Here is a 57,671-nt window from a genome sequence, read left to right as displayed (position 1 = left end):
CAAAATATTGATCAAGGTCAGGTTCATTTTCTAAACCATACCCTTTAGCTCTGGAGAGTAATGTATTTTTACGGAGTATATCATCAAAGAAAATCCTGTACTTTTTCTCTTCCAGAATGCAGTGGATAATTTCTGCCTGATGTGAACACAGCTGAGCTTGAGAGTTATCACAGGTGCAGCTGCAAAGCAGTGAATTGCCAATTCTGCTTATGGAAACCAATGGGAAATCCTGTAGCGAAGAATTTTTTGTGAAAATTCCGGTGTTATTTTCAATGGTAACAGGATAAGTTTCATGAAAACCTGTGATCCCAACAAATGCACTTTCTGTGGTATGTTTTAATAAGTCATATACAGAAAGTGTACTGAGATTGATGTTTTCAAGAATGTATTCTGCCATAAAAATTAATGGGAACAAACTTACAAAAAAACAAGAAAACGAAAGGAAGTTTAAAAATTCATTTTGGCTACAGTTTAATCCGTTTTGGCAACTCTTATATTTTCTTTGATTCTGAACTTTGTCCTGTAATTTTAAACAAGAAAAAATGAAAACAATTTTTATAACAGGAGCTTCTACAGGATTAGGTAAAGCGACTGCACAGTTATTTCAACAAAGAGGATGGAGAGTGATTGCTACAATGAGAAACCCTGAAGCGGCTTCAGACCTTGCTTCTCTTAATAATGTGACGATACTTCCGTTAGATATCACCCATCCGGAACAGATAAGAATGACGGTGAAACAAGCCCTGGAATCAGGAGAGGTGGATGTTGTTTTTAATAATGCAGGTTATGGTCTTATGGGACCTTTGGAAGCTTTGGCTGATGAACAGATTGTAAGACAGTTGAATACGAATTTACTGGGTACTATTCGTGTTACTCAGGAATTCATTCCCTATTTCAGAGAGAAAAAGAATGGAATGTTCATTTCTACCACTTCTATTGGAGGATTGATTACTTTCCCTTTGAATTCAATTTATCATGCTACAAAATGGGCATTGGAGGGCTGGAGCGAAAGTATGGCTTTTGAACTGAATACATTTGGAATAGACATTAAAACGGTTTCTCCAGGTGGAATTAAAACTGATTTTGTAAGCCGTTCTCTAGACTCTGCATCAAGTCCTGCTTATGAAGAAATCATAGATTCCCTATATTCCAAAATGGAAGGGATGATGGAGGCTGCCTCTACACCGGAACAAATTGCTGAAGTGGTCTATGAGGCTGCAACAGATGGTAAAAAGCAGTTGAGATATGTTGCAGGTGACGATGCAAACGCATTATATGCACAACGTCTGGAACTGGGTGCTGAAGCATTCAGAGAACAATTGGGAAAACAGTTTTTATAATCTGTTACACAACAGTATTATGGTAGGATTGCTGTTTTTCAGTCTAAATAATTTGTAAATTTATATCATGGAAAAAAGAGAGCATATTCCACAGAAAATATCATCCATTTCGGAACTGCACAGCCTTTTACAGCTTCCTAAGCCGTTGCATCCGCTGGTAAGTCTTGTAGATAATACTAAGATGACCATTAATAAGGAGCTGCTGAGCAGAAGTTTTGTTCTTAATTTTTATAAAGTATCTTATAAATATTCGAAAGTAGGAAAAATGGGATATGGGCAGGGGTATTATGACTTCAATGAAGGTGGAATGATGTTTACAGCTCCAGGACAGATCCTTTCTACGGATGAAAATACAGAATATTGTGGATATACGTTATTGGTACATCCTGATTTTCTGCGAAACTATCCTTTGGCCAGAAATATTAAGAGTTTCGGATTCTTTTCATACGATACTCATGAAGCGCTGCACCTCTCTGATCAGGAAAAGAATATCATAACGGGATTGCTGGATAGCATTAAAAATGAACTGAATACAGCGATTGATGAAGTAAGCCAGGACGTTATAGTTTCTTATATTGAAGTACTTCTGAATTACAGTAATCGTTTTTATAAAAGACAGTTTATTACTCGGAAGGCTGTAAATAATGATCTATTGACTAAAATGGATGCTATACTGGAAATGTACTTTAATCAAGAAAAGACATTGACCAAAGGGCTTCCTACTGTAGAATTTTTAGCTTCTGAACTTCATCTCTCACCACATTACCTCAGCGATATGTTAAGAAACCTTACAGGGCAGAATGCTCAGCAGCATATTCATGAAAAACTGATTGAGAAAGCCAAGGAATACCTTACTTCAACAAGTTTTTCAGTATCAGAAGTAGCTTATGCCTTAGGGTTTGAGCATCCACAGTCTTTTAATAAATTATTTAAAAAGAAAACGGATCAGACTCCTTTAAGTTACAGACAGCTATTTAATTAAGTATAACATTCCCAGCCAGAGCGGCTGGGGATTTTTTGTTGTGTGCAGTTGGTAGGATACAAAATGTTTTATGTAGATATATGATTTACAAAAAATAAATTTTATTTATCTTTATAGTGGGAAATATATGTGTGTAACTAACCATAAATCAATATAATATGAAAAAGTTAAACTTTGTTTTATTCCTTTTCATAGGAATAATGTCCTACGCCCAGCCATCAGTAACAAGAGCTGGAGTTGACAGAATTAACAGCACAGTTAATCTCAAATCAGAAGATGTAAGCAGTACTTCTATTACAGCAGGCTCGTCAGGAGCAAATATTACCTGGGATTTTTCAATGTATACGGGAACTAATCCTGTTGCATATACTGTAAGAGCATGTCCCGGCCAATCGGACTGTTTCAGATTTCCCGGTGCTAACAGGATTGCAACAATGACTACTGTTGATACGCATGACTTTAGTTCTATGACAGATACTGAGGCTACAACGTTGGGTTCTTATTCCGGACCTGCGTTAGGAGATGTTACAGTCACTTATATTAATCCTCTGACTGAGTATAAATTTCCGATTACTTATCTGCAACAGTTTGATGATACCTATGAATTTAACAGTGTTTCTGCAGCAATTGGAAATACCAATGAAACGGGAGAGGTAAGTGTGAGTGTAGACGGCTATGGTACAGTAATTACCCCGAGAGGAACCTATGCTAATGTGCTGAGAATAAAAAGAATGAGAATGGGAACGCAGACTTTTGCCGGTTCACCTACACCCATTACCGCTACTTATACCAACGAATCCTATCAATGGGTGAGCCAGACAGACGGTATGGTGTTTAGTTTTGCCATCAATACTTTTGTTCTGAATGGAAATACAAATATTTCAAAGTCGGTGTCTTATCTTGATCCTACGGTATTATCAACTGCTGAGCTGAACAGAAGAGCAGAAGAGTTTGCCATCTATCCGAATCCAAGTTCTGATTTTATTACTATAGCTTCTAAAGAAGATATTAGAAAGGTGACGATAACTTCTTTGGATGGTAAGAGAGTTTTAGCTGTGGAAAATTCTGAAAATATTGATGTTTCAAAGCTTTCCAAAGGGGTTTATATTCTTCAGGGAGAATTGAAGAATGGAAATGTGGTTTCAAAGAAAATAATTAAGAAGTAAATTAATCATTTAAATAAAATCAGACGTAAAGTCAGATACTTTTACGTCTGATTTTTATATACTGTTGTTTATCAGAATATTGACTTTAGAGCTTTATGGAAGTTTCTTTTTCTCTGATTTGAGCTTCAATTTTCTGTTTTGCGGCCTTCCATTCGTCGTCCAAAATACTGTAATAGGCTGCATTTCGGGTGCTACCATCATTTTGAATTTTATCTTTCCGTAAAATACCTTCAAATACCCCTCCGATTTTTTCGATTGCTTTTCTTGATCTGAAATTATTATCTTTAGTTTTCAACTGTACCCGATTGGTCTTTAATATTTCAAAACAGTAGGTAAGCAAAAGCAATTTGCATTCTAAATTAACCGTTGTTCCCCAAAAATCTTTTATGATCCAGGTCCAGCCGATTTCTAATTTTTTATCTGACGGATATATTTCAAAAAATCTTGTGGAGCCTATCAGTTGTTGGGTTTCCTTATGTCTTATGACGAAAGGGTATTGGTTTCCGTTTTCTCTTTCTGACAATGAGAATTCATAGTTTTGATAGAATATTGTTTTATCTGAAGCATTCGTGGGAATCAATGTCCAAAGATCTTTATCTGCAGCAGCGGCATACAATTCTTCAAAATGTTCTTTTTCCAGAGGAATCAGTTCAATAGTTGTGCCTTCTAAAATGATTGGATGGGATATCCATTGCTCCTTCATAAAATATTTTTTTGGTCAGCTAATTTAATGAAAAGCCTATATTCGTTTGGTTTTTAAATTGAAATAAATAAAATCATTAGCTGATATTTTCAATGGAATCTATCAGCCATTGATCACCATTGCCTTTGGTAAGGGTATACTGAAAAGTCATACCGCAGTTTTTCAGGTGAAATTTTACAACGTATTGTTCAGGACTGATTTGTTGTACAGTGAATTGTATGGCTTCAATATTTTGTAAATCGGATTGATAATCATCCTGGGTTCTGAAAAAGTAGTCATAATCAAAACCGTGCGGAGGCCCATCATCAGTAGGGTTCTTCTTGAAATACTCTTCTCCTTGTACATAGTTTTGTTTGTAAACAGATAGGAATTTTTGAGAGAATAAACCACTGCTTTTCAGAAAGGTCAACTCTTTTTCTGCCTGATTAAAATCTACATAATAATTAACCTGAGTTTCATTTTCGCCCTGAGGTCCTCCTTTTATCGTATTGAAGCTATATAGGTTATCTTCATTATCTCTATACCATTTCAGAAATGATTTTACCTTCTCCATCTGAGAATCATCTTTAGGTTTGGAGATTACCACTTCTCTTTTTTGTTGTGTTATGGTGTCCTGTTCAACAGACGGTTTGGAAACATTCTCTTTTTTACAATGAATAAACAGCAGACATGCTGTAGATAATAACCATGTTTTCCCTGGCATAATTCGTTTTTAAGGGTGCTAAAGTACAAATAATAAGCGCGTCACTTTACTATTTTATTGAATGGCTTTCTTACTTTTATTTCTTTATCTTATAATTTTCTCTGTAGGTATTGGCTGTAATTCCTGTACAGCGTCTAAAATACCGGCAGAATAGGGAAGAATCTACAAATTGTAACCGGTTGCTGATTTCTTTAATGGACAGAGGGGTTGTTTTGAGTAGTTCCTGAGCTTGTTTTATCACTCTGTAGCTTATCCATTGTTTGATAGGCTTTCCGGTTTCTTTTTTTATTAAGCTGCTTAAATACTGAGGAGAAAGATGCAGCTGATCAGAATAAAATAATACACTTCTTTCCAGATATCCATGTTTATCCAGCAATTCAAAAAAGTGTTCTATAATGTCCTGACTTCGGGTCTGCAAAAGGCTGTTATTTTTGATCACAGGTAAATAGAGCTTTGAAACGATTTCGAGAAGGGCATAGAGCAGATATTGTACAGATTCTACAGTACTTTCTTCTTTTGTTTTAGCATGATAGTCCTGAATGAGTTTTACAGTAGACCAGATTAGTTTTCCTGCAGGGTTTTCTATAGACATTACCGGATTGAATTTGATCTCATCACTAGCCAGAAGTACAGTCAGAAAACTATAACTGCTTATGAAATCCAAGGAAATAAAAAACACAGATAATTCAAGCTCATTACTCCCTGAACTGTTTTTAAGGTCTGTGTCAGGAAGTAACATGAGGATGGAATTGGTTTTTACATGAAAAGGAAGTGTATTGATCTGAAGATCCAGCGTCCCTTTTGATACAAAACAAAGCAGCAGCTTATTGAGATTTTCTGCTTTTCTGTGAAATTCAGAGAGGTTGTTTAGGGTATATTTTTGAATATATAATCCTTCAAAATTGGGCTTGATCTCTATCATAATATTGTTGGATGACTTCTCAGAATGGTTAGTAATTTCGTCAGTGCATTCCGGTGATCAAATGTAAGCAGTTAATTTTTCTTTTTAAAAGCGTTGTTTAAAATGGAATATAAAATATCAAAAATGGAATATATTTTATTGGATGAGTGTTCCTAACTTCGCAAACGGAAATTTTAATCAAACACTCTTATAATGCAAGACCGAGAATCTCTCAATGCGAAAATGCCTGTTGCCTGTTTTTTACTTTTCTTTGCCCACGGACTTGTTTTCTCGTCTTGGGCAAGCCGGATTCCTATTATTAAAGACGCTCTTTCCATCAATGAAGCAGAGCTGGGAACTCTTTTGCTTCTGATGCCGATAGGGCAGCTTTCCACCATGATGTTATCCGGAAAGCTGATCAGTCAATACGGAAGCAGTAAAATCATTAAAAGTCTTTTTTTACTGTATCCGGGTTTTCTTTTGCTGATCGGTCTTTCTCCTTCTTACTGGGTATTGGCCACTGTTCTGTTTTTTTTCGGCGTTACCGGGAATCTGTGTAATATAGCAATCAATACACAGGCCATTGAAATAGAATCAATTACAAAGAGAACGTTATTGTCTTCTTATCACGGAGCATGGTGTTTTGCCGGATTGATAGGGGCAGTTGTAGGCCTGATTACCATTAATCTGCATATAGAAACTTTTCATCATTTTGTGCTGACTTTTATCCTCGTCTCTCTGATCTTGCTGTATAGCAGAAACAATCTCACCAATATTATCCATAAAGCGGAACCACAGACGAGATCTATTTTTAAATCTGTAAATCCTACATTGGTTGGGTTAGGAATCATTGGTTTTTTAAGTATGGCCATTGAAGGAGCTATGTTTGACTGGAGTGGTGTTTATTTTCAAACGATTGTGAAAGCACCGGAAAACCTTGTTATATTGGGATATACGAGCTTTATCTTAATGATGACTTTAGGGCGGTTTGTTGGAAACCGGATTATTGAAAAACTCGGAAAAAGAACTGTTCTGCAGTTTTGTGGGATCTTAATGAGCTGTGGTCTTTTCCTGAGTGTTTTCCTTCCGGAGCTATGGATTTGTATCATTGCATTTATGATTATCGGGCTTGGAGCCTCTTTAAGTGTACCGTCGGTTTACAGTACCATTGGCCAGGTGAATACTGTGGCACCGAGTATTGCGCTGTCCTTTGTATCCAGTATTTCATTTTTAGGCTTTCTGATAGGGCCGCCATTGATCGGATATATTGCGGAAGGTTTTGATCTCAGGTATTCTTACGGGCTTTTTGCCTGTTTTGGAATCTTACTGAGCATTATGGCTGGTAAAATGGAGGTATTCAGGAAAAAGAATTAAACTGTATATTATAACAAACGGTCTGTGAAATACAGACCGTTTATTTTTTATATCCAATTTTCTACAAGATGAACCCACAGTGCTCTTTCTTCAGTTAAAAGGAAAACAGCCGAGGACTTTCTGGTGTTGGCTACTCCTTCTGTCATCTGAATCTCTGTATAAGTGGCCAGACCATGATGCTTAGAATGATTAATTTCTATATTTTCAATCCGTACACTGCGGTCCGGGAACTTTCCAAATACGGTAGGAAGCCACTCTGAAAACATGGATAAAGTAGCTGTATTTCCATCCCCATTAATCATTTTGAAGTCAGGAGAAAACCCGGAAAGTATTCTTTTAAGTAATGCATTCTGATCCTTTTCATTACCCTGGAACCATTTTTCAATATTTTCACAGAAGTCTTTTAATTCTTCGGTAATTTTTTCTTTGTTGTTCATAAGATTTAAATTTAAAACTATTTTTTGTTGTTGATGGAAATTAAGAGTTAACATATTTACGTAATCTGATGTTGGTAAGTATTCCTATCATCTGTACAGCGCCGATCATAAAAATAGCTATTGCAAAAGCCTTTGGAAATCCCAGGAGGTCAATCAGATTAAAAAATATGGTTCCGATCGCAGCTCCTCCGACTACACTGCCTACCTGTATTCCAATGCTGATCAAACCAGAAGCCTGTCCTGCCTTTTCTTTGGTTGTGAAAGTAATAGCAGTCTGCATCATTACCGGCATGATCGTTCCATGACCTAGTCCTGCCATAAATAATGTCATATAACTGATGAAAGAAGGCTGCTGCTGAAAATAAAAGTATACTGCAGTACAAGTAAATCCTCCTATTAGTAAGCCGAGCCCGATGTAAATCATTGTGTACGTTGATTGTTTTATTTTGGATACTATTAATGGGGCCAGAAAAAAAGCAACTCCATAAGGAATAATGGCCAATCCTGTCTGCATGGAGCTTTGGTGTAGAAACTCCTGCAGATAATAAGGGTAACAAATGAACAGTCCTGAAGTGAAATTGTAAAAAAAGAGAATCAAAAGGCTCAAAGCGAAAGGTGTATGCTGTAATAATGTTGGGTCTATAAGCACAGGACGATTGTTTTTCAATAGATATGTTTCATATCTAAAGAAAATGATTAATAATGATACCCCTGATATCATAACAGCAAATATCCACCATGGCCAATGATACTTCTGCCCGAAGATAAGAGGACAAATCAATAGGAGAAGAGCAAAAATAAGGAGTAATGAGCCTTTAAAATCAATTCCAGAATCGGATTCCTTTCGGCTGTTGTCCATAGTAAAATGAATTCCCACAATACAGATAATGGTAATAGGGACATTAACAAGAAATACCATTTCCCAGGAAAAGTTTCCCCAGTGCATGCTGAGGAGCAATCCACCAAGCAACTGTCCAATTACAGAAGCCAAGCCAAATACAGAACTGAAGAGACTCACAGCTTTTGGTTGTTCCTGGCTGCTGAATAAAACTTTGATAGAAGCTAAAACCTGAGGAGCCAGCAACGAAGCTCCAATTCCCTGAAATAATCTTGCTGCAATAAGCCATGTTACTGTAGGAGAAAATGCACACGCCAGCGAAGAAAATAAAAAGGTATACAATCCCAATATAAAAATTTTTTTACGCCCATAGAGGTCACCAAGCCGTCCTCCGCATACTACTAAAGCTCCATAGGTGAGTCCGTATATGGCAATAACCATCTGTAACTGATGTTCACTTGCTTTGAAAGCTTCTTTTATAGAAGGTAATGCCATATTGACAATAAAATAATCCAAGGGTGAAAGAAAAGCTCCGGCGATCAGAAAATTGAGCGCCTGCCATCGCTTCGGATAAGTGTTCATATTTTTTTATGCAAAATTAACCTCCTTTTGTTCTGTAAAAATTGTACTTTTGGAGGAAAGTATAGTGCGAACTCATGAAAGGATTACATCTTGAAGGTATTGAAGTGAAAGAAATAAAGCTTAAAGGAGAAATAACCTTTAAGACCATATCTTTTTTATCATTTGTATACATTGTACAGGGAACCGGAAAACTCCTGTATGATGAACGTTATATTGATTTCACAGAAGGTAAACTTGTTATTATTCCTCAACAGGAATCCTATCGTTTTGAAAGCGAGAATGCTGATTTGATTACGATCGAATGCCCCATTGAATTTATTGATAAGATCCGCCTCGAAGCAGACCGTATTGAAAGCTGTGAAAACCTGTACAAGCTGCAATACATCAGTAATAACTATCATGCCCGTGCCGGATGTGTATTCCGTAATAAAAATGATGAAGATTTTGCTAAAGTGATTATTCAGCAGATTGCAAATGAATTTAGAAACAGGGTAGAGGATTACCTCATCATCCGTAACTGTATTTCTATCCTGCTTAATCTTATTGCCAGAAATATAATTCAGAGTGAAACTTCAGATCTGCAGGAGAACAAGAAGGCTTTTTCTATTATGAAAATCATTACTTATATCCAGCAGAATATCAAAGATAGAGATAAGACAGGAATTCAGACTATAGCAGAGCATTTTGGAATTTCGGGGAATTATTTCGGGGAATATTTTAAGCAACAGACCGGAGTTTCCTATCAGGACTATGTACTGGATTATCGGCTTAAGCTGGTTGAAACTTATCTGAAATACAGCAGCATAAGGCTCAGTGAGATTGCTTATGAACTTCAGTTTAGTGATGAAAGCCATCTCTCGAAACTTTTTAAAAAATACAGAGGGATTACTCCAGGGGAATTTAGGAAGAAAAATAAATAAAAAAGTAGCATCAGAACTGTTTTTATTTTTTTTAAAACATTGATTTATTTAGGGTTATGAAAATTTCAATAAATTAATATAGCGAACTATATAGTTCGCTATATATTTTATATATTTACACCAAAGATTTTTAAAATGGATTTTGACTTTATTAAAGAATTGGGATATAAGGCATTAGACAGCAGGTTGAAAAGGATCAGTGACCGGATGTCTCATGATGTCAGAAAATTCTATAAAGAGTTTGGAGTAGATGTAGAACCTAATTGGTACCTGGTGTTTATGTTACTGCAAAAAAAAGAAGAAGTTTCCATTACGGATATTGCAGAACCATTGGGATATTCTCATCCGTCTGTGGTCATCATTGTAAAGAAAATGGCTGAAAAAGGATATCTGATGATTAAAAAAGACAGTACAGATCAGCGTAAACAAATGGTTTCTTTATCCCCTAAGGCAATAGAAATACTTCCTCAATTGGAAAAGATCTGGGACAGCTGTGAAAAGGCCATTTTAAAATTACTTTCAGAAGATTTATCTATTCTTTCTTACCTCGATACCATAGATCAGGAATTGAAGAATGAATCTTTCCATCATCGGTTCAAACAGGAATACTTAAAAACAATACAATCATGAAAACATTTTTTCTCGCTACAGCATTACTTTTTTCCAATCTTATGGTTTGGGGCACAGAAACTAAGGTGATGGTAAGGGCAAAAGCAAAAGATGCTAAATTTATCGGAAGTTCATTGGGAGGTGCTCATATTATTGTCAGGAATAAGCTAAACCAAAAGATTTTAGCAGAAGGCAATACAGCAGGAAGTACCGGCAATACGGATCTGATTATGAAAACTCCTAAAGTGAGAGGAGCTTCAATTACTGATGATCAGACAGGTGGTTTTGTCGCAACAGTTGATATTGATGAGCCTACCTTTGTGACGGTTGAAGTTATTTCTCCACTGAACAGCAGACAGGCACAGGCTGTGGTAAGTACAGAATTATGGCTGATTCCCGGAAAGAATATTCTGGGCGAAGGAATCATTCTTGAGATTCCTGGATATATTATTGATATTTTAAAACCAAGAACTCACCAGTATATCGCATTGAATACAATTAAAGATAAACCGTTTTTGTTTCAGGCGAATATTGTTATGATGTGTGGATGCGTTATCGAAAAAGGTGGAGTTTGGAATTCTGATGAAATCGAAGTGAAAGGAATTCTTAAAAAAGATGGAAAACTGGTTAAAAATATTGATATGTCATGGGTTTCTACCAACTTATTTGAAGGCAACCATATCATCAGTACTCCAGGAAATTATGAACTTACTCTATATGCTTATCATGAGAAAACAGGCAATACAGGAGTAGACAAAGTAAATTATGTTGTTTTTGAATGATTTCAGAAATTAAGTTTAAAATACATACAATGTTACACTAAATTAATTTTCTAATATAACTATCTTATAACGATTCTAATAAAAAAGGAAAGAGGATTCAATGTCCTCTTTTTAAGTAATATAACTTAAAATTAATCCAAAAAGGAAAATACAGAAAACGAAAACATTGAAAAATTTAAACGACATGGATTTTATACAATGCCTGAAAATAGGGTAGTCGATAAACGCTCATTTTAAATTAATTAACATAATAAATTTTATCTCTAATGTTTGATTTATATTTGATATTAAAGTCTAATGTTTTATTATGGTAAGATTTGACGAATTGTGGAAAAATCATCCAGGAAAAGGGTCTCATCCCTGTAATGTAGCACTATTTCCAAACCAATGTGCTATCAGGATGAGTGAAGCTTTTCATAAATCAGGTGTTGATTTAATGTCCTTTAAAAAAGTAAGATGCTGGGAGAAACATGAAGATGGATTTAGACACATATTAAGAGCTCAGGAACTCGCTGATTGGATGCATCTGCATCCTGAAATATTTGGAAATCGACTAAAGCTTGAAAGAAAAAAATATCCCAAAATGGACCACAAATCTTTCAAAAATGGGAAGGGGATCATTTTTATTAAAGATGGATGGTCTGAAGGTACAGATCACATAGATGTTTGGAATGGAATGTCTTTAAAAGGTGGAGATGCTTTCGATTATTTAGGGAGAGGTACAGAAATTTGGTTTTGGGCTTTAATTTAACTACTATGAAAAATATTTGTTTTATAATAACATTATCATTAATATCTTTTTCCTGTAAAAAAAATCAAGAAAAAGAATACACTCAATCAAATACTAAAAAAAGTACAATAATAGTAACTGATACAACTAATATTGACGGAGTATTATTGGAATTAATAAATGACAATGGAAAAGCAAAATTAAAGATTAATACCAAAGAATATAAATTATCCGGTGATATAAAAATCAACCCTCCATGTTATTTTTTAAGATGGGAAAAGAATAAAGTTGAAAACTTCTCTTATCCGGATGTAGGAGTAAAGCATACTTTAGTTATTCTTGGAAACATGGCAACAAAAGATGATAGAAAAACATTTGGAGCAGAAAATAGTGATAATATATGTGGAACAGGTATGCAGGGTATTTTATTTAAAAAAGACAGTATCATTGTTACAAATAAGATTTTAACACACTCATTTGTATGTGCTGATATTGGTACTGATGAAAAAGATTTTAGTGGATTTGCTCATGATTAAAATTACCATATCGGAAATATTCTCTTCAGTTTTATATAAATAGTCTGGATAATTAAAAATAGTCTCCCAATGGAAGACTATATGCAATAAATATATTGAAGATAAAGAGTCAATTGTATTTATTCAAAATGATGGCCTTTATCAGTTAGCCTTTTTTTCTCTTCATCAGAAAAAATTTCATTATACTCATCAATGTAAATTTCTACATTATTTAAGTTTAGATCATTGACAACATAATCGTTAATTTCATTGGTCAATTCTTCAACAGTATTAAAGAAAACATTTTGCCTTAGTATTGTTATTTTCGTCCTTTATACCTACTGTAATAAGATTTCTATTTCAGAAGCTTATAATACAATATTAGAGGAAGTCAAAAAATTGAAAAAGTAATTAGTGTAAAATTGTATATAGGTGCCATATTTTTTATAGGTATGACATTTTATTCCCAAGTGAATGTATACATATATTTTATTCCATTGGAATGCGAATACTTGGCTGAGAGAGGATAATTATCTTTATCATAAGTAAATTCTACCGTAAATCCGGTTTTAGATCCGTTAAAGATATTATCATCCAATACAGATTGCGAATTATGCTCATGCTGATATACAAAAGGATCTACAACTTTATCGCAGGCAACAGCGTTATCTTTTACCGTGGTAGTGACATTGGTTTTTTCTCCTGTTGCATTATAAACATTCGTTATGTTGCTTCCGCGGCTATCGGTGTATGTAATTTCGCTTTTTCCAATTAGATTTCCAGTTCCGTTATAATATTGTGAACCCGTTAAATTATGGGAAGGTTTGGATGTATTATTAGTATAATGTACCACCTGCATTAAGATATCCGTCCTGTTGATGGGTTTCTGGTGTAGCTTGATCACTCAGTAAAAAGCCTGCCGCTATAGGTAAATGTATAATAATTAAATAGTACATTCTGTGAATTATAGACGCTTCTTTTCGTTTCCAGACCATTTGTGTATTCTACTCTTGTAGTATTGGCTAAAGTTCCATTGTTGTAGTTTGTGATTTCGGAAATACTACCAGCATTGTTATAGGAAAATTGATAATAGGGCTTACCATCTTGTTTTACTTCAATAATTTTTTTTGATTTAGTAGGTTCATCCGTGTCAGAACTACAGGATGAGAGTAGATAAAAGGGATGGCCAGCAGTAATATTTTTTTCATGGATATAATTTTTGCAAAGAAAATACTTTTTATTCAGTTTACCCTTACTCGTGAATTATATAATTGATAAAAGGCAGCAGGGTATACCAGTATAAAAAAATACCTTATTTTTATCAGATCAGGAAAATGATTATTCTTGATTGCAGAGACTGAATCAATCATTCTGAAAACTTATGCGTTTAAACTTATTATTTTTCTGTTTACTTTTCTCAACATTCTGCAGCAGCCAGGATAAAAAAGTAACTATGTCAACCGGGCAGAGACTGGAATATTTATCAGAGAAGGTTATTAAGTTTAAAAATGAGCCGCTCTACCAAATAGATATACAGTCGTTTTTTAATTTTAAAATCATAATTAACGGCTGTCCTGTTTATTCAAATTACGATAAAACTCCGGTGGCGGCAAGGATAAATATTAATCCGTCTATTCTAAAGGCAGGAAAACAGAAAATTGAAATAGAGCTTTATCCAGGATATGATAAGGATGGAATTCAGAAGCACTCCCTTGAAAATGGAGAGAATTTTATTTTAAAAATTGAAAAAACAGGATGGGATAAAGATAAATCCCTGATAGAGCCTAAAGAGATATTAGTCTTTAAAAGTAATGAACAGAGCGCTGATTTTTCTAAATTAGCGGAGTATAAAACCAGTTTAAACTTTGAGGCTTCTGTTCCTTATATTCTTCAGGGTTGGGAAAATGGGGAAGATCTGTCCCAACTGGATCAGAAGGATCTGGAATTAAAAGTGGTCAATTTTTACAATACCATTGCTTCTGCTCTCAAAGAAAAAGATTATGATTACCTGAATACCCAATTTCTGAATGCAGACAGCGAATGGTATCAGGCAGAGTATTTCTCTAAGGATATTATGACTAAATTTCAAACTGTAAAAGGAAGAAAAGGCAAGTCTGTAACTTCAGGGACAGAAGTTTCTTCGCAGAGTATTTATCCCATTGAAAATTATATAATGAAACTCTATGCTAATAATAAAATGGTGAGATTAGAGCCTAAAGAAGGAAGTCATAAGGGAGAATCTCTGCTGAGGGATACAATAACAGATAAAAATGGAATGAGCAGAACCTCTTTCATTGATATGCTGCTATACATTCCAAAAGGGGCTAAGGCCTTACAAATTATAAGATAAGAATTATGAAAAAATATATTTTATTAGGTTTGATATTATCTTTGTTGGCTAAAGCTGAGAAAAAGACTGAACCTGTTGTGCCCCACCAAAATATTTCTGTAACCTCACAGGAAATCAGATATTCTGATAACGAACCTCATTATGGGGCCTATATCTCTACCAGTAACTGTTCTTTTGAAATCTTAATTAATGATATTCCCGTTATAAAGCATAGTGACACTTCCGGCAGTAGTCTGTCAGGGTCTTATTTTCCGCTGAATGAATGGATTACTAAAAAAGGAAATCAAAAAATCATCATTAAAATGACACCGGGATTTAATCAGGATAAAAATATTTTAAATACGGAGCTTTCTCCTAATTCAGAAATTCAGGTGAAGATTGTAAAATCACTGAAAAATAAGAGTGGGAGCTCTGAAGAGGACGAAGTGAGAAAATATTCAACATCTAAAAAGAAACGCATCAATAGCAATACATTTGAAGACGCATTCACCTTTTTTGCGGATATTCCTTACCATATAGAAACTCTGGAAAATGCAGAGGTTCTACTGACTACTGATAAAGATAAATTACAGGCTATTGAACAGGAGGCAGTTGCTAAATACAATAAGGTAAGAGATATCTATATGAAGGGTTCGTGGAGTACGCTGGCTAATATTTATTATAATAGAGAAAAAAGAGTGGCTAAACAGCTGTTCTTATTGCCGGATGAGATAAAGAACAGGTGGAATGAGTATGTATTCAGAACAAATACCGATATTACATTTTTTGATATAAAGCCGATTGAGGATTATAAAATGACTTTTTATGGCGATGGCAAAATCGTATGCCTACAGAAAATCAATAATGAAAAATCAGCGCTTTGGGGAGGTTTTAAAAGAAAAGGTAAGGATAATGTAACAACTACTTACATTACCCTTTATCTCTATCGTCCAAAGGGGACTAAAGAACTGGAAGTATATTAAAATTGGATAAATATAGACAACCGGTACAGTCACCTAAAATTTTATAAAGAATCGGCGAGGGCCAATCCTGTGATGGTATCCAGCCATTCTTTTCTGTCTTTTTCTGTTAATTCATACAGTGGACCTATAAAATGGTTATTAATGGATGAAACTCCACAGTATTCTAAAATCCCCTTCTTTAGCTGAATAAGCCCACTTGACTGGTATTCATTCTCATAAACCTGGAGGGACAAATCACCCGCTGTGGTAATAATTCTTGCTGATCTTGCATTGAGTAATCCTTCGCTGTTCCCTTTTTTATCACTTTTAAAAGTAATTCCCGGAAGAAATGCCCTGTCAAAGAAACCTTTCATTATGGCAGGCATCCCCAGCCACCAAACAGGATGTATCCATACCTGATGGTCACTCCACTGAATATCTTCCAGCGCTTTTACAAGATCAGGCTCCAGTTCCATTCTTTGTTGATACCCGAATTGAAGGTTAGGATTAAAATTAAGCTTTCCAATGGCAATATACCGTACCTCAGCACCGGAAGCTACAGCAGAGTGGATATAGGACTCTGCAATAACAGAGTTAAAGCTTTCCTGAGCTGGATGGCCGTTAATAACAATAATTTTTTTCATAATTTCTGAATTAAAATAAGTTTAAATAATTTGACTTGCTGTAAGTAAAAATCTTCAGAGATCTTACAAGGGAAGAAATCAAAAGCATGTACAGCACCTTTAATTTCCAATAGATGTACTGAAGCTCCTGCGTGCTGTAATTTTTGAGCATATTCCTTTCCTTCATCTTTTAGCGGGTCCAATTCGCATACAATAATGGTAGCATCCGGAAGATTGTCAAAATTCTTCTCCTGCAGCGGAACAGAATATTGAGGCGGTTCAATCATCTGATGCTGAAGATAATGTTTCCACATCCAGTAAGCAGCTTTTTTAGTCTGCATAGGAGCATTGGCTAATTCATTCATTGATGAGGTTTTCAGGAGATGGTTCGTAGGTGGATAGAGTAGATATTGATGCTGAATATTTACTTTTTCCTTATCTCTTGCATACTGTGTTACTGAAGCTGCAATGGTTGCTCCGGCACTGCTTCCGCCTATTATGATCCTGTTTTTATTTCCACCAATACGGTCAGCAGATTCAGACAGCCATAGTAAAGCATCATAACCATCTTCCATAGCAGCAGGGAAGGGATGTTCCGGGGCTAACCGGTAATCTGCAGAGACAATAACCGCATCAATATCCACTGCCAGCCGATAGAATATAAAATCATACTGTTCCGGCATTCCATATATAAAAGCACCCCCATGGAAATAGAGCAGTATCGGTAAGTTCTGTTTTCCCTTTGGCCTGTAAACTCTCAACCTGATGTCTCTTTGACGTTCAGAAGAGGGAATATAGATGTTCTCTACAGAAAGAGATAGAGGAACAGGCAACGGTTCTTCCACTGTCATGATCTTCATTTCTTCTTCACGGATCTTTGCCGGATGATTGGCCAGTAAATAGTCATAATCAATTTTGCTAAATGGACTGTCAATAATGGCTTTTAAAAGCTCAGGATCTATTTTTTTCTGCATTACAGTTCTAATTTGTGTCGCAAAAATAGACTGATAAAATGGGCAAAAACAGGTATATTTAATGCTTATTTAGGTATCTTTGTACTATGGCAAGAGAAAATATACACCAATCCCTTGAGGTTTTTTATGAAAAGATAGATCAATGCCCGTTAAAGGACAGGCAATTCAATTTTTTTGAACTGGTGTATGTCATTTCCGGTATTGGGGATCATATCGTCAACGAAAATAAAATTGCTTTTTCTACGGGAGACCTGTTTTTAATTACCCCCAATGACTGTCATGGATTTGATCTGAATGGAATCTGTGAATTTATGGTGATCCGTTTTGGGGAAAGCTATATCAAAGAATACCAGTGGAAAAGCATCGATCACATAGAATGTCTTTTGTATTACGCTTCTCATTTGTCAGGCTCGGTACTCGTGAATAATGAGGATAAAAAAATGATGGGTCTGCTCATACAGAATTTGCAGCAGGCTGTAGAACATGAGTCAATATACAACGAAGATCTTACCCGCCATCTTGTGAATGCTATCATTGTAATAGCAGCAAGAAATATAGCTATTGTTAAACCACAGAATATCTCATCCAATGCAGATGTCCGCCTTCTTCAGATGCTGGATTATATTCAGGAAAATATACGTGAGCCAAAACGATTAAAAGTAGAGGCTATTGCCAATGAGTTCGGATTATCTCCAACCTATCTTGGAAGCTATTTCCGTAGACAGTGTAACGAATCTATCCAACAATATATTTCTTCTTATAAAATTCGCCTGATAGAACATCGGTTACGTTTCAGTGATAAAAGAGTTCATGAGATTGCGGATGAGTTTGGCTTTGCTGATGAAAGCCATATCAATAAGTTTTTCAAAAGGCATAAAGGGAAAAGCCTTAAAGCATATCGGTTAGAGCCTGTTTAGGTTAAAGAGCATTAAATACTTCCATAATTGCCTCAATAAGCCCTTTTTCTATCTTTGATTCTGATGAGGTATCCTGTACCATAGCCCGCATATTGCCTTCATCGTCGCGTTCAAAAACGACTTCGTTACCATCCACATCTACATAGAATTTATAACCATAAGTGAATGTTGCCAGTTTTACATTAAATAGCTGCTCTTTGCCTTTATAGGTTACGGGTAATTCAAATTCTTCCATTAGGGGTTCTGTACATTTTAATTGTAGACAAAGTTCGGAAATCTTGGGGTAATTTTATCATACTTATAAGTGATTCTTGAATTTGTACTGATAAACAATTCATTCTAAGTTATATTTCATGATATATGGGTTTCCTATTGGAGTTGAAAGCTATCATTAACCATTTTTTTTAAACAGTCGTATTGCCTGGTTAGGATTTATTAGTTTTTTTTAATAACTTCGTGTCAAAGATGATTTCCAGAATCAACATATTATTTTTCTTCTTCTTTTTTGGCCCCCAAGGGCCGAGATAATTCAATATGCCCGTTGCGTACGGGTATTCACAAACAAAATCAGACTTTTATATATTTTTTAATCATACATCTGCGATATTATTTTCGCAGATACTATACCATTATTTTCGATATGAATAATATATCAAAAACAATCAATGAAAAACGCGGAAGAAAACTGCATAACGATTCAAAACATCCTATTACTCAATTAAAACAAAAAATACAGCATTTCTTCAAAGACTTTACCATATTCGACGACTTAAATGAAGTAGTAAGTATCCGTGACAATTTTGATGACCTGCTGATTCCTTTGGACCATCCAGCCAGATCTGCTAATGACACTTATTATACTGATGACAATAATGTATTGAGAACTCAGACATCAGCACATCAGAATGCATTGCTGCGTGCCGGTAACAGACAATTTATTGTAACCGGAGATGTCTATCGAAAGGATACCATAGATAAGACTCATTATCCGGTCTTTCACCAAATGGAAGGCGTCAAAATTATGCCCAAAGGTGCAGATGCATTAGCGGATCTAAGACTTACATTGGAAAAACTGATTCAGTATCTGTATCCCGGAAAGGAATATAGGTTTCTGGATGATCATTTCCCGTTCACAGAACCATCACTGCAAATAGAAGTATACCAGAATGATGAGTGGATGGAGGTTCTTGGAGCAGGAGTCATTCACTCCAAAATTCTTCAGAATTGTAACATAGACGGAACTGGCTGGGCATTTGGTCTGGGACTTGATCGCTTGCTGCTTTCTTATTGTAATATTCCGGATATCCGATATCTTTGGACCCATGACCCTCGTTTTCTTTCCCAGTTTACAAATGGCTTGGTGGAATTCCGGGAATATTCAAAATATCCTCCTGTCTATAAAGACATATCATTCTGGGTTAATGAATATAAGGAAAACTTTGAGGGAATCTGGTCAGACTATAATAACTTCTGCGAGATTGCACGAGAAGAAGGAGATGACCTGATTGAAGATGTCCGTTTACAGGATAAATTTACCAAAGACAACATGACATCCCTGTCTTACAGAATTACATACCGCTCAAATGAACGAACCCTGAACAATGAGGAAATCAATACCATTCAGAGTCAGATGAGAACTTCTTTGTCTGCTCATTTTGACATTGTCTTAAGATAATGCTTTATATCGTTTCTCAGGTAATAAGTTTGAGAGCTTCTTTTTCATAGCATTATGCAACACCCAATCATACATCTGATTGGGTGTTGTTATATTTAGATATTGGGTTGTATGGAGCCTGAGATTTAGAAAGGCATTATTTTTTTATTCCAAAGTAATCATTTTCGATACTGTGTTAAGGTAACACCTGTTAGTTTTTTGAAATAACGAGCCATATAAGAGGTATCTTTAAAATCGAGGCGGTCTGCAATTTCTTTGATAGCCAGATCTGTCGTTTTCAAAAGTGCCTTTATCTCCAGGATTACTTGTCTGTCAATTAATCCTTTTGGAGAATCGTTGAAGAAGTTTTTGGTTATTTGGGATAAGTAGAATGGAGTTATATTTAATTGATCAGCATAAAAAGCTACATTACGTTTTTCAGTACCATATTTACCTACTAACTCCCAAAATTTCCAGCATAATACTTCTTTTTGGCTATAGGGAAGCATTTTTTTTATTTCTGCCACCGGCATTTCTTCTGCTATTCTAAGAAAAAGGTTTTGTAGGTGGTTGCGCAATATTATATGCCCGTGGATAGTACATGTTTTCTTAATATATTGAAGCTGTGTTATCCACATTTTCAGCATATCAGCTTCTAATTCCGGAGTTTTGCACAGTGGATACTGATGCAGAAATAGGAAAAGCTCATTGGGTAAATGATATGCCACTTCTTCGGCCATAGCTTTATCAATGAGACAATAAAAGGATCTGAAATCATTTGATATTCTTTTTACGATACTTACATCATCTTCTGATAAAACCAGTATATCATTTGGCTTTAATAGATAGTTTTTAAAATTTACATTCAGCAAAGCACTGCCTTCAATACAGATAATCAGGTTGGTGTAAGTAAGTTGCAGAGGATACCCACAATCTTCGCTTAGATTGGTTTCTCCAATGATGACAAGACCTTTTCCCTGGGTAATATTTTGTGAATAACGAAGCATTAGTAAGTTTTAATTAGTACCTTAAATCTATCATTTTTTTCTTTATATCCTTCTTGTTTGTTTTCAAAAGTACCTATTATGCGCAAATTTAGTCAATGTACTTTTGTGAAGTCCCTTTTATCTTTGCGTTGTAATAATTTAAAAAGATAATGTTATGATTTTAGAAACAGAAAGATTGTTTTTACGTCCATTCAGGGAAGCAGATGCTGCAGATTTATATCATTATGCTAAAGATGAAAGAGTAGGACCAATAGCTGGTTGGCCACCCCATGCAAGTGTTGATCAAAGCAAAGAAATAATCAATACCATATTTGCACAAGATGGAGTATTTGCCATTACACTCAAAGAAGACGATACTGCCATTGGAATGATTAGCCTGATTATAGGAGAAAAAAGTAATTTCCCAATAACAGAAGCAGAAGCTGAGATTTCCTATTGGATTGGAGTACCATTTTGGGGAAAAGGGATAGTGCCGGAAGCAATTCGCGAGGTAGTACGTTTTGGTTTTGAAGATCTAAGATTGGTGAATATCTGGAGCGGATATTATGATGGTAATGTGAAATCTCAAACGGCACAAGAGAAATGTGGATTTAGACATCATCATATTGAAGAGACCAGCCAAAGTATATTTATAGATGAGGTTCGTAAGGAACATATAAGCCGTTTGACAAAGGATGAATGGACAATGGCAGCTTACGGAACGGTATCCTTCTAATGGAGTCGGATTCTTGTAGCTGCTTGACATTACAAAACTTATTTCTACGAGGAAGGATAATATGTTTTTTCTTGAATATGAAACTCCGTTTAAAATGAATATTGTGACAATATGAAAATAAAGAATTTTGAATTTAAAGCAAAAGTGGAAGAGCTTGAAAAATATCAGGATCAGATTCTTAAACTAAATCCTATTGACTTTGGGACAGAACATCAGATAGAGACTTACTTTAATGCTCCAAAGGGAAGATTGAAATTACGTGAAATTAAAGGAAAAGAAAGTAAGCTGATCGATTATCACCGTGAAAATACTGAGGGAAGTAAAAAGTCTGATGTTCTTCTCTATAAACACAGTATGAATGATACTTTAAAACAGATCCTTTCCAATCAAATGGGAGTAAAAGTAATTGTTGATAAAAAAAGAAAAATATACGGAATAGATAATGTAAAGTTTCATTTTGACACAGTTGAAGATCTTGGAACCTTTATTGAGGTAGAAGCAATAGATGAAACAGAAAAGTTCAACTTAGAGGAATTGAAAAAGCAATGTGATTTCTATTATGATTATTTTAATATTCATCTATACCAGGTAGAAAAGTTGTCCTATAGCGATTTACTTATTGATAAATTAGAAAAAAGTCGGAACGCTTAAAAGTAGTATTGGTCATCTCTAATGTTTTGGATATGATTGATTAGATATGGAATAGGTTCAAAGCAGGGAGACTTATACAGAAGGAGAACTGTTTGATGTTTAGTTTATTGATCACATACTTTAAAATGCTTTAACTCTTGTATTGAATTTTATCCTCTTATTGAATAAAGAACATTAATACACTAAATTATTTTTATTTCAAGTTAATTTGGTTTATTAATGTTCTTTATTTTGTTTTAAATAGTATATTTGTATTCATTTTGATTAACGAATATTTATATTTTTAAAAGAGAGGTCATGAATAGAGTGAATGTTTTTTGGTTCAGGAGAGACCTTAGGCTGGATGATAATATAGGGCTTCATCATGCCCTTAATGCCGGGAAAAATGTTGTTCCCATTTTTATTTTTGATACAGATATACTGAATCAGCTTCAGGATAAAAAAGACAGAAGGGTAGATTATATTCACCAGGCTTTACAACGTATTCATAGCAGATTGAAAAAGCATAACAGTGGACTTCATGTTTATCATGGAGATCCAATAGACATTTTTAAAAAAATAGCAGAAGATTTTACTGTTGATACTGTATTTAGTAACAGGGACTATGAGCCACAAGCCATACAGCGTGATCGACAGGTGGCTGAACTATTGTCAAAATATCATATTCAATTTAGGAACTTTAAAGATCAGGTCATATTTGAAAAAAATAACATCCTTAAAAATGACCTTTCTCCATATACTGTTTTCACTCCTTACTCAAAGAAATGGAAAGACAATTTGGGAAATGTAGAATCCGTTACAACAAATTGGGAGTTCTTTGCAGATTATGACGGAGCTTCAGGTGTTATTTCATTAAAAGAAATTGGATTTGAAAAAACGGATATAGAGTTTGTAGAGCCTAAATTGGAGATGGATATCATAGATACTTATGGAGATTACAGAGACTTCCCTGCAATGGATCGTACTAGTCATCTCGGGATTGCGCTTCGCTTTGGAACAATTTCCATCAGGAAATGTGTACAATATGCTGTTAAACATAATGAAGTATGGCTTAATGAACTCATCTGGAGAGAGTTTTTTATGCAGATTCTGTATCATTATCCAAGTGTTGTACACCATTGTTTTAAAAAGAAATATGAGAATATTTCCTGGAGAAATGATGAAAAAGAATTTAAGGCATGGTGTGAAGGTAAAACAGGATATCCAATTGTGGATGCTGGCATGAGAGAACTCAATGAAACCGGGTTTATGCACAATAGGGTAAGAATGATTACAGCCAGTTTTCTTACTAAACATCTTCTCATTGACTGGCGGTGGGGAGAAGCCTATTTTGCAGAAAAACTCTTAGACTATGATCTGGCAGCTAATAACGGGAACTGGCAGTGGGCTGCAGGATGTGGATGTGATGCAGCACCTTATTTCAGGATATTCAATCCCTATGAACAGACTAAAAAGTTTGATAAAGATACTCAGTATATCAGGAAGTGGCTTCCTGAAGATTATAACGAAAACCCCATTGTAGAGCATACAAAAGCCAGAGAACGGGCATTGAAAGTTTATAAAGAGGCATTGGCAGAATAACAAATAAAATAAAAAAAATTGGCTAACAAAGGAATTTTATTAATCAATCTTGGCTCTCCAAGATCAACCGCGGTAGAAGATGTAAAAGAATATCTGGATGAATTCCTGATGGATGAGAAGGTAATTGATTATCGGTGGATTTTCCGGGCACTTTTGGTTCAGGGAATTATTTTAAAAACCAGACCTGCAAAATCAGCGGAAGCTTATAAAACGGTATGGACAGACGAAGGGTCTCCTCTCATTGTCATAACGAAAAAGATACAGCAAAAGCTGCAAAAACTTGTTGATATACCAGTTGAGATCGGAATGAGATACGCGGAACCAAGCATTGAAACAGGCATCAGGAATCTTGTTGAAAAAGGAATTACAGAAATTGTATTGTTTCCTCTTTATCCACAATACGCAATGAGTACTACAGAAACGGTTATTGAAAAAGCGGAAGAAATCAGAAAGAAAAAATTTCCTCATGTCAGGATCAATTATATCCAGCCTTTTTATAACCGGGATCTCTATACGGATTGTCTTGCAGAAAGTATCCGTGAGAAACTTCCGGAAAAATTTGATGCTTTGCTGTTCTCTTATCATGGAGTTCCTGAGCGGCATATTTACAAAACAGATAAGACAAAGACATGTAATATGAATGACTGTTGTTATAAAGATACCTATCCCAGTCATTCATTTTGTTACCGTCACCAGTGTTTTAATACTACTGAGCGGGTGATCAGAAAACTTGGATTACCAAAAGATAAAGTCATTGTTTCTTTTCAGTCCAGATTAGGAAAAGATAAGTGGATAGAACCTTATACAGATCATACATTAGAAACAATACCCGGTAAAGGAATTAAAAATCTTGCCATTGTTTGTCCGGCATTTGTCTCAGACTGTCTTGAGACGCTGGAAGAGATTTCCGTTGAAGGGAAAGAATCATTCCTGGAATCAGGTGGTGAAAAATTCACCTATATTTCCTGCCTGAATGATGAAGACCGTTGGATTGAAGTTATTCGGACTCTGTGTGAAGAGCAGCTTAATCAATTCTATTTAGTATAGTTTTGAGTATATATTGGCATTATTTTTTAAGAAATTAGGTATTTTTGTAGACGATTTGAAACGAATGAATTATACGCTTATTAAAGACTTCATAGACCTGCTGCAGGATTTTGAAACGGAAGCCCGTACTTGTCCTGATGTGTACCCGGGAACCATTCAGGGGTTTAAAGCATGGATTTCTGATAAGGAGAATGCCGGGGAAGTAGCTCATTCTGAAGAACCTTATTGGGAAGGTAAGGAGAATGGGAGAACTCCGGAAAGCGCAATAAATACATTGCTTGTTCATCTTAACCGGTATGCGAAAACCTACTCAAAGTCTGCCATTTCAGATTCTGAATTTTCTACTCAGGAAGACTTTATTTATTTAATTAATCTGAAAGCTTTTGGAGAGATGAGCAAGATGGCTCTGATCAAGAAAAATATTCAGGATAAACCGGTAGGTATGCTTATCATTGCAAGGCTGCTACGTCAGGGACTTATTGAGCAGATGGATTCTGATACAGACAAACGCAGTAAATTAATCCGTATTTCAGAAAGGGGACTGATGATTCTGGAAAAGCAAATGGATAAGATCCGCCAAGCTACTAATATTGTTGCAGGAAACCTTAATCATAGCGAAAAGATGGAACTTATACGTATTCTTAATAAACTGGATCAATTTCATTATCCCATTTTTTCACGGAATATCAATTCTGAACAGCTTATAAACACAGTGTATGATGAGTATTCATTTAAAGATCAGTAGCATAAATTTCTCGCTGAATTTATCTTAAAAAAGAACTGTATTAAAAGACTTAATTAATCTATTAAATAAATCGCTAACTGTATTCAGTTGGCGATATTTTTTTGAAAATAAATGAACAATGAAGAGAGGATGTTTATTTGATCGGTGAGAATAGCTATAAGAGATTTATGTTTATTTTGTATTAATTATTGATTACATGTAAAAAAACGGTATCATAAATTAGGTATTGAGCTTAATTTATATTGTTTTGAACCTATTATTTTTATCCCGTAATATTAATCCATAAAAATAAACTAATAACTATGGGAAATTTTGCATCATCTAGAAACTTAGGTAATGGATATCCAACCCTATAGGCCCTCAGCGATCTGATATTCAGGACATCATGAATCATGCTTGTTTCTTGGCAGAAGGTCAATGAAAAGAAGCAATAGAAAATAATTCTTATGACTATACTCTCTCCGTTCCGAAACCCATGGAGCTTATATATTGCTAAAGAGAGAAAACTATAAAACTACACCATAGAAAACAGGGAAGCTGAAAACTGTTCAGAGATGGTGAACCATGGATTATGACCTAACGCCAGAAAACCAATTCAAATACTAATGTTCCTTTATTGCCGAAAGTATCTATTGTTTTTCTATTTCAATTGGTATTAGTTGCTACAGAGATTTCTTCGCAAATAGGTGTTTATACGTAACTGTAAAATAGGTATTTACACTCTATTTAATGCTTTTTTTTGTGCATATCTTTAAGGTATATAATTGTTTATGAAGTTATTTTGTTTGCAACCCAATATAGTGGTCTAACTTACTTGATCGCAAGGAAGAAAATGTAAATTTTTTGTTTGGGTTCTATTTGTTTTAAGTCGTTCTGCATTTAAACGTGTTTTAATTGCAATCAGTCAAAATGATAATTATGGAAAAAGTATCGATCTCTGGTACTTCTCTGCCCGGTGGAGGAGGAGCAATAAAAGGAATAGGTGAAACATTTCAGCCCAATTCATTTTCAGGAACCGCAGCCTATACAATCCCGGTTCCCATAACGGCTGGCCGCGGGTTAGCACCTTCCCTTTCGTTGGCCTACAATTCCGGATCGGGTAACAGTATCTTTGGTGTAGGCTGGGATGTCGAAATCCCCGAATTTACAATCCGAACCGAAAAAGGAATCCCCAAATATGACGGAACCGATATTTTTCTCTATTCCGGAAAAGAACTGGTACCTAGAGAAAATGCGACCCGCACTGAAACCGATCAACAAGGTGATATATGGAGTATTTGTATTTATTTTCCACGTGTGGAAGATGATTATTCCCGTATCGAATATCATAAAAACCAAACCACTGGAGAGAGCTTCTGGCGTACATTTGCAACCAATAATACGGTATCGGAATATGGATCCGTTCCTGAGGCACGTGTTGCCGATCCCGATGATGCGGCCCGGATTTTTAGTTGGCAAATTGTTTCGATAATTGATCCCAAAGGAAATAAAGTTCAGTTTCGATACCAACGGGAAAACGGTCAGGAAACCGGAATTTTAAACCGAGGCGCCTTTACACGAAATTATATTGACCGTATTTTTTACGGCAATTATTACAATACTTCCAAAGAAGAAAAATTTGCCTTCGAAGTTATTTTTGACTACGGATCGCATGAACTGGATAATTTAACAACAACTGCGGCTGACCCCTATGCTGAGGTACGTCCGTGGGCATGCCGACCGGATCCGTTTTCTTCGTTTAGAAGTGGCTTCGAATTGCGCACTTATCGCAGGTGCCAAAATATACTGTTGTTTCATCATTTTGAAAACGAAAACAACGGAAATCCTTTTCTGGTAAACCGTTTGCAACTTGCCTATTATGATACAACGGATTATAGTAAGGTACCGGATCAGACCGCAGTGATTTCCTGCCTGAAAAAGGTAACCATTACCGGATGCAGAATTCAAAGTGACAGCAGTTACGAATTATTAGCAAAACCTGATCTGGAGCTTACTTTTTCGGTATTTGATGTGGCACCAACTGCAACGTTTAGTACATTAACTGTTGCTGATAATGGGACTATTCCCGGAAAACTTGATACAGGCGATTTTCTTCCGGTTGATTTAAATGGCGCCGGTTTACCCGGCATTTTATATACCCGCGATAGAGGATCGTTTTATTACAATCCGAAAGGAAGTGGCCATTATTCAGAACCAGAACTCGTACCAGATTTTGCAGTGGGTGATTCGGGGGTCATTACCGATTTACAAGGGAATGGAATTAAAGACCTGATGGTAAGCAGTCCCCCCGGATATTATACCAATACCGGACAGGGCTGGGAACCGTTCCAACCTTTTGAACAATATCCAAGCGCATTGGCCGGAACGGAATCGGTGGATTTGAGTGGGAATGGTAAATCGGATTTTTTAGTGGCTTCAGACGATTATCTGACGGTTTATCCCGGATTGGGAAACTTTGGATATGGCGAACCGCAACAAGTACCGGCGCCTGAAGGGTTCCCGTTACAAAGTCAGAATTCCGGAAAAACATCGGTCACTTTTGCCGATTTGTTTGGTGACGGATTACAGCATCGGGTTGCCGTGGCAAACGGAACGGTTTATTGTTGGCCTAACTTAGGATACGGTCGGTTTGGACAACGTATCCAATTAATAAATGCGCCATATTTTGAAACCGGTTTTGATGCTTCCCGATTTTATTTTGCCGATCTGAATGGAACCGGTACTATGGATATTGTATATGCATTAGGCAATACGGTTCAGCTATTTATCAATAAAAGCGGAAATAGTTTTTCGGAAGCCATTACTATTACTTTACCGGAATCGTTCGATCCGTTAGATAGCCTTCATTTTGCTGATATATTGGGAACAGGAACGAGTTGCCTGGTTTTTTCGAAACTAACCGATACGCCAAGGCATTATTACCTGAATTTTTCGGGAGTCGATCCGCAGGATATCGCTATGGTAACATTAAAACCCTATTTGCTTACCGAAACCAATAACAATACCGGTAGCCGAATGGCTTTGCATTATTCCAGTTCGGTGCGCTTTTATCTGGAAGACGAACAGGCCGGAAAACCCTGGAAAACCCGTTTGTTTTTTCCGGTCCAGGTTATCGACCGCATTACGCAGACGGACGCTGTTTCAGAATCTTGCTACGTTCAGGAGTTTGGTTATCACGACGGATATTATGATCCTGTGGAAAGAAGTTTCCGCGGATTTGGTTTTGTAGAATCATGGGATACACAAACCTACGAAGTGTTTACCGCGACCGTTCAGAACCAGGAGTTCCCAGTAAACGAGATCAATAAAGAATTGTTTGTCCCTCCGGTATACACCAAAAAATGGTTTAATACAGGAGTGTTTGAAAGTTATGATGCATTACAGGAGCAATACCGGGCTGATTTCTTTAAGGGCGATGCTAATGCCTACGATTTTCCGGACAATGTGTTTGCTACCGATATTTATACTGCCAATGGCAAAACGTTTCGGGAAGCTTTTGTAGCCTTAAACGGAAACCGTATCCGGACAGAAGTTTACGGATTAGATGATCAACCCGAATCGAGTGTGCCTTATGCGGTAGAACAAGCTAATTATGCCGTGGCTTTGATTCAGGCGGCATCCGATGAAGAGCATGCTATTTTCCGCGTCGATCCACGGGAACATATTGCTTATCATTACGAACGCAACGCAAACGATCCGCGGGTAGAACAACAATTTACACTCGAAGTAGATCCTCAAAGTGGTACAGTAAAACGCGCATGTGTCATTTATCTGCCGCGTCGTACACCATTAACTAACAGCGTTTCGTTATATCCAGAACAGCAACAACTCTTGGCGACTTTTACAACGACTGATGTGATCAGTGCTGACGAAAACGAAATGTATTGGATGGGAATCGTAGGCCAGGAGCAGGCGTTTCAATTGTCGGGCTTTGCCCTGGAAACGGGTAAGGAATACATGGATTTCGATTACTGTAATCACCTCATAGAAGAGGCACTACAAAATATCATTCCTTATGGAGTATCACCCGGAGAAACAGTTGCAGCCTTACAGCTTTCCTGGACCCGCAATTATTTCTGGAATGAAACACAAGATAATTTTTTACCATTACTCACAATCGCCTCACGGGGATTACAGGCGTATACTGCCACAGCACAATTTACCCAAAATTATATCGATTCAGCCTATAAGGGGAAATTAACGAATGATGTTGTTACCAATGCCGGATTTGTTTTCGATAAAGAAACGGGCTATTGGTGGAACAACGGAACGGTACAAACTTATTTTAAAGCCGATACACCGGAGTTGTTTTTTTTGCCTAATGAAGTGATCAACCCTTTTGTTGCAGCCGATTCAGAATTGTCGGTTTGCGGGAAGATCGGCTACGATGCACCGTATAACATTCAGGTGGTGGAATTAATAGAATATATTGATCCCGATAACGACATCAAAAACACACAGCTACTCACACTAGATTATCATACCTGTACACCCAAACAGTTGGTGGATATTAATGGTAATGTGTCGCAGGTACTTTACGACCCGTTAGGACAGGTGCGTGTTTCATCTCTATTCGGAATTAAAAATGGTGATTTGGAAGGCAGCATGCTCCTGTATCCGTACGGCGGTTTTCCGGCAGCATATCAAACACGAACAACAGCACCGGATGGAGCACCGATCACAATACAATCGGTTTTAGACCAACAGGACTACTATATGCAAGGCGCCTTGACTTACTTTTTCTACGACGAGTACAACTGGACCGATCGTAAACAACCGTTGGCGGCTATATCTTTATCGGCAACCAATTTTATTCATAAAGGTGCTGAAAATTCAGAATGTCGCATCCGGATTGAATTTTCAGATGGTTTTGGCCGGATTATCGAACAAAAAGAATTAGTCGACCCGGGATTGGCTTATGTCGACAATAAACTGGTTGAGGTCGAAGAACGCTGGAATACGTCCGGCCGAACCGTATACAATAATAAAGGACTAGTAGCACAACAATACCTGCCTTTTTTTAGTGAAACTTCCGATTACGAAAATCAGCAGACATTGATTGATGAAGGGAATATGCCTCCTCCTTCGGTAATGCATTATGACTCTCTCGGTCGGTTAATTCGTACCGACGATCCGAAAGGTTTTTTTTCACAGATCACTTTTACCGCCTGGGAACAGAAAACATACGATGCAAACGATACGGTATTGGATTCGGATTATTATAAAACGTTTATGGCTAATTATCCGGCCAATCCGACTCAGGAACAGCAGGACGAAAAAAATGCTTTAGATAAGGCAGCCAAATGTTATAATACACCCACAACCGAGGTTTTCGACAATACCGGAACGCAGTTTTTGCTTCAGACAAACAATCTGGGAAAAGTTACTGCTGCTACATTCGACGCCATTGCCATCGGATCCGGCAGTACGAGTGCCGAGATTGTACAGGCTTTGGTTACTGCCGGTTATATTACTGCCGAAGGATGGCTTACCGCAATTTTTACACCCTATCAACTCGGATTTGAATTGCAGTTGGCTCCGAAATTCAATGGTATAAAAGAACAGATTACCCTTATCTTGTTGCAAGGTGTATTAACATCTTACTCGGAAACCGATATACAAAGCCGGGTGCTAATACAAATAGATCCACGCTTGTATTACACGAATGCGACTACGGGTACAGATTATATTAATCAGCGCAACACCTATCAGATGAACGAAACAAGTGCGCTGATCACCGAAAGTGCAGATGCCGGAATGGAGTTTCATTTTAACAATATCATGGGGTTGTTATGTTGGTCGTGGACACCAAGAATGTATAACCAACGCATTACTTATGATCGTTTACAACGTCAGAAAACTCTACGGGTTAAGCGATATGTTGATGGCGACCCGATTGTTCCGGTCGATCAATATCCTTTAGTAGAGGTGTGTACTTATGGCGAAGAAATTCAGGATGCCGCCTCGTTAAACCTCCGCGGAAAATTGTACGAACAAAAAGATTTATCGGGAATTTTAACGTTTAACAGGTATGCACTTACCGGACAATCAATTTCGAAAAGCCGCCGGATGACTACCGTTTATAAAGATGCTATCGATTGGAACGATCCGGCAAAGGTTCCTTTAGATCCCAAGACTTTATCACTCGAACAAATCTATAATGCTGTAGGCGATTTACTAACCGAAACAACAACCGATGGTACTGTAACACAACGCGGCTATTCGAAATCGGGCTTACTGGCAACGATCGATCTGAAATTACCGGACGGAAAGTCAAAACCGGTTATCCAACGAATTGAATATAACGCTTCAAACCAACGAAACCGGATTGTTTTTGCCAACAATTCATCAACGGTTTGTACTTACGAAGCGACTACACAGCGATTGATCACCCTTAAAAATACCCGATTGGTAACTTTGGGCGAAAATCCGCTGTTGCAAAACATAACCTATGTATACGATCCTGTGGGTAATATTACAAGATTACGGGATTTAAGTAGGGATACTATTTTTTATAACAATCAGAAGGTGGTGCCGCTATCGGATTATACCTACGATATTTTATACCGTTTGTTGGCGGCAAACGGCTATCAGCATCCTGGAATATTAGCCAACACCTATCAGAATAACGTGGTGAACAACGACTTTAAACAAAGTAAATTTTCGGTTGCACCTTCTGATTATGATAAACTGGAAAACTATAGTGAAAGCTATACCTACGATAATTCCGGAAACCTAACTCAGTTAAAACATATTGCCAAATCGGCCTCCTGGACCCGCGATTTACCGGTTGAGGTGGATTCCAATCGTTTAACCGGTATTACGTACGACGACTCCGGGAATTTGCGTCAGATTATGATCAATAAACCCGTGGCGCTGGATTATAACTGTTGCGAAAATCTGGTGCGCGCCGCTATTATTACCCGCCCGGAAGAAGAAGATGATGCCGATTATTATGTATACGACAGTGCAGAACAACGCACACGAAAAGTGAGCGAAAGAATGGCAAACGGAGGTACTGTAAACATGATGGAAAGTACGGTATACTTTGGCAACTACGCCTTAAAACAACAGCAAACAGTTACCAATAATACAACGACCACCACCTTAGAACGCGAAACCTTACGCATTATGGATGGCGAAACCTGTTTATTGATTATGCATTACTGGAAGCTCGACGACAATAAAAAGGAAAAACAAACCGGCGACCGCTCATTCCGATGGCAGCTTTGTACCAAACTGGATTCCGTAGCGGTTGAAGTCGACGATCAGGCACTGCTGATTAGTTACGAAGAATATTTCCCATATGGCGGAACGTCTATTATTGCAGGTCCGAATCAGCAGGAAGTGAGTCTTAAAAACTACCGGTATTCCGGAAAAGAACGGGACGATACTACCGGATTATATTATTACGGGCATCGCTACTATGTTCCCTGGCTGATGCGCTGGAATAAACCCGATCCGGCCGGTGGCGTCGATGGTCTCAATTTATATGCTTTTTGTATCGGTAATCCGGTTAGCATGAAAGATGCTGACGGACTAAGTGCAAGTGGTAAGGGAGGAGCCGCAAAAAAAACAAAGAAAAAAAAGGCTTCTGCATTAAGCGACAGCTCGGGAACCGATGCAGATGATGAATCGGATGGTGGAAAGTCGCTTAAAAAACCCAGATTGCTGAAGGTTTCCAAAAAGATTCGTAAAGAAAAAAGTAAGAGGTTGAAAGAAAAAATAGCTTCCAGGCATGGTGGCAATATGAAATTAGCCAAACGTGTCCATCAGTCCAATTTATATACAGGAGCCACCGAGGAGATTGTCGCTCCTAATAAAGGGATGAGTCCCGAACGGTTACTGGTTCGCCATTTATCGACGGCTCTTTTGGCTCAAAACGAGGAGTTTACCGAAGTGCAGGCAGCAATCAATCATACTGAAAAAACGATTTATGTAGCCAGCAACAAAAAGCAAAATGAACTCAGTACATTATTGTCAGACACCCTTAAAAATTTTACCATTCCGGATAAAAAAAACTATTCAGGACGTGTAGCTCGACATCTGGGTAAACTGGAAACCGAGATCAACGGAGCGTATCAAGATTATAAACTGGAATTTGTTAAAGGACATGAAGAACAACATGCCGAAACCAAAATTGTGGAAGCCGGAAAACAATTCAATTATATCGGCGGTACACGTCGACCTTGTCTGGCTTGTAGTCTGTTTTTCCAGATTCATAGTATTGCTACCACATCCTATGGTCAGCACCCTGGCGCTTATTGGGATTCTGTAGCGGCACTTCTTTCGTTGAGCCCTTATCAGGAACACCTGAGTCTGACGACCTATGCAGGAATATATTATAAAAATTTCGGGGTATCTGCCAGTCATGTACACGATTACGATACCGATAGTGAATAATGATATTAAAAAACAGTAAAACTACTACTCATGGAAGTAAAACAACTGATTCATAAATTTTATGAAGTAAATCCGGACATAGATTTGCTAACGGCCAATCTTCATATGGAAGAGACCTTAGCCTCCATAAAGCTACCCAAAACCAAATCTCGTACCACCGCAACCAACATGGTAGAACAGCTCAAACAAGTGGCTCGGGTGGTACGCTTACATCCGGAAGCGCAAACGGGCAATAAATTAACGGCTGATGTGATGGTTACTCTATACGGAAAATTCGATGGATTAAACTCAGCTCACGACATTGCCAGACAAAGCGGAGAAGTATTTGTAAAAGAATATACCGATGCTTTTGGCTGCCCCAAAGTAGCATCGGAGGTATACAGGAGAGCAACTGAAGTAACCAATAATGTGGCCAATCTTACCAATGCCATTTTAAATATGTCGACGCCGCTTTCTAAAGCGATATCGACTTCATCTGTAAGTGAAGAGGTAACCGAGTATTTTACTGGATTGGTAGGCTATCAGGAACTGTTTGGAAGTCTAAACTATTGCGATTGCCCGGAATGTAAATCGGTACTGGGACCAGCAGCCTATTTTGTCGATCTAATGCGTATTGTACAAAAATACATTACAGAACCCAATACCGCTACCATACCCCATGCAAGTACATTGGCTGTAAGACGTCCTGATTTGGGAACGATACCGCTAACCTGCGAAAAAACAAATACAATTGTCCCGTATTTACAAATCATCATTGAACGTTTGGAACAAAGTCTGTCGACCAGTTGGAAAATTTCGGGTACGACCGATTTGTACAAGCAGCTTGCTGCGACGTATTATCCGTTTAACTTACCATTCTTGCAACCGTTAAGCAGCATACGGATTTATCTCGAGGAACTAAAAACAACACTGGCCGAGGTATTTGCCTGCCAACAGCTAACCGGACCGCAATTGGCTGCCGAACAATTGCAAACAACCCTCGAAGGTTGGAATTTGCTTAAAACGGCAACGGTAGATACCGCGAAATTACAAACCTATTTTGGGGTGGCGAAACTGGACGATCTGAATAGCTTTAAAGTCTTTTCTAAACAAACCGATTTACTGGTAACGCAAGTCCAGGATTTACTATACCAAAATTTATCTGGTACCGAAATTACAGCTGGACTAAATACCCAGTTCTTTATCAATAAGGGGTTAACCAAACCGATTGTAGTGGGGAATACTGATTCGGTAAATACCATCGATAACCTGACGCCAACGGCTCTGGATCAGATTAATCGCTATTTGCGCCTTACGTTGCTTAGCGAATGGTCGTTTGATGATCTGGACTGGGCTTTACATGCTTTGAATAACGGAACACCGGAAATTAATGAAAGCATATTACAACTGGTACCAAAATTAGAACAACTGGTTACCCGAATGAATAGCGATGTCGCTACGGTAAGTACCTATTTGTTTGATTTGAAGACTTACGGAATGGGGAACGATCCGGCACAGTCGACAGCACCGTTTGATGTCGTGTTTAATACCGGACAAACCACTTTATACCACCCTAAAAATAGCGCAACGGTAGCCTATCCGCTTAATAAAACCTATCTGGATACGCCACTAAGTTGGGAATATGCTTCCAACAGCGGAAACAATCCGGCCAATGCGGTTCGTGTTGCTTCGGCCTTGGGCGTTTCGCAAAACGATTTGCAGTTGCTGGTTTCGGCTTTATATACGAGTACACCAACTATCGTGTTAAATGTACCAACCATTTCGACCTTGTCGCGTCATGTACGCCTGGCGGGATATTTTAAATTAAGCATCCAAGATTATCTGAGCTTTTTAAGTTTATCGGGAAAAGTACAACTGGTTTTTACAATTGATGAGCTGATGGTACTAATTGACAACAAAGAAACACTGGCTACAGTGACCCGATTAACGTTAGAGGATCTCAATTATACGGTAAATGCGGTTGTATCGCCAACCGTTAACATTTTATACTATCCCGATAAAAGTGAAGCATGGCTTAAAACACTACCGATACTTATTCCGGTATCCGATTCTGAAGACGATCAATTGATCAAACTTTACGAACAGGTTGGTGCGTTCTTCGGTATTCCATCCTCATTGGCGCAATCGGTTTTGGCACTTACTGTTACCAATCCTCTTACTATATTCCTGAATCCCGATACGACCAACGCGATAAAAGCATTAAGTCTAATTTCACGTTGGTTGGTATGGGTAGAAAAAACGGGAGTCAGTCGGGATTTACTCGATAACATTGCTGTCAGTAAAGCGGCTTATGGCATTACCGATACCACAAAACTAACGTTTGCAAATAGCATTGTATTACTTCAGTTCCAGTTTTTTACCGGTATTTATAATGATGTAAACAATCGGTTTTCAGACTACATGACGGCGGTTACCGGCAATAAAAATGATGTTGCCGCTGCGATTTTGTCGGAAGCAACCGGATGGGATAAATCGATAATCACAGCATTATATGCCTTAAAATATACCAATCAGGTCGACCGCCTGTACAGCATGCAGGCCGTTATTACATTGCTTAATAAAACAGGCTTAAACTTGGATGCTTTTCAGGGGTTACTTAGTCTGGCCGGAAAAGGTGTTGCCGACTGGGATAAATTCGTAGCACAGGAAAACAAATTATTAACCGCGATTCAGGCACGATATAATGTAGGAAGCGACTGGAATCAGCTGGCCGTACAAATTGGCGGTAAAACCGCATCAGCCCAAAGAGACGCTCTGATTGGAGCGACTATCTTTGCCCTGCGCTCGGCCGATGCCACTGCCTACATCCAGAATACACGCGATTTACACGACTATTTGCTTATTGATGTGGATATGTCGGATGTAGCACAAATTTCCTATATCAAAGAGGCGCTTAATGCTATTCAGTTGTATATGAACCGTTGTCATTCGAAACTGGAAGCCGGTGTGGTACTTTTACCGATCCCTGAAGTTTGGTGGGAATGGATGATGAATTATCGGGTATGGGAAGCCAACCGCGAAATTTTCCTCTATCCTGAAAATTATCTCGATCCGGCTTTCCGTAGCTCCAAAACCGATCTGTTTAAACAACTGGAAAACGACCTAAAGCAAAACGACATTACCGAAGGCAATGTAACATCGGCTTATATGAAATACCTGGAAGGCTTTGCAGAACTGGCAAAACTGGTTTATGTAGATGCCTATTATTGTAGGGTTTCTGACGATACCCGCGATAATCAGCCGACCTTGTTTTTGTTTGCGCGCACCGCTACCAATCCGTATACCTATTACTATATCACAAGGGAGAGCGAAGGTACCTGGTCGCAATGGATTAAAATTGATCTGGCCATTAATGCCGTACAAATTACACCGGTTTATGCCTTTAATAAGCTGTTCCTATTTTGGGTAGAACAAAGTGTTGCGATCGATAAAACACCGAATACCACTACCGAAAATATTGTGAAGGCCTCGATAAACTATACGTTTTATAATTTCCAGAATCAATGGGTACCGGCACAATCACTGGTAAAAGATTATATTATCGATGTTAGTCCAAGTGCTTATAGAACTGCAAATAATAAACTTTTTCCAGACAATTTCTTCGATCCCAATAGTCTTTGGTGGAATAAAGTATATCCGCTCAAAATACAGCAGGATAGTTTCTGGGAAATTGCCAATGGCGGTAATCGATTTGAACAATTAGTGATTGCCTTCGGCCCAATGATTGATACTACGGTGCAATATCCGCAACCGGTCAATAATCCACCGAATGATTCCAATCCGGCAGTTCAGATTTTTGAAAATCAATTGTTTGAAACAGGGCAAAACTATAATTATGTCTATAACCTGGGTTATAAAGGGCAGTTGCCCTTGTTTAAGCCGATTGTTTTAAACGATAGTCTGGATAGCAGTTATTTGGTAAACCCCGACGAAATCCTGTTTTTCGAAAAAGACAGCGATAAAAGTAACAACCTGTTTACTCCACAAATCGACGCGACATCGGGACAAATGAACCTGATTAGTACTTCCCGTACAATTTACGATAATGATATTGCAGGACAGATTATTACTCCGGCCATTCCAACACCACAAACTTCCTTAACTGACAGTTCTTTTATTTCGACCGATGCCGGTATTAATGCGGCCGGTTCTAAAACGGTTTATAATACGTTGGTTGATTATGGTTATATCGATAATAACGGTATGCTGGGACGTTCTGATTATGCGGAAATGCGCACCGATGTGATGAGCATTTTTGATGGCGATTCTGGTCAGCTTAAAAAGACACAGTTTGTAATGGGAGTCGTAAACAGGGCCAGTGGTTCCCGCTGGTTATCCCAAAATGTACGGAATAAAAATTATGGATTGTTTACGATTAAAAACGCCGTAGGAACCTTTGTTTTTTATGGTGACAAAGAAGCGTTTTTAATGGAAGATCCGGATAAAGATCCGGTATTTATTTCCGATTTGTTGTTTAATGCCGACACCATGTTTTTGGAAACATCGTTCCTTTCCTCGGGCGCCGGTATCGATGCCAGTGGATCCAGCCAGATTTATAATAATCTGATTGATTACGGGTATTTTACAGCCGACGGACAACTGGAACGTGGTACAACAATTAACGATCTGAATAAGGCGCTCAATGAGATGCTGCAAGGACAACCGAATAAAACCGATAAGGTCGATTTGGTTATGGATATATTAACCAATCAACCGCTGTTTTATAATACTGATTTTATTTCTGACAGTGCCGGGATTAATACCAATGGTTCTAAAAATATTTTTGATCAGCTTATGCAGGCCGGGTATCTTGATAAAAACGGCCGTTTAATGACGGATATTGATTTTAATGAGTTAACCGGTGAGCTTTACGATATTCTGAGAGGGCAACCGGATATTGATAAAAAAGTACGTTTTGTGGTACAGGTGTTGTATCAGGCAGAATATCCGTCATCTATCGGATTCTTCCGAAGTTTGAACACCACTCCTTATGCGTGCGAATATAATTTTAAAGCGATACGTCTTACCACGGGAGCTATTCATAACCTTAGTGCCCGTATTTTTTCCGGTGGTGTCGACAAACTGTTGTCGCTCGAGAGTCAATTGATCCCGGTGGATCCGGAATTGCCTTTTAACAGGTTTGGTTTTGAAGAGCCATATGTTATCGCTCCTGAAGCTCCCGATGGCGGACAGGTCGATTTTAACGGGGCGTATGAATTGTATTATTGGGAATTGTTTTTCCATGCGCCCATGTATATTGCCAATTTACTAAAGACAAATCAGGTATTTGATCAGGCTGAAAAATGGTACAAATATATTTACGATCCAACGGCGGCTCCGTATCTGGTAGAGGCAGATTCTTTTGTGTGTGCCACGATAGGAGTTACCGATTCGAGTCGTATTTACCGAGTTTTACTGGACAACAAATGGATTGATAGCGAAGGATATGTGAGCAGTAAATTTACAGCCAAAACAAATCTGGATTCGATTCTTTCTTTCCTTCAGCCGGTACAAATTCAATCGGTAAAAAACGTATTGCTCAACCATCAGGTAGCGCGTGATATTTGCCGCGTATGGCAGTTTAATCCTTTCCGGAACCATACGGTAGCTTCGTTGCTCGAAAACATTACGAACGCCAAACAAATTGCAGCTTACAATCAGTATCCGTTCGATCCGCATGCTATTGCCCGTTTGCGTATTGGCGCCTACGAAAAAACGATTGTAATGCAATATATCGATAATCTGATTAAATGGGGCGACTGGTATTTTTCGCAGTACACCTGGGAGAGTAATACCACGGCGAATATGTTGTACATCTACGCTTATAATTTACTTGGGCCAAAACCGGAGGACCTTGGACCGTGTCAGGCCGAGGATCCTGCGAATTTTAACGACATTGTAGCTCAATATGGCGACAGTATACCTCAGTTTAAAATTACCCTCGAAGATCATGTTGGAAGTGGTTCCAGCGGATTAAATTTCCAACCGTATAACGATATTGATGCTTATTTCTGTGTACCGGAAAATGACAAGCTCGAACAATACTGGGACACTGTTATCGATCGACTTTATAAAATAAACAATAGCTTAAATATTAATGGGATACCGCAACCATTGCAATTATTCGAACCACCTATTGATCCTGGTTTATTGGCACGTGCTGCAGCAAGCGGTGGTAATCCGTTAAGCATTATGACGCAAAATGCGGCTATTCCGGCTTATCGCTTTGAGTATCTTATCGATCGGGTAAAAAATATAGCTTCTACATTAAGTCAGTTGGGATCCGGTTTATTAAACGCACTGGAACGTAAAGACGATTCGGCACTGGCCAAATTACAGGCCACGCAGCAAAATGTGCTGCTTAATCTTAACACAATGATTAAAGAACAGGAGATCGAAGAGGCCAAACAAAACATTGCCGGTTTGCAACAAAATCTGTTAAGTGCTCAAAATCGTGAACAGTTTTACCAACAGCAGTACGACGAAAACCTGAGTGCTCTTGAAATCGCCAGCCTTTCGTTACAAGGCTCGGCCATTTATCCGGAATCGGTTTCGATTGGAATTAACGGAATTTCGGTTGCCGGTTATCTGGCGCCGAATATCTTTGGTTTTGCCGATGGAGGGATGAAGTTTGGAGATGCCATCAGTGCGGGCGCTCAGATTGCACAAACGACTTCGTCTATTTTAAACCAGAGTGCCGGAATTATTGCGACGACTGCTCAGTATAACAGACGACGTGACGATTGGAAGTTGCAACAGCAAACGGCGACCTATGATGTGGCTCAAATTCAGGATCAGATTAATTCGGCTAATGCACAATTACTGATCAACCAGCAGAATCTGGTGATTCATAAAAAAACAATTGATCAGGAGAATACCTATGAACAATTCCTGACGACCCGTTTTACGAATATGGATTTCTATTCGTGGATGATCAGCCGATTATCAACCATTTATTTCCAATCGTATCAGCTTACGCTGGGAATGGCGTTGGCAGCACAATCGGCTTATCAGAATGAGATGAACAGTACCGAACAGTTTATTCAGTTCGATTATTGGGATACGCTTCACAAAGGATTGTTGTCGGGCGAAGCTTTATTATTATCGTTACAACAAATGGAACGCAGTTATGTGTTGAAAAACACGCGTACTTTCGAAATTGAAAAGACGATTTCCTTGCTACAACTGGATCCATTACAGTTTATGGAATTTAAAACAGGACTTCATTCGGGAGTAAAAGGAACACTTCGTTTTAAACTTTCGGAACAGTTGTTCGATTTTGATTTCCCAGGACAGTATCTGCGTAAAATCAAAACTATCTCGGTATCAATTCCTGCTGTAGTAGGACCTTACCAAAATATTAATGCGGTATTGCGACAAACCAAAAATTATACCGTGATGCAACCTAAAATCAATGCGGTTAAATATGTTATGGATCCGGTTAATAATCCCGATCCGGGTAATGTACGTGTAGACTGGATTCCAAACCAGAAAATCGCACTTTCCAAAGGTATGGACGATAATGGTTTGTTTGTGCTCAACTTTAACGACAGCATGTACCTGCCGTTTGAAGGAACAGGTGCTGTTTCGGAATGGGAATTAAACCTGCCGCCGGAAACCAATCATTTCGATTTTAATTCAATATCCGACATTATCGTAAAAATCAGCTATACGGCTTACGAAGATATGGGACAGTTTGCCACCGATGTAAAAAATCAGCTGCAATCCCAGAATCCACCTTATCCGTATCAGGTAGCCAAGCAAATTGTATTGCAACAGGCTTTTAGTGCTAATTGGTATCAGTTTATGCATCCGCAACCGAATCCGGTAACGCAATCGATGCCGTTTAGTTTAACCGATGCTATTGTGCTGCCAAACCTCAAAAAGGTAGCATTACAATCGGTAACAGTGGTGGTGCAAACTCAAAATAATACAACGGTTTCCGATAAACAGGCGGGTAGCTTCTTAACCTTAAAACAAACGGGTAAAAGCGATCTGAGCATTCCGATAACGAATAATGTAGGAACGGTTGCTCTTAGCGGGCCTTTTGAGGCAGAAACAGCAGAACTTCTATTTACGATCGCCAATACACCGGATGAATTGCTTACGGCTGATAAGAAACAACTGGATCCGAACAAATTAAGCGGACTGCTCATTATTATTAACTATACGTCTAACGTATTTACAAAACAATAAAATTTATCATCAACTAAATATTAACCTTTAAACTTAAAAATTATGGCATGGGAAGAATGCGTAACATCAATTAGGGCGAACCTTGACCCTAACGCAAAAGAAGTAAATCAGGTAACCTGGACAGGGCCAAAGGCACAGGTTACAGAAGACAATCTGGAATCCGATAGTTTTTCGGCTAGTAAACCGTTTGCCTTGATTTGTCCGGACCGTCACTGTCAGGATTACGGCGATTTTTCGCCTCAGGCACACGCTTTATGTAACTGTAAAGACGTGAATGGAAATCCAATTCCGGATTGTGTTCCTAAAAATGTACTATATCCTTATCCGAGTGGTGTTTGCTTGAACATCAACAATACATCCGATTATAGTACCAAACGCGGGCGAGCTTGTACCAATCAAGGTAGTAATTATTATCCATTAACGTGTTTCTGTTGTTGTTCGTGTTATGCGAACGGTACCAAAATTGCTGTTCCGACGGGATTCAAAACGATTGAGTACTTTCAAACGGGAGATGAGGTATTAACGGCATCACTGGCAACAGGATCATTGAAATGGAATACCGGAAAAGTGGCGTATAGTATGGGTACCGGGCCAGACGGACATCAGTCGGCCATGGTATATATGCACTATGGTGACGACGATCGTCAGATTATTGTAACTCCGGATCAGTTGTTTTTAATGAGTACCGGAAAATTAAAACGTAGTGATCGTTTGGTTCCGGGTGTGGACGAATTGGTAAATGAGTGGGGCGAGGCAGTGCCGATTCACGAAATCAGTATCGGAGAATATATAGGTGGGGTACACCATATTTCTACTGCTGCTGCCTTCGATGGGGTTATAGACGGACACTTGTTATTGTCGGAAGGTGTTGTTTCGGGCGATTTTACCTTACAGGCCAATTCGGGTCAACTTATCGATATGGGTGCAATGGAAGATCATAAAGAATTGCCTAAAATCGGTTCGGAAGAATACGAGAAAAAGTATTCGCAATTATCGAAAGAATACTATGGTGTAATGCATATTACGGCATTAAGCGACGGAAAAAGAGAAAAAGTACAACGTCCACAAAAATTCTATCTGCATGGCGAACGTTCGATCAATGTTCCGAATACAGCAGCAGCGTATCTGGACGATGCTCAGGCAGCAGACGTGTACAACAATGCACCGCGTTGGAGTTTTGAAGATATTGGAATGAACAGCTCGCTAATAAAATATGTACTGCGTCTGTTTAAAGGGTTTTTCCCGGAAATCAATTTCTATTATGATCAGTCAAACGTAACGCCTAATGCATATGCTTTTGTGCTGATGGATATGCAATACATTGTGTTAACGGGTGGTTTAACGCGTTTAAAAGGAATGGAACAGGAAGGATTATCGTTTATATTGGCGCATATGATTTCGACGCTTCAAAAATCGAATCCGACTGGGGCTAATGGCTGGACTTCTGTGGCTATGGCCGATTATTACAGTATAGGTTTCCTAATGGATGTTTATTTCGGGAACAATTTCGGAACCATGTACAATCCTGGAATTAAACAATTGGATACTTCGTTGTTTAAATATATTTCGCCCGAAAATCAGGCGTATATAAACGATCCGTATCAGCCTACAGTAGATACGCGTTTCGACGCACTGGATGCAGGTAAAGCAATGGATTTCCCACCTGATGGAATTGGTGGCCCAACAGCCGGTGGATTGAAAGTTGTAAATGTTAAAGCATTTCCGCCAATGGTAGGGGCGTTTAGTTTTGTGAATCAGGATATTGACGAAGCGGCATCGGAAGACGCATTCCATTTGTTGGTACAAAACAAAGTGGTGACTGCTGATGGTGAGGTTTCTCCGGACTTTACAGTGAATACCGACCTAAACTTTTTATTCCCTCATGTTTCGGATGAAAATCAACGCAGCATGATGATCGAACAGGTTCGCAGTAGTCTGATTCACGCGATGGGACTTATTCAATTGGAATTTAACGATCTTGTCAATCCGGCTTCGGCTTCCAGCTACCACGATTTTACACTCGATCCGGATGCCCGTATCGGTAGTGTTGTGGCAAAAACCAATATTCCTGTGGTGGAAATTGCTGCCGAAATTAAACGTGGTGTTAAATATACGTTGACTGCATCTACGAATGTTCGTTCGTTTAACGGATCAACAATTGATTTACAACAACGATCTATTTCTTTTGAAATCTAAAAGAGAGGATTACTATCGCTGCCGGTAATCTTGCCGGCAGCGATTTTAACTAAAAACCTGAATCTATGGAATTGAATGAACTAAAAGAAATGACCGACATTAGCGAGGCTTGTGTGCGGTTTAGCGAAATTTTGGGATCGTCGAAACCTGTTCCGGACGGTGTGTTGTATGCTGCACTTGAGGATGAGGATTATGCACGGAATTTATTACTAGCTCGTAGAAGTCCTGAATTGATGGATATGCTATTCGCCCAACGGACCCAATACAGTCCGAAAACAGTTGTTCCACAAGAAGAAAAGCAAAGCGGCTATACCAACCTGCAATTGCTTGAAAAGTTAGGGAAATCGATGTGGAAATGGGGTTTGGTTGGTTTTTCTACCGTGACGGAAGAGGTTTATAACAAACGACTGGCGGCCTGTGCTTCGTGTGATCAATTAGAAGAAGCCCCAGATCAATTGGTGTATAAAATCAGCTTAAAGAAAAATGAAGATAAACGCACCTGCAAAACCTGTGGCTGTGTTGTGGCCAGGAAAGCAAGGTTAACAAACGATACCTGTCCCCGGGAAGATTCCGGAAACCCCGGATTTAATCGTTGGGGTGAGTAAATACCATCCCTGCAAAGATTCTTTGCAGGGATGGTATTTTTAATCGATATAAATCGAAAAATACAGATTATTTAATAAAAAAGTATTTTTCTCTCCGCCAATTGGGAAACTAAAACAAAAAAATCCAGAAAATCTTGAATTTACAGGAATTGAATATCGAACTACCAGAGTAAATTCTGTATTAAGTAGTATGCTTCTTGTAACCAATAAGTTAAGTTATGTGAATAATAAGGAAAATGATAAGAAGATAGCTTATTCCTGTTTGGTAGCCCCAACAGTTGATTTTTCGAATTTTTTTAAAAGAATATTTATTGCGAATAGAAAGTATATATGAATATTTTGATTCTAGAGATAAGGCGTTTTGATTTCAAAATTTATATAAATGTCCCGTCCTGAAATAAGTTGAAAGTTAATCAACTTATTATGAAAGATCAAGAATTAAAAAGTGAAAAATAAAGACAAAGAGACTACAGTATTGGCTTTATATTAAGGGCAGTTTCTCAGGTGGAAAATGGCAGTTACGCCTATAAACAAGCCCAAAAGAAAAGGAGTATGATATAAACGAATTTCTCCCAAAAGATACCCTCCAATTATTCCGTTTACTTTTGTTTTTTGAAAATTAGCACATGTGTATTATCATTTTTTGGATATTTAATTTACTGCCTGAATTAATCTAAAGGTTTATGAGTACTGATTGCGACTCTGTTCCATGCATTAATGGTAATAATAGCCATCATAATCAGGCCAATATATTCTTCTCGAAACAACTGGGCTGCCTTTTCATAAGTATCCTGAGATAATCCATTTTTACTGATCAGTGTTATTTCTTCCGTCATTGCTAAAATAGTACGTTCTTCTTCTGAGAATAAATCTGTTTCTCTCCATGCGTTTAACAGGAAAATACGTTGGGCAGTTTCTCCCTGATTAATGGCATCATGAGTATGTAAATTGAGGCAGTAAGCACATCCATTTATTTGGGAAGCTCTGATCTTTATAAGCTCAAGATGAGTTTTGTCTAATTCCGAATTTTGGATGGAATTATCTAATGCCATAATTCTTTTATAAACAGCAGAAGATACACTGGATAAATCAATTCTTTTTTTCATATTTCAAATTTTTAGTTCGTATAATGTATTACTGTCTTAATAACAGCCACAATGCAAGGCGGGCAGAAATTATTTTAAATAGGAATGTAAATGCACCGCTGAAAGTTTAAAACCATTTTTAAAGTATAATTTTTGGGCGGTATGATTATCAAAACCCGTGTCTAAAGTGATGGAATCCATGTTTTTGTACTCTGCTACTGTTCTGACGTGTGATAATAACTGGCTGGCAAGCCCTCTGCCTCTATAACTTTCCAAGGTACATAAATCATCAATGTAAATCATGTTTCCACTGTGCAGCGTAGTCATGATACGATATCCAATAAAAGCAATCACTTTCTCATGATCAAAAATGCCCATTAAAGTATATTTTTCATTCGAAACCATTTCAGCTATAATATCAGACCATCTGTCTTTATTTAAATGAGGTCTGAGGACCAGAGCAACTTCTAAACACTGCTGAATTTCTGAATTTGACTCAATAGGCTTAATTTCATAAGTATTTTGCATGTCTTATTTTTTGGTAAAATTAAAACACATCGGAAACAACTAAGCATACCAGATTCATAATACTATATAGCCCAGATTCAATTACCGGATCGTTTTTTTTAAGATAGAAACTGCTTCAGACATCTCTTTTTCATCTAGTGATGCAAACCCCAGTCTAAGTCCATTGGTAGAAAATAATTCATTCTTATAAAACAAACCGTTGTCAATATAAAGTCCTTTTTTTAAGGTATTTTCTGCCAGTTTTATGAGATCGATATTATGATCAAAAACAGACCATACTGCGAGCCCTCCCTCAGGAACTTTAAATTCTATTTCATTTGAAAAATGGATCTTTAACAATTCGCAAAACATATCTCTGCGCTGTTTGTAAATCTTTAGCGCTTTTCTATAATACCGGTTCATCTCTCCCTGATTAAATAACAAGGCAAAAGCTTCTTCTAAGATGGTATCTCCCTGTCTGTCTATAAGTTCCCTTAGAGCAGTGGCTGAGTGAATAAAATCGGAAGGTCCTGTCATAAAACCTATTCTTAGAGCTGGGGCAAAGGTTTTAGTAATAGATCCTAAGTAAATTACATTTTCATTGTGGTCTATACTGGCCAGTGGTAAAAATGGTTTATTGGTATAATGAAAATCAAAGTCATAATCATCTTCAATAATTGCAAATTTATTTTCCTTAGCAAGCTTCAGAAATTTTAATCTGCGCTCCATACTTAGTGTAACTGTAGTTGGGCTGTGATGATGGGGAACTAAATAGACTGCTTTTATCTTTTTTTTCTTAAGTACTTGCTCCAGATAATCTGGATCCATACCATATTCATCGACTGGAATTCTGAGAAGCTTAGCTCCGGTTTGTTTAAAAATTTCATCCGCAGTAGAGTAGTTTGATATACCTACTGCTATTAGATCCCCTTGTTCAAGAAGTAACTGGGCTGACAAATAAATCCCCATCTGACTGCCTTTAGTAATCAACATATCATCAACTTCCACATTTAATCCTCTGGTAGTAGAAAGATATTTACACAATGATTCTCTTAAATGTTCTGAGCCTTTTGCATTCCCGTATTTTAAGAAATTACGGCCATAGAATTTTCTGGAAATACTTCTGTACTCACGCATTAATTCATCTATAGGAGCAAGCCGGACATCCGGAAATCCGTCATCTATCGCTAATTGGGGTTTTTGAAAATTCTTGCTAAGAATTGAATGACTGAACTTATTGGTCCATATAAATGCATCATGCTTTATTTCTTTATTTTTTACATTATGAGTTTTCTTTTGGGTAAGAACAGGAAGACTGGATAAGACGTATACTCCTTTCCGCTCTACAGATTCTGTCCAGCCCTGACTGATTAATTCCTCATATGCTAATTTGATGGTATTACGGTCCACACCAATCAAAAGAGCAAGATTACGGGTGCTGGGTAACATTTCAGAGGGCTGCAAAGTACCATCAGTAATTAATGATATAAAGTAATTACATATTTGAATGTATAGAGGTATAGAGGAGGCTCTGTCAATTTGAATTAAGGATTTGTAGGGTAACATCTGGGCTGTATGTTTTATATTAATTGGCATACAAATGTAAGCCAATATCCCGCTATTTTTGTAAAAAAATTACATAATGGATTCACAAAACAAGGAACTGAAAAACTTGTTAGTTATCAATTCGAGTGCAAGAACTGCGGGATCTCAAAGTAGAAAGTTGGCAGAAACCCTTATCAATTATTGGAAAAACAAACAAATAAATTATAAAATTCATATTCGGGAACTGGGAAACCAAAACATTCCTCATATAACGGAGGAATGGATAAGTGCTGCATTTAAACCTTTAGCAAATAGAAACCAAGAGGAAGTTAATGCATTAAAGAGAAGTGATGAATATATTACAGAGTTAAAGGATGCAGATATCATTGCTATTGCTTCACCCATGTACAACTGGTCAATACCAAGCAGCCTGAAAGCTTATATCGATCAGATTGTACGGGTTAACGAAACCTGGAAATACAATCCTGATAATATTCAAAATCCATATATAGGTCTTTTAGAAAATAAAAAGGTCATTTTATTACTTACAAGAGGATCTCAGGGTTATGAAAAAGGGAGTTATAATGAACATATTGATTTTCAAACCAATTATCTGAAAAGAGTTTTCAATGTGATGGGAATCTCTGATATTCATGTGGTACATCTTGATGGTGAAGCAAATGATAAAGAAGAGTACAACTTAGCAATCAATTCGGCACATCAAAGAATTATTGACCTCATAGAAACAAAACTCTCCTAATCGTTCAAAATTAGAGTCTATTAAATTAAAGAATAAACATTCTTTAATCGGTTTTATATGTCAATTTATAATGGTAAAAATGAATATAGTAAAAAAGTGGTTAGCGCTGTCCTCATTAATTTTTCTGGCTGCGTGTCAAAAAAAAGAACCGGAGGCCGTAAAAGAAGCTGTTGCCTTCTATCCAACTCTTTCTATTGCAGGGGAGGAGGCTGTAGTATATAATGATTATCCGGTAGTGCTTCAGGGGAAAAAAGATGTTGAATTAAGACCTAAGATTGATGGTTTTATAGAAGCAATATTGGTGGATGAAGGACAGAAAGTGAAAAAAGGGCAGGTATTGTTTCGTATTTATGCACCTCAGTTTAAAGAAGAGAATGTAGCAGCCATCGCAGGTTTAAGCCGTGCCGAAGCAGAATTAAAAGATGCTGGAATGAAAGTGAAAAAAGTGAAGCCTCTGGTAGAAGAAAGTATCATTAGCAATTATGAATTAGAATCAGCTCAATATAATTTAAAAAGTAAAGAAGCTCTTTTCAAAGTGGCCAAATCAAACCTGAGCAATACAGAAGCAAATGTGAGATACACCCAAATTGTAGCCCCATTTGACGGAGTGATAGGGCTAATTCCTTTTAAAGAAGGTGCTCTTGTAAGCAGCAGTTCCATAAAACCACTCACTGTCATATCTGATATTTCATCTATTCATACTTATCTGTCGATGAACGAGAAGCAATTTTTTGATTTTACTCAACAAACATTCCATGGAAGTTTACAGGAACGGATAGATCAATTGCCTCAGGTGAGTTTGATTTTAGCAAACGAAACTGAATATTCTCAGAAAGGAAAAATTACAAGCGTTAGCGGACAGTTTGATCCTTTAACCGGGAGTATCAATTTTAGAGCAGTTTTCAACAATAAAGAAGGGGTATTGCGAAGTGGTAACAGTGCCAGGGTGCGGGTATTTGAGAAAATTAATAATGCGGTTTTGGTTCCACAAAAAGCAACGTTTGATTTGCAGGGAAAGAGATTTGTGTATGTTGTTGGAAGTAATGCTGTTGTGAAAAGCAGGGAAGTCCGGATTATGGAAAAAGAGCCCTCCGGTCAGCAATATATTGTTACATCAGGATTAAATACTGGCGATAGAATAGTGAGTGCAGATATTGGAGGCTTGAAAGATGGAGTAAAAATTAAATTAAAATAAGGCGAGAGTAGATTATGTTGAAGAAATTTATTGAAAACCCCATATTATCAGCTGTAATATCCATTATTATAGTGATCCTGGGGATCTTAGGATTGTCTACACTGCCTATGACACAATATCCTGATATAGCCCCCCCAACAGTGAAAGTAACGGCTAATTATCAGGGAGCCAATGCGGCGGCAGTAATGAAAAGTGTGATTACCCCATTAGAAGAACAGATTAATGGAGTAGAACAAATGGCATTTATGACTTCAAAGGCGAGTAATGATGGTTCTGCTGAAATTACAATTACCTTTAATCAGGGTGCCGATCCTTCAATGGCTGCTGTGAACGTACAAAACCGTGTTAATCAGGCGATGAGCCAACTTCCGGAAGAAGTAGTAAAACAAGGGGTTTCTACCACAAAAAAGCTGGCCACTGAAGTATTTAGTTTTATGCTTTATAGTGAAGTTCCGGAGTATGACGAGATGTTTTTAGAAAACTATACCCGTATTAACCTTACTCCCCAATTAAAACGGATAAGTGGTGTAGGCGATGTAGCTGTGGTGGGAAATAGTGAATACAGTATGCGTATTTGGTTAAAACCCAATGTGATGGCGGCCTATAGTCTAACTCCTACAGATATTATTACCGCTTTAAAAGAGCAGAATGTAGAAGCTGCACCGGGAAAAATAGGTGAGAACAGCAAGCAAAGCTTTCAATTCACATTGAAATATACCGGACGTCTGGAAACCCCAAAAGAATTTGGAAATATTGTTATCCGTGCGTTGGGCAATGGAAAAACACTCTACCTAAAAGATATAGCCGAAATAGATCTGGGAGCCTTTTCTTACGAAACAACACAGACTGCATTTGGTCATCTGGGAACCTATATCGCAGTGAACCAGACAGCAGGATCTAACGCTTATGATATCATTAAAGCCTGTGAAGAAAAACTGAAAGAAGCCGAGAAAAATTTTCCAACAGGAGTTAAATTGGTAATTTATACCAATTCAAATGATTTTCTGTTAGCTTCCATCAGTAAACTTATTTATACACTTATTGAAGCTTTTGTTTTAGTATTTATAGTCGTATTAATATTTTTACAGGACTGGCGTTCTACCTTAATATCAGCCATTACTGTACCTGTGGCCATTATCGGAACATTCTTTTTCTTAAACCTGTTTGGCTTTACGATCAACTTATTAACTCTATTTGCTTTAGTATTATCCATTGGGATTGTTGTAGATGATGCCATCATTGTGGTGGAAGCTGTACACGCTAAATTACATGGAGGATCCACAACAGTAAAGAAAGCTACGATCAATGCAATGAATGAACTATCTACCGCAATTATCTCTATTACTTTGGTGATGGCTGCAGTATTCGTCCCCGTTACATTTATTAAAGGTTCTGTAGGAGTATTTTACAAAGAATTTGGTATCACACTCGCAGTAGCTATATTAATTTCAGCAGTTAATGCCCTCACACTAAGCCCGGCTCTTTGTGCTCTTCTGTTAAAACCGGAATCAGATAGTCATCCCGAGAAGAGAGGTTTTTCTGAACGAATGAAAGTAGCCTTTAACAGCAGTTTTGACCGTATGACTGATCGCTATGTGGATGTTTTAAAATTTCTGAATAAACGGTTGTGGCTAGCACTGGGAGCGGTAGTGGTCTTTGCAGGAATATTTATTTACTTAAGCAAGACAACCCCAACAGGATTTGTTCCCAATGAAGATAGTGGATTCATTTATGGAAACGTAATTATGCCGCCTTCTACCTCTTTACAGGAAACCGTTCGTATAGCAGATCAAATTGATAGTATAACAGCAACAATCCCACAGTTAGGAATGAGAGCTCGCTGGGTGGGAGGGGATTTCTTCAGTGGGAAAGGAAGTTCCTATGCCGCTCAGTATGTCAAGTTAAAACATTGGAATGAGCGTAAAGACAAACGAGATGACTCACAGACTATTGTTCAGGAACTTTTTAAAAAAACAGCGCATATTAAAGGAGCCAATATTGTATTTTTTGCAGCTCCCACTTTGCAGGGATTTGGTAATAATTCAGGGTTTGAATTGCAAATGCAGGATAAAACAGGGGGAGATTACAAGAAATTCGAAGAAGTAATGGGAAAATTCATAAAAGAATTAAGCCAACGTCCCGAAATTATGTTTGCAACAACATCATTTAATACAAATTTCCCACAATATGAAGTTTCTGTGAATGTGGTTAAAGCAAAAGAATCCGGGGTAAGTGTTACAGAGATTCTGACCACTTTACAAGGATACTTAGGTGGTGTGTATGCTACTAATTTTAACCGGTTCGGAAAGCAGTATAAAGTAGTTATTCAGGCGGCGCCAAATTTTAGAGAAAATAAAGAAGCAATTGATGGGCTGTATGTAAAAAACAGCGAAGGTACTATGACGCCTATTACTGCTTTTATTAATCTAAAGAAAGTTTATAGTCCTGAATTTTTGACCCGATTTAATTTGTTTAATTCTGCGATGGTTAATGGAGCTCCTAATGAAGGATATAGCTCGGGAGATGCAATTAAAGCGATTGAAGAAGTAGCAACAACCCTTCCAAAAGGATATGGATTTGAATACTCAGGACTTTCAAGAGAAGAAAGGACAAGTGGTAATCAGACAGTCATTATTTTTATTCTATCTATAGTGTTTGTGTATTTCTTATTAAGTGCCCAGTTCAAGAGTTTTATCCTTCCGCTGGCAGTATTGTTTTCATTACCTATTGGTTTAGCAGGTGCATTTATCTTTGCTCAGTTATTCGGGATAGATAATAATATTTTTTTACAGATCAGTTTGATTATGCTTATTGGTCTTTTGGCAAAAAATGCTATTCTGATTATTGAATTTGCACTTCAGCGAAGACTACAGGGACAATCTATAATAGAAGCAGCTATAGAAGGAGCTCGTGCCCGGCTAAGACCAATCCTGATGACATCGCTGGCTTTTATCTTTGGATTATTGCCTTTGATGCTGGCTTCTGGTGCAGGTGCATTGAGTAATAAATCAATCGGAACAGCCGCAGTAGGTGGTATGCTGATAGGTACCATCATAGGAGTATTGGCTATTCCAGCTTTATTTGTTGTGTTTCAATCTATTCATGAAAGAATAATCGGAAAACCTGCATTGGTTTCAGATGAAGTTCTCAATCCAATAAATTAATTAAACATTCCAAAGAGATGGGATGGCCATTTCTTTGGAATATAGTATTACGAAAGAATGAAAATATATCTTAAACTATTAATGACTCTATGTATTACAGGGGTACTGGTTTCATGCAGCCCGGGTAAAGTTTATCAATTTAAGAAAGAGGTCAATGAACCTTTATATAGAGAAATGAACCAGACAGATACCGTTAGTATTGCACAAATGGGCTGGCAGGAGTTCTTCTCAGATGCTGATTTAAAAAACTTAATCCAATCTGGTTTACAAAACAATCTAGATTTGAAAATGGGTATACAGCGTATTGAGATCGCTCATTCGATGTTAAAACAGTCTAGAGCTGCATTTTTACCTGAAGTAAGTGGAGGCGGAGGAATTAAACAATCGAAAATGTCATATCCGCAGGGTCTTGGAAATAGTAAGAATACTGCTTTATATGATGTATATGCTAATGCTTCCTGGGAAATAGATATATGGGGCAAATTGGCAAGTAACAAACGGGCTTTCCTCTACAGGCTTATGCAGTCTGAGTCTATGCAGCGAGCTGTACAAACACAAATAGTGGCACAAATAGCAGACTATTATTATCAACTTTTAACCTTGGATAAACAGCAGGTTATCTTAGAAAAAACTATTGAAAATAGGGAACTGGATGTAAAAACAATGAATAGACTAAAAGAGTCCAATATAGTTACTGGAGCTGCTGTGGTACAGAGTGAGGCCAACTACTATGATGCCCAAGCTGATTTACCCCGTATTAAAAGACAGATAAGAGAAGTAGAAAATGCCATAAATGTATTGCTGGGGCAAGCAGCCCAGCCTATAATCCGGGGAAGTTTAGATCATCAAAAAGCCCACTACAATTTGAATGTAGGAGTGCCCTCACAGTTATTAGCGAATAGGCCTGATGTACATGCTATGGAGCTTGAAGTGGCTTCTTATTTTGAAGAGATCAACATTGCTCAGCGAGCTTTTTATCCCTCGTTGACAATCACTGCATCAGGTGGTTTCTCCAGTTTTGAGTTGAAAGATTGGTTTTCCTCTACAGGTTTTTTTGCCAATATTGCGGGAGGTCTGATTCAGCCTATTTTTAACAAGCGGCTCAACAAAACTCGTTTAGAAATTGCCCAGGCTAATTATCGGGAAAAAGTATATGATTTTCAAAAAGCTCTCATTACTGCAGGACAGGAGGTGTCGGATGCTTTGTATAGTTATGAATCTGCAACAGAGCAGGAACAGAAACGTATGGTGCAAATAGATAAACTTAGTTTAGCCGTTGATTATACCAAAAAGTTGTTGGTCTATCATTCGTCAACGAATTATACTGATGTATTGACCTCCGAACAGGCTTACCTGAGTTCTCAAATACAACTGACTAATGATCAGTTATTAAAATGGCGTTCAGTTATTAAACTTTATCGTTCATTAGGTGGTGGTGTGAGATAATTTAGTTTTTCTAAAAAGTAACGTATATTGCCTGTATAAAGCCATACTTATTTTTAGACTTATTCGGACTTACAAAAAATAGCGCCACTTTAAAAGAAGTGGCGCTATTTGGCTGTTTGTGACCAAGACGAACGTATCTTCAAACACGTTTATTGATGACTTGATAGATTTGAGCCTATCAAGAAATAATTTTATAATCGTAATAGGAGACTTGTTCTATACTGATTAATAATAATGAGTTAAAACCAGTTTAATCTCTGTTTTTAACAAGAATCCATCCGGAAAATTTGATTTCTGTATTTTTCTTCAAAGGTTCTTCCCAGGAAACATAGTACCAGTAGGAATGCGTGGGAACTTTTCTTCCCTGAATGGTCCCGTCCCAAGTGAAATTATTAAAGCGTTTTCCTTCAAAAATTCTATTGCCATATCGGTCATGAATATCAAATTTCAGGTTCGTTTTATATGCTAATGCAGAATAGTTGATGGTGTCGTTATACCCATCTCCATTAGGAGTGATAACATTGATAAGATTAGGAATTGTAACATTGATGTGTATAGGTTGGCAATTATATGCATCTTTCACATAAAAATCATTTTCTCCTCTGATAAGATTAAAGAATGTGTCAGAATCCTGCCATTGGATGCTATCCAAAGAATAACGATAGGGAGGATGCCCACCTTTTACTTCTATTACTGCACTGTTGCCTGTAATCTGAATTTGTTTGATTACCGGTGTTTCTGCTGCTATTATTTTTACTTCCTGTCTTATGGTGCAGTCACCGGTTTTCAAGTCAACCCAATATACACCAACACCAACGTTGGAAATACTTTGGGTAGTGGCTCCTGTGCTCCATAAGTAAGAAGTAAAACCAAAACCGGAATCTAATGTAGTCTGATCTTCCATACAGATGATTTTATCTTTTAAAATAGTGGAAAATACCGGCGGAATAACTGTAAGCGTTATCTTTGCAATACTGCCACACCCGTTGTTATTGATTACTTTGATATAAGCCAATCCATTTGGTGAAACATAATCTGAGGGATTGGTAATTTCATTAGTTTCTAAAAGAGCATCATTATAATTGGCAAAATATTTTTTACTGATTCCTGCTTCAGTGGTAACTACAGCATTTGTCAGGTTAAAGCTTCCTGTTGTCGTATTCTGGATAGAACATGCTTTGATGGAAGTATCATTCACAAGGGGAACAGGATAAAAATTTAATGTAATTTTAGCAATCCCCACGCAGCCCGATGGGGTACTGATTTTTACAAATAGATCTTTCTGTTCTGATGAATATGCCCCGGGGTTTGTAATTTCATTTGTACCGGTATTCAGATCAGCCAGGGAAGAATAGTACTGGTACTGAACATTATTGAGCGATGTTACGTTAGCCAGAGAAAGATTAAAAACTGCTCTTCCGTTGACAGGACATCCATAAAGAACCGTATCTGTTGCCTCCACATCTTTTGGAGTCAATATGATTTTTGCATCAGGATTGTCACAGAAGGTTCCGCTATTGTCTTTCACTATAAGATTTATAGTAGTATCAGAGGTAAAAGAAAAAGCGGTGGGATTACTCACTGGTGTACCATTCACACTGTAGGAAAATGTATAATTGCTGACATTGCTTACAAACTGAGAATTATATGTTGTAAGATCAACTGTTGCTATTCCTGAAACAGCATTCACACAGGTTTCAGATGGCGTTATTGTGTTTTGAAGAAGAGGAACTTTATCTACATATACTTTAACATTTTTTATTGAATGCCTTGCGCTGGCAGCACCGGTAGAAGCTGAAAATCCGAAATATCCTTGTGTCATACCTGCAGCCCCTCCTGAAGGAGATAAAGACTGATTGACTACCATTGTATTATCAATTTTGATAGTAATAATCCAATTAACAGGATTAGTGGGATCAATTTGCCCGTTCACTTCTACATGTCTGTAATTACTACCTGTAAAGGGAATTGTGGAGATAAGATCAGGAGTATGATAAGTACTTCCTAAGGTATTATTAAATTCTATATTGGATCCGTTAGGATTTGTACCATACAGAACATGCACTTTACTCATTTGTCCTTCTGTACTGTTATTGAAAATATCAAAGGCTACCATAAGGCCACTGGCATTTCCGGGAATTCCAAGCCCTCCTCCCTGTACATAAGAAGCAGGTGGATTGGCAAGATACCAAAATGCAAATCCATCTCCCTTTCCATAACTGCTGGTGCCGTTTCCGTCTATTCTGAAATCAAATTCCACTTTCCATTTGTCACAATACTTCAGATTAATAGGATCATTGAGCTTAATTCCGCCCACCTGACTAATTTGATCGGCTGTAAGCTGAATAAAATCTGTGTTTACGACAGCAGAAGGAACCAGGCTCCAGCCATTAGTATTTACTGGATTGCCTGAAAGTTGATAGGTTTGTGCATATATGATATTACACAAGAACAAGAGGGTTGCAGTAGCTGTTTTTATACTATTCTTCATAACTTAATTTCTTACCAGGAAAAAACAAAAGGCCTTGGAAAAGCCTTTTGTTTGACAATGTGTTCTAGAGAAAATATTAATTTTTAATAAGCTTTTTAATTATTGTTTTACCATTTTTCACTTTTACATTCAGAAAATAGACCCCATTGGGAAGAGTTTCCATATTAATCTGATTATCACTGAATCTTACAGAAAGTTTCTGACCGGTACTATTAAAAAGGCTTACTTCTTCTATTAAACTGTCTGATTTTATATTGACAATTCCCTTTGTAGGATTTGGATAGACTCCGA

42 protein-coding genes (2 of these 42 only partly in view) are annotated in these 57,671 nt (G+C 37.6%); 26 read left to right on the top strand and 16 right to left on the bottom strand.

Annotated elements, in window-relative coordinates; translation table 11 throughout:
* Nucleotides 1-397, bottom strand: partial view of a DEAD/DEAH box helicase gene (locus M2372_RS11090; protein ID WP_123319342.1) — the 5' end (the start) only. Its footprint begins 2,942 nt before the window's first position; only the first 397 of its 3,339 coding nucleotides appear in the window; the start codon lies at nucleotides 395-397; its stop codon lies beyond the left edge, outside the window.
* A gap of 145 nt (nucleotides 398-542) precedes the next feature.
* Here M2372_RS11090 and M2372_RS11085 point away from each other — a divergent pair, with 145 nt between their 5' ends.
* The 3 genes from M2372_RS11085 to M2372_RS11075 all read left to right on the top strand — a co-directional run bounded on the left by M2372_RS11085 (nucleotide 543) and on the right by M2372_RS11075 (nucleotide 3,488).
* The gene (locus tag M2372_RS11085) at nucleotides 543-1,340 is read left to right on the top strand and encodes an SDR family oxidoreductase (protein ID WP_115968882.1); all 798 of its coding nucleotides are present in this window, start codon (nucleotides 543-545) and stop codon (nucleotides 1,338-1,340) included.
* Between the two features lie 67 nt (nucleotides 1,341-1,407).
* A complete protein-coding gene (locus M2372_RS11080) occupies nucleotides 1,408-2,322 on the top strand; it encodes an AraC family transcriptional regulator (protein WP_115968881.1) in 915 nt (304 codons plus the stop codon).
* A 158-nt stretch (nucleotides 2,323-2,480) separates the two neighbouring features.
* Nucleotides 2,481-3,488: a T9SS type A sorting domain-containing protein gene (locus M2372_RS11075; RefSeq protein WP_123319341.1), complete on the top strand. Its 1,008-nt coding sequence runs from the start codon at nucleotides 2,481-2,483 to the stop codon at nucleotides 3,486-3,488.
* An 85-nt stretch (nucleotides 3,489-3,573) separates the two neighbouring features.
* Here the strand turns inward: M2372_RS11075 and M2372_RS11070 are convergent, their stop codons facing one another.
* The 3 genes from M2372_RS11070 to M2372_RS11060 all read right to left on the bottom strand — a co-directional run bounded on the left by M2372_RS11070 (nucleotide 3,574) and on the right by M2372_RS11060 (nucleotide 5,816).
* Nucleotides 3,574-4,191: a GNAT family N-acetyltransferase gene (locus M2372_RS11070; RefSeq protein WP_123319340.1), complete on the bottom strand. Its 618-nt coding sequence runs from the start codon at nucleotides 4,189-4,191 to the stop codon at nucleotides 3,574-3,576.
* Between the two features lie 76 nt (nucleotides 4,192-4,267).
* A complete protein-coding gene (locus M2372_RS11065; RefSeq protein WP_123319339.1) occupies nucleotides 4,268-4,894 on the bottom strand; it encodes a hypothetical protein in 627 nt (208 codons plus the stop codon).
* 76 nt (nucleotides 4,895-4,970) lie between these two features.
* Nucleotides 4,971-5,816 carry an AraC family transcriptional regulator gene (locus M2372_RS11060; protein WP_228455699.1) on the bottom strand — a complete coding sequence of 282 codons (846 nt, stop codon included), beginning with the start codon at nucleotides 5,814-5,816 and terminating at the stop codon, nucleotides 4,971-4,973.
* A gap of 192 nt (nucleotides 5,817-6,008) precedes the next feature.
* On the opposite strand from M2372_RS11060, the gene M2372_RS11055 reads away from it, so the two are divergent.
* Entirely contained in the window at nucleotides 6,009-7,169 is a 1,161-nt protein-coding gene (locus tag M2372_RS11055) for an MFS transporter (RefSeq protein ID WP_123319338.1), read from the top strand.
* 47 nt (nucleotides 7,170-7,216) lie between these two features.
* On the opposite strand, the gene M2372_RS11050 is transcribed toward M2372_RS11055, so the two are convergent.
* On the bottom strand, nucleotides 7,217-7,606 hold the full coding sequence (locus tag M2372_RS11050; protein WP_123319337.1) for a hypothetical protein: 390 nt from the start codon (nucleotides 7,604-7,606) through the stop codon (nucleotides 7,217-7,219).
* Between the two features lie 40 nt (nucleotides 7,607-7,646).
* Nucleotides 7,647-9,026, bottom strand: a complete 1,380-nt coding sequence (locus M2372_RS11045; protein ID WP_123319336.1) for an MFS transporter — start codon at nucleotides 9,024-9,026, stop codon at nucleotides 7,647-7,649.
* 74 nt (nucleotides 9,027-9,100) lie between these two features.
* Here M2372_RS11045 and M2372_RS11040 point away from each other — a divergent pair, with 74 nt between their 5' ends.
* From M2372_RS11040 to M2372_RS11020, 5 genes are all read left to right on the top strand, one after another.
* Nucleotides 9,101-9,946, top strand: coding sequence for an AraC family transcriptional regulator (locus M2372_RS11040; RefSeq protein WP_123319335.1), 846 nt, complete (start codon nucleotides 9,101-9,103; stop codon nucleotides 9,944-9,946).
* A gap of 135 nt (nucleotides 9,947-10,081) precedes the next feature.
* Nucleotides 10,082-10,576: a MarR family winged helix-turn-helix transcriptional regulator gene (locus tag M2372_RS11035; RefSeq protein ID WP_115968873.1), complete on the top strand. Its 495-nt coding sequence runs from the start codon at nucleotides 10,082-10,084 to the stop codon at nucleotides 10,574-10,576.
* Nucleotides 10,573-11,337, top strand: a complete 765-nt coding sequence (locus M2372_RS11030) for a hypothetical protein (RefSeq protein WP_123319334.1) — start codon at nucleotides 10,573-10,575, stop codon at nucleotides 11,335-11,337. The genes M2372_RS11035 and M2372_RS11030 overlap by 4 nt, the downstream gene beginning before the upstream one ends.
* 307 nt (nucleotides 11,338-11,644) lie before the next feature.
* Entirely contained in the window at nucleotides 11,645-12,088 is a 444-nt protein-coding gene (locus M2372_RS11025) for a type VI secretion system amidase effector protein Tae4 (protein ID WP_123319333.1), read from the top strand.
* Between the two features lie 5 nt (nucleotides 12,089-12,093).
* Nucleotides 12,094-12,603: a hypothetical protein gene (locus M2372_RS11020; protein WP_123319332.1), complete on the top strand. Its 510-nt coding sequence runs from the start codon at nucleotides 12,094-12,096 to the stop codon at nucleotides 12,601-12,603.
* Between the two features lie 439 nt (nucleotides 12,604-13,042).
* On the opposite strand, the gene M2372_RS11015 is transcribed toward M2372_RS11020, so the two are convergent.
* Nucleotides 13,043-13,486 (bottom strand): hypothetical protein, encoded by a 444-nt coding sequence (locus tag M2372_RS11015; RefSeq protein ID WP_123319331.1) that lies wholly within the window; start codon nucleotides 13,484-13,486, stop codon nucleotides 13,043-13,045.
* 549 nt (nucleotides 13,487-14,035) lie between these two features.
* On the opposite strand from M2372_RS11015, the gene M2372_RS11010 reads away from it, so the two are divergent.
* Both M2372_RS11010 and M2372_RS11005 read left to right on the top strand, forming a co-directional pair.
* Nucleotides 14,036-14,932 carry a hypothetical protein gene (locus M2372_RS11010; RefSeq protein ID WP_228455698.1) on the top strand — a complete coding sequence of 299 codons (897 nt, stop codon included), beginning with the start codon at nucleotides 14,036-14,038 and terminating at the stop codon, nucleotides 14,930-14,932.
* A 5-nt stretch (nucleotides 14,933-14,937) separates the two neighbouring features.
* A complete protein-coding gene (locus M2372_RS11005; protein ID WP_123319329.1) occupies nucleotides 14,938-15,894 on the top strand; it encodes a hypothetical protein in 957 nt (318 codons plus the stop codon).
* A 41-nt stretch (nucleotides 15,895-15,935) separates the two neighbouring features.
* On the opposite strand, the gene M2372_RS11000 is transcribed toward M2372_RS11005, so the two are convergent.
* Together M2372_RS11000 and M2372_RS10995 are read right to left on the bottom strand one after the other, a co-directional pair.
* A complete protein-coding gene (locus M2372_RS11000) occupies nucleotides 15,936-16,517 on the bottom strand; it encodes an NAD(P)H-dependent oxidoreductase (protein WP_123319328.1) in 582 nt (193 codons plus the stop codon).
* Nucleotides 16,514-17,470: an alpha/beta hydrolase gene (locus M2372_RS10995; protein WP_123319327.1), complete on the bottom strand. Its 957-nt coding sequence runs from the start codon at nucleotides 17,468-17,470 to the stop codon at nucleotides 16,514-16,516. Before M2372_RS10995 ends, M2372_RS11000 begins: the two co-directional genes overlap by 4 nt.
* An 86-nt stretch (nucleotides 17,471-17,556) precedes the next feature.
* Between M2372_RS10995 and M2372_RS10990 the strand changes: the two genes are divergently transcribed.
* Nucleotides 17,557-18,387, top strand: a complete 831-nt coding sequence (locus M2372_RS10990; protein ID WP_185018796.1) for an AraC family transcriptional regulator — start codon at nucleotides 17,557-17,559, stop codon at nucleotides 18,385-18,387.
* A gap of 1 nt (nucleotide 18,388) precedes the next feature.
* Here M2372_RS10990 and M2372_RS10985 read toward each other — a convergent pair whose 3' ends face one another.
* Entirely contained in the window at nucleotides 18,389-18,622 is a 234-nt protein-coding gene (locus tag M2372_RS10985; protein ID WP_115968864.1) for a hypothetical protein, read from the bottom strand.
* Between the two features lie 405 nt (nucleotides 18,623-19,027).
* On the opposite strand from M2372_RS10985, the gene M2372_RS10980 reads away from it, so the two are divergent.
* On the top strand, nucleotides 19,028-20,062 hold the full coding sequence (locus M2372_RS10980) for a hypothetical protein (protein WP_123319326.1): 1,035 nt from the start codon (nucleotides 19,028-19,030) through the stop codon (nucleotides 20,060-20,062).
* Nucleotides 20,063-20,220: 158 nt separating this feature from the next.
* Here the strand turns inward: M2372_RS10980 and M2372_RS10975 are convergent, their stop codons facing one another.
* Nucleotides 20,221-21,048 carry an AraC family transcriptional regulator gene (locus M2372_RS10975; protein ID WP_123319325.1) on the bottom strand — a complete coding sequence of 276 codons (828 nt, stop codon included), beginning with the start codon at nucleotides 21,046-21,048 and terminating at the stop codon, nucleotides 20,221-20,223.
* Between the two features lie 154 nt (nucleotides 21,049-21,202).
* Here M2372_RS10975 and M2372_RS10970 point away from each other — a divergent pair, with 154 nt between their 5' ends.
* The 9 genes from M2372_RS10970 (at nucleotide 21,203) to M2372_RS10930 (ending at nucleotide 45,187) form a co-directional block, all read left to right on the top strand.
* Complete coding sequence (locus M2372_RS10970; RefSeq protein ID WP_115968861.1) at nucleotides 21,203-21,763, top strand: GNAT family N-acetyltransferase; 561 nt, start codon at nucleotides 21,203-21,205, stop codon at nucleotides 21,761-21,763.
* Between the two features lie 111 nt (nucleotides 21,764-21,874).
* Nucleotides 21,875-22,414 carry a class IV adenylate cyclase gene (locus M2372_RS10965; RefSeq protein ID WP_123319324.1) on the top strand — a complete coding sequence of 180 codons (540 nt, stop codon included), beginning with the start codon at nucleotides 21,875-21,877 and terminating at the stop codon, nucleotides 22,412-22,414.
* A 297-nt stretch (nucleotides 22,415-22,711) separates the two neighbouring features.
* Entirely contained in the window at nucleotides 22,712-23,995 is a 1,284-nt protein-coding gene (locus M2372_RS10960; RefSeq protein WP_123319323.1) for a deoxyribodipyrimidine photo-lyase, read from the top strand.
* Nucleotides 23,996-24,013: 18 nt separating this feature from the next.
* Nucleotides 24,014-25,042, top strand: coding sequence for a ferrochelatase (hemH, locus tag M2372_RS10955; protein ID WP_123319322.1), 1,029 nt, complete (start codon nucleotides 24,014-24,016; stop codon nucleotides 25,040-25,042).
* Between the two features lie 64 nt (nucleotides 25,043-25,106).
* A complete protein-coding gene (locus M2372_RS10950) occupies nucleotides 25,107-25,787 on the top strand; it encodes a MarR family winged helix-turn-helix transcriptional regulator (protein ID WP_123319321.1) in 681 nt (226 codons plus the stop codon).
* 918 nt (nucleotides 25,788-26,705) lie between these two features.
* Entirely contained in the window at nucleotides 26,706-34,190 is a 7,485-nt protein-coding gene (locus tag M2372_RS10945) for a SpvB/TcaC N-terminal domain-containing protein (RefSeq protein ID WP_185018794.1), read from the top strand.
* A gap of 30 nt (nucleotides 34,191-34,220) precedes the next feature.
* Nucleotides 34,221-42,386 carry a neuraminidase-like domain-containing protein gene (locus tag M2372_RS10940; protein WP_123319319.1) on the top strand — a complete coding sequence of 2,722 codons (8,166 nt, stop codon included), beginning with the start codon at nucleotides 34,221-34,223 and terminating at the stop codon, nucleotides 42,384-42,386.
* A 42-nt stretch (nucleotides 42,387-42,428) separates the two neighbouring features.
* Nucleotides 42,429-44,582 (top strand): Hint domain-containing protein, encoded by a 2,154-nt coding sequence (locus M2372_RS10935; protein ID WP_123319318.1) that lies wholly within the window; start codon nucleotides 42,429-42,431, stop codon nucleotides 44,580-44,582.
* A gap of 65 nt (nucleotides 44,583-44,647) precedes the next feature.
* Nucleotides 44,648-45,187, top strand: a complete 540-nt coding sequence (locus tag M2372_RS10930) for a hypothetical protein (RefSeq protein WP_123319317.1) — start codon at nucleotides 44,648-44,650, stop codon at nucleotides 45,185-45,187.
* Between the two features lie 668 nt (nucleotides 45,188-45,855).
* Here the strand turns inward: M2372_RS10930 and M2372_RS10925 are convergent.
* The 3 genes from M2372_RS10925 to M2372_RS10915 form a co-directional block, all read right to left on the bottom strand.
* Nucleotides 45,856-46,293: a carboxymuconolactone decarboxylase family protein gene (locus tag M2372_RS10925; RefSeq protein ID WP_123319316.1), complete on the bottom strand. Its 438-nt coding sequence runs from the start codon at nucleotides 46,291-46,293 to the stop codon at nucleotides 45,856-45,858.
* 69 nt (nucleotides 46,294-46,362) lie between these two features.
* A complete protein-coding gene (locus M2372_RS10920) occupies nucleotides 46,363-46,800 on the bottom strand; it encodes a GNAT family N-acetyltransferase (protein ID WP_115973692.1) in 438 nt (145 codons plus the stop codon).
* An 81-nt stretch (nucleotides 46,801-46,881) separates the two neighbouring features.
* Nucleotides 46,882-48,345, bottom strand: coding sequence for a PLP-dependent aminotransferase family protein (locus M2372_RS10915; protein WP_185018792.1), 1,464 nt, complete (start codon nucleotides 48,343-48,345; stop codon nucleotides 46,882-46,884).
* A gap of 76 nt (nucleotides 48,346-48,421) precedes the next feature.
* Between M2372_RS10915 and M2372_RS10910 the strand changes: the two genes are divergently transcribed.
* The 4 genes from M2372_RS10910 (at nucleotide 48,422) to M2372_RS10895 (ending at nucleotide 54,889) form a co-directional block, all read left to right on the top strand.
* Nucleotides 48,422-49,084 (top strand): FMN-dependent NADH-azoreductase, encoded by a 663-nt coding sequence (locus M2372_RS10910; protein WP_123319314.1) that lies wholly within the window; start codon nucleotides 48,422-48,424, stop codon nucleotides 49,082-49,084.
* Between the two features lie 79 nt (nucleotides 49,085-49,163).
* Entirely contained in the window at nucleotides 49,164-50,279 is a 1,116-nt protein-coding gene (locus tag M2372_RS10905; RefSeq protein WP_228455697.1) for an efflux RND transporter periplasmic adaptor subunit, read from the top strand.
* Between the two features lie 14 nt (nucleotides 50,280-50,293).
* On the top strand, nucleotides 50,294-53,443 hold the full coding sequence (locus tag M2372_RS10900) for an efflux RND transporter permease subunit (protein ID WP_123319312.1): 3,150 nt from the start codon (nucleotides 50,294-50,296) through the stop codon (nucleotides 53,441-53,443).
* 81 nt (nucleotides 53,444-53,524) lie between these two features.
* Nucleotides 53,525-54,889 (top strand): TolC family protein, encoded by a 1,365-nt coding sequence (locus tag M2372_RS10895; RefSeq protein ID WP_228455696.1) that lies wholly within the window; start codon nucleotides 53,525-53,527, stop codon nucleotides 54,887-54,889.
* A gap of 250 nt (nucleotides 54,890-55,139) precedes the next feature.
* On the opposite strand, the gene M2372_RS10890 is transcribed toward M2372_RS10895, so the two are convergent.
* Nucleotides 55,140-57,380, bottom strand: coding sequence for a T9SS type B sorting domain-containing protein (locus tag M2372_RS10890; protein ID WP_123319310.1), 2,241 nt, complete (start codon nucleotides 57,378-57,380; stop codon nucleotides 55,140-55,142).
* Between the two features lie 76 nt (nucleotides 57,381-57,456).
* On the bottom strand, nucleotides 57,457-57,671 hold the final stretch of the coding sequence (locus M2372_RS10885) for a T9SS type A sorting domain-containing protein (protein WP_123319309.1). 1,858 nt of this gene lie beyond the right edge of the window; only the last 215 of its 2,073 coding nucleotides appear in the window; the start codon falls outside the window, past its right edge — the gene reads right to left on this strand; it ends in the stop codon at nucleotides 57,457-57,459.

Origin of the sequence: Chryseobacterium sp. BIGb0232, assembly GCF_024810195.1 — a bacterium.
Classification (GTDB): Bacteria; Bacteroidota; Bacteroidia; order Flavobacteriales; family Weeksellaceae; genus Chryseobacterium; species Chryseobacterium pennae.
Note: the sequence above shows the minus strand (reverse complement) of the source record. Positions and strands in the feature narration are given on the sequence as shown.

Coding starts and splice junctions, on each gene's coding strand:
- M2372_RS11000 (WP_123319328.1), bottom strand. CDS start 16,517: ATGAAAAAAATTATTGTTATTAACGGCCATCCAGCTCAGGAAAGCTTT.
- M2372_RS11035 (WP_115968873.1), top strand. CDS start 10,082: ATGGATTTTGACTTTATTAAAGAATTGGGATATAAGGCATTAGACAGC.
- M2372_RS10930 (WP_123319317.1), top strand. CDS start 44,648: ATGGAATTGAATGAACTAAAAGAAATGACCGACATTAGCGAGGCTTGT.
- M2372_RS10905 (WP_228455697.1), top strand. CDS start 49,164: ATGAATATAGTAAAAAAGTGGTTAGCGCTGTCCTCATTAATTTTTCTG.
- M2372_RS11060 (WP_228455699.1), bottom strand. CDS start 5,816: ATGATAGAGATCAAGCCCAATTTTGAAGGATTATATATTCAAAAATAT.
- M2372_RS11065 (WP_123319339.1), bottom strand. CDS start 4,894: ATGCCAGGGAAAACATGGTTATTATCTACAGCATGTCTGCTGTTTATT.
- M2372_RS10940 (WP_123319319.1), top strand. CDS start 34,221: ATGGAAGTAAAACAACTGATTCATAAATTTTATGAAGTAAATCCGGAC.
- M2372_RS10945 (WP_185018794.1), top strand. CDS start 26,706: ATGGAAAAAGTATCGATCTCTGGTACTTCTCTGCCCGGTGGAGGAGGA.
- M2372_RS11020 (WP_123319332.1), top strand. CDS start 12,094: ATGAAAAATATTTGTTTTATAATAACATTATCATTAATATCTTTTTCC.
- M2372_RS11030 (WP_123319334.1), top strand. CDS start 10,573: ATGAAAACATTTTTTCTCGCTACAGCATTACTTTTTTCCAATCTTATG.
- M2372_RS11010 (WP_228455698.1), top strand. CDS start 14,036: ATGTCAACCGGGCAGAGACTGGAATATTTATCAGAGAAGGTTATTAAG.
- M2372_RS11040 (WP_123319335.1), top strand. CDS start 9,101: ATGAAAGGATTACATCTTGAAGGTATTGAAGTGAAAGAAATAAAGCTT.
- M2372_RS10890 (WP_123319310.1), bottom strand. CDS start 57,380: ATGAAGAATAGTATAAAAACAGCTACTGCAACCCTCTTGTTCTTGTGT.
- M2372_RS11050 (WP_123319337.1), bottom strand. CDS start 7,606: ATGAACAACAAAGAAAAAATTACCGAAGAATTAAAAGACTTCTGTGAA.
- M2372_RS10970 (WP_115968861.1), top strand. CDS start 21,203: ATGATTTTAGAAACAGAAAGATTGTTTTTACGTCCATTCAGGGAAGCA.
- M2372_RS11055 (WP_123319338.1), top strand. CDS start 6,009: ATGCAAGACCGAGAATCTCTCAATGCGAAAATGCCTGTTGCCTGTTTT.
- M2372_RS10920 (WP_115973692.1), bottom strand. CDS start 46,800: ATGCAAAATACTTATGAAATTAAGCCTATTGAGTCAAATTCAGAAATT.
- M2372_RS10990 (WP_185018796.1), top strand. CDS start 17,557: ATGGCAAGAGAAAATATACACCAATCCCTTGAGGTTTTTTATGAAAAG.
- M2372_RS10980 (WP_123319326.1), top strand. CDS start 19,028: ATGAATAATATATCAAAAACAATCAATGAAAAACGCGGAAGAAAACTG.
- M2372_RS10925 (WP_123319316.1), bottom strand. CDS start 46,293: ATGAAAAAAAGAATTGATTTATCCAGTGTATCTTCTGCTGTTTATAAA.
- M2372_RS11005 (WP_123319329.1), top strand. CDS start 14,938: ATGAAAAAATATATTTTATTAGGTTTGATATTATCTTTGTTGGCTAAA.
- M2372_RS10950 (WP_123319321.1), top strand. CDS start 25,107: ATGAATTATACGCTTATTAAAGACTTCATAGACCTGCTGCAGGATTTT.
- M2372_RS11070 (WP_123319340.1), bottom strand. CDS start 4,191: ATGAAGGAGCAATGGATATCCCATCCAATCATTTTAGAAGGCACAACT.
- M2372_RS10965 (WP_123319324.1), top strand. CDS start 21,875: ATGAAAATAAAGAATTTTGAATTTAAAGCAAAAGTGGAAGAGCTTGAA.
- M2372_RS10900 (WP_123319312.1), top strand. CDS start 50,294: ATGTTGAAGAAATTTATTGAAAACCCCATATTATCAGCTGTAATATCC.
- M2372_RS11045 (WP_123319336.1), bottom strand. CDS start 9,026: ATGAACACTTATCCGAAGCGATGGCAGGCGCTCAATTTTCTGATCGCC.
- M2372_RS11075 (WP_123319341.1), top strand. CDS start 2,481: ATGAAAAAGTTAAACTTTGTTTTATTCCTTTTCATAGGAATAATGTCC.
- M2372_RS10960 (WP_123319323.1), top strand. CDS start 22,712: ATGAATAGAGTGAATGTTTTTTGGTTCAGGAGAGACCTTAGGCTGGAT.
- M2372_RS10975 (WP_123319325.1), bottom strand. CDS start 21,048: ATGCTTCGTTATTCACAAAATATTACCCAGGGAAAAGGTCTTGTCATC.
- M2372_RS10895 (WP_228455696.1), top strand. CDS start 53,525: ATGACTCTATGTATTACAGGGGTACTGGTTTCATGCAGCCCGGGTAAA.
- M2372_RS10935 (WP_123319318.1), top strand. CDS start 42,429: ATGGCATGGGAAGAATGCGTAACATCAATTAGGGCGAACCTTGACCCT.
- M2372_RS10915 (WP_185018792.1), bottom strand. CDS start 48,345: ATGTTACCCTACAAATCCTTAATTCAAATTGACAGAGCCTCCTCTATA.
- M2372_RS10910 (WP_123319314.1), top strand. CDS start 48,422: ATGGATTCACAAAACAAGGAACTGAAAAACTTGTTAGTTATCAATTCG.
- M2372_RS11025 (WP_123319333.1), top strand. CDS start 11,645: ATGGTAAGATTTGACGAATTGTGGAAAAATCATCCAGGAAAAGGGTCT.
- M2372_RS11080 (WP_115968881.1), top strand. CDS start 1,408: ATGGAAAAAAGAGAGCATATTCCACAGAAAATATCATCCATTTCGGAA.
- M2372_RS10985 (WP_115968864.1), bottom strand. CDS start 18,622: ATGGAAGAATTTGAATTACCCGTAACCTATAAAGGCAAAGAGCAGCTA.
- M2372_RS11085 (WP_115968882.1), top strand. CDS start 543: ATGAAAACAATTTTTATAACAGGAGCTTCTACAGGATTAGGTAAAGCG.
- M2372_RS10995 (WP_123319327.1), bottom strand. CDS start 17,470: ATGCAGAAAAAAATAGATCCTGAGCTTTTAAAAGCCATTATTGACAGT.